This window comes from Agriterribacter sp., from assembly GCF_035445465.1.
Classification (GTDB): domain Bacteria; phylum Bacteroidota; class Bacteroidia; order Chitinophagales; family Chitinophagaceae; genus Agriterribacter.
In genome coordinates this window covers 1-57,671 of the sequence record NZ_DAOMQT010000023.1, presented here as the reverse complement: position 1 = coordinate 57,671, position 57,671 = coordinate 1, and the positions used below count along the sequence as shown (strand labels likewise).

Annotated in this window: 41 protein-coding genes, 1 tRNA gene, 1 pseudogene and 1 riboswitch (1 of these 44 running past the window's edge); of the genes and pseudogenes, 31 read left to right on the top strand and 12 right to left on the bottom strand. The window is 43.1% G+C overall.

Annotated features, from left to right (window positions below):
• The 3 genes from PLE34_RS12675 to tnpA all read left to right on the top strand — a co-directional run.
• On the top strand, positions 1-238 hold the end of the coding sequence (locus PLE34_RS12675; protein ID WP_324557549.1) for an amidohydrolase family protein. It extends 845 nt beyond the left edge of the window; 238 of the gene's 1,083 nt are visible here — the last part of the coding sequence; its start codon lies off the left edge, out of view; it ends in the stop codon at positions 236-238.
• A 79-nt stretch (positions 239-317) separates the two neighbouring features.
• The gene (locus PLE34_RS12670; protein WP_324557546.1) at positions 318-2,390 is read left to right on the top strand and encodes an outer membrane protein assembly factor BamB family protein; all 2,073 of its coding nucleotides are present in this window, start codon (positions 318-320) and stop codon (positions 2,388-2,390) included.
• Between the two features lie 54 nt (positions 2,391-2,444).
• Complete coding sequence (tnpA, locus tag PLE34_RS12665) at positions 2,445-2,906, top strand: IS200/IS605 family transposase (protein ID WP_324557544.1); 462 nt, start codon at positions 2,445-2,447, stop codon at positions 2,904-2,906.
• A 621-nt stretch (positions 2,907-3,527) separates the two neighbouring features.
• On the opposite strand, the gene PLE34_RS12660 is transcribed toward tnpA, so the two are convergent.
• On the bottom strand, positions 3,528-4,388 hold the full coding sequence (locus PLE34_RS12660; RefSeq protein ID WP_324557542.1) for a zinc-dependent peptidase: 861 nt from the start codon (positions 4,386-4,388) through the stop codon (positions 3,528-3,530).
• A gap of 30 nt (positions 4,389-4,418) precedes the next feature.
• A complete protein-coding gene (locus PLE34_RS12655) occupies positions 4,419-5,696 on the bottom strand; it encodes a DUF2130 domain-containing protein (protein WP_324557540.1) in 1,278 nt (425 codons plus the stop codon).
• Between the two features lie 68 nt (positions 5,697-5,764).
• Between PLE34_RS12655 and PLE34_RS12650 the strand changes: the two genes are divergently transcribed.
• The 9 genes from PLE34_RS12650 to PLE34_RS12610 all read left to right on the top strand — a co-directional run bounded on the left by PLE34_RS12650 (position 5,765) and on the right by PLE34_RS12610 (position 16,588).
• Complete coding sequence (locus PLE34_RS12650) at positions 5,765-6,637, top strand: sugar phosphate isomerase/epimerase family protein (RefSeq protein ID WP_324557538.1); 873 nt, start codon at positions 5,765-5,767, stop codon at positions 6,635-6,637.
• Positions 6,638-6,725: 88 nt separating this feature from the next.
• Positions 6,726-9,602 carry a PVC-type heme-binding CxxCH protein gene (locus PLE34_RS12645; RefSeq protein ID WP_324557537.1) on the top strand — a complete coding sequence of 959 codons (2,877 nt, stop codon included), beginning with the start codon at positions 6,726-6,728 and terminating at the stop codon, positions 9,600-9,602.
• 105 nt (positions 9,603-9,707) lie between these two features.
• Positions 9,708-11,057, top strand: a complete 1,350-nt coding sequence (locus PLE34_RS12640; RefSeq protein ID WP_324557535.1) for a DegT/DnrJ/EryC1/StrS family aminotransferase — start codon at positions 9,708-9,710, stop codon at positions 11,055-11,057.
• 439 nt (positions 11,058-11,496) lie between these two features.
• On the top strand, positions 11,497-12,843 hold the full coding sequence (locus PLE34_RS12635) for a neutral/alkaline non-lysosomal ceramidase N-terminal domain-containing protein (RefSeq protein WP_324557533.1): 1,347 nt from the start codon (positions 11,497-11,499) through the stop codon (positions 12,841-12,843).
• Between the two features lie 32 nt (positions 12,844-12,875).
• Positions 12,876-13,259 (top strand): DUF1016 N-terminal domain-containing protein, encoded by a 384-nt coding sequence (locus PLE34_RS12630; RefSeq protein ID WP_324557532.1) that lies wholly within the window; start codon positions 12,876-12,878, stop codon positions 13,257-13,259.
• 162 nt (positions 13,260-13,421) lie between these two features.
• Positions 13,422-13,829, top strand: coding sequence for a hypothetical protein (locus PLE34_RS12625; RefSeq protein ID WP_324557530.1), 408 nt, complete (start codon positions 13,422-13,424; stop codon positions 13,827-13,829).
• A gap of 780 nt (positions 13,830-14,609) precedes the next feature.
• Positions 14,610-15,326, top strand: coding sequence for a hypothetical protein (locus PLE34_RS12620; protein ID WP_324557529.1), 717 nt, complete (start codon positions 14,610-14,612; stop codon positions 15,324-15,326).
• 136 nt (positions 15,327-15,462) lie between these two features.
• On the top strand, positions 15,463-16,095 hold the full coding sequence (locus PLE34_RS12615) for a thermonuclease family protein (RefSeq protein ID WP_324557527.1): 633 nt from the start codon (positions 15,463-15,465) through the stop codon (positions 16,093-16,095).
• A 289-nt stretch (positions 16,096-16,384) separates the two neighbouring features.
• Positions 16,385-16,588 (top strand): DeoR family transcriptional regulator, encoded by a 204-nt coding sequence (locus tag PLE34_RS12610; protein ID WP_324557525.1) that lies wholly within the window; start codon positions 16,385-16,387, stop codon positions 16,586-16,588.
• A gap of 636 nt (positions 16,589-17,224) precedes the next feature.
• Here the strand turns inward: PLE34_RS12610 and PLE34_RS12605 are convergent.
• A complete protein-coding gene (locus tag PLE34_RS12605; protein WP_324557523.1) occupies positions 17,225-18,433 on the bottom strand; it encodes a formylglycine-generating enzyme family protein in 1,209 nt (402 codons plus the stop codon).
• 376 nt (positions 18,434-18,809) lie between these two features.
• Between PLE34_RS12605 and PLE34_RS12600 the strand changes: the two genes are divergently transcribed.
• The 5 genes from PLE34_RS12600 to PLE34_RS12580 all read left to right on the top strand — a co-directional run bounded on the left by PLE34_RS12600 (position 18,810) and on the right by PLE34_RS12580 (position 27,058).
• A complete protein-coding gene (locus tag PLE34_RS12600) occupies positions 18,810-19,340 on the top strand; it encodes a DoxX family protein (protein ID WP_324557522.1) in 531 nt (176 codons plus the stop codon).
• The gene (locus PLE34_RS12595; protein ID WP_324557521.1) at positions 19,318-19,509 is read left to right on the top strand and encodes a hypothetical protein; all 192 of its coding nucleotides are present in this window, start codon (positions 19,318-19,320) and stop codon (positions 19,507-19,509) included. Before PLE34_RS12600 ends, PLE34_RS12595 begins: the two co-directional genes overlap by 23 nt.
• A gap of 60 nt (positions 19,510-19,569) precedes the next feature.
• On the top strand, positions 19,570-22,431 hold the full coding sequence (locus PLE34_RS12590) for an AsmA family protein (protein WP_324557520.1): 2,862 nt from the start codon (positions 19,570-19,572) through the stop codon (positions 22,429-22,431).
• A 329-nt stretch (positions 22,432-22,760) separates the two neighbouring features.
• On the top strand, positions 22,761-26,297 hold the full coding sequence (locus PLE34_RS12585; RefSeq protein ID WP_324557518.1) for a histidine kinase: 3,537 nt from the start codon (positions 22,761-22,763) through the stop codon (positions 26,295-26,297).
• A gap of 11 nt (positions 26,298-26,308) precedes the next feature.
• Positions 26,309-27,058: a LytR/AlgR family response regulator transcription factor gene (locus PLE34_RS12580; protein ID WP_324557516.1), complete on the top strand. Its 750-nt coding sequence runs from the start codon at positions 26,309-26,311 to the stop codon at positions 27,056-27,058.
• 440 nt (positions 27,059-27,498) lie between these two features.
• Here the strand turns inward: PLE34_RS12580 and PLE34_RS12575 are convergent, their stop codons facing one another.
• The 5 genes from PLE34_RS12575 to PLE34_RS12555 all read right to left on the bottom strand — a co-directional run bounded on the left by PLE34_RS12575 (position 27,499) and on the right by PLE34_RS12555 (position 33,469).
• A complete protein-coding gene (locus PLE34_RS12575) occupies positions 27,499-27,876 on the bottom strand; it encodes a DUF2784 domain-containing protein (protein ID WP_324557515.1) in 378 nt (125 codons plus the stop codon).
• A gap of 76 nt (positions 27,877-27,952) precedes the next feature.
• A complete protein-coding gene (locus PLE34_RS12570; protein ID WP_324557514.1) occupies positions 27,953-29,635 on the bottom strand; it encodes a serine hydrolase domain-containing protein in 1,683 nt (560 codons plus the stop codon).
• A 359-nt stretch (positions 29,636-29,994) separates the two neighbouring features.
• The gene (locus PLE34_RS12565) at positions 29,995-30,243 is read right to left on the bottom strand and encodes a hypothetical protein (RefSeq protein WP_324557511.1); all 249 of its coding nucleotides are present in this window, start codon (positions 30,241-30,243) and stop codon (positions 29,995-29,997) included.
• Positions 30,244-30,449: 206 nt separating this feature from the next.
• The gene (locus PLE34_RS12560; RefSeq protein ID WP_324557508.1) at positions 30,450-32,027 is read right to left on the bottom strand and encodes an FG-GAP repeat domain-containing protein; all 1,578 of its coding nucleotides are present in this window, start codon (positions 32,025-32,027) and stop codon (positions 30,450-30,452) included.
• A 254-nt stretch (positions 32,028-32,281) separates the two neighbouring features.
• On the bottom strand, positions 32,282-33,469 hold the full coding sequence (locus tag PLE34_RS12555; protein WP_324557506.1) for a trans-sulfuration enzyme family protein: 1,188 nt from the start codon (positions 33,467-33,469) through the stop codon (positions 32,282-32,284).
• 140 nt (positions 33,470-33,609) lie between these two features.
• Positions 33,610-33,729, bottom strand: a riboswitch (SAM riboswitch).
• 341 nt (positions 33,730-34,070) lie between these two features.
• Here PLE34_RS12555 and PLE34_RS12550 point away from each other — a divergent pair.
• The 9 genes from PLE34_RS12550 (at position 34,071) to PLE34_RS12510 (ending at position 49,502) form a co-directional block, all read left to right on the top strand.
• Positions 34,071-36,365 (top strand): TonB-dependent receptor, encoded by a 2,295-nt coding sequence (locus tag PLE34_RS12550; RefSeq protein WP_324557503.1) that lies wholly within the window; start codon positions 34,071-34,073, stop codon positions 36,363-36,365.
• On the top strand, positions 36,362-37,582 hold the full coding sequence (locus PLE34_RS12545) for a sialidase family protein (RefSeq protein ID WP_324557500.1): 1,221 nt from the start codon (positions 36,362-36,364) through the stop codon (positions 37,580-37,582). Before PLE34_RS12550 ends, PLE34_RS12545 begins: the two co-directional genes overlap by 4 nt.
• A 150-nt stretch (positions 37,583-37,732) precedes the next feature.
• Positions 37,733-40,306 carry a TonB-dependent receptor domain-containing protein gene (locus PLE34_RS12540; RefSeq protein ID WP_324557498.1) on the top strand — a complete coding sequence of 858 codons (2,574 nt, stop codon included), beginning with the start codon at positions 37,733-37,735 and terminating at the stop codon, positions 40,304-40,306.
• A 638-nt stretch (positions 40,307-40,944) separates the two neighbouring features.
• A complete protein-coding gene (locus PLE34_RS12535) occupies positions 40,945-44,037 on the top strand; it encodes a SusC/RagA family TonB-linked outer membrane protein (RefSeq protein WP_324557495.1) in 3,093 nt (1,030 codons plus the stop codon).
• A 37-nt stretch (positions 44,038-44,074) separates the two neighbouring features.
• Positions 44,075-45,793: a RagB/SusD family nutrient uptake outer membrane protein gene (locus PLE34_RS12530; RefSeq protein ID WP_324557492.1), complete on the top strand. Its 1,719-nt coding sequence runs from the start codon at positions 44,075-44,077 to the stop codon at positions 45,791-45,793.
• Positions 45,794-45,944: 151 nt separating this feature from the next.
• Positions 45,945-46,409, top strand: coding sequence for a DUF4625 domain-containing protein (locus PLE34_RS12525; RefSeq protein ID WP_324557489.1), 465 nt, complete (start codon positions 45,945-45,947; stop codon positions 46,407-46,409).
• 163 nt (positions 46,410-46,572) lie between these two features.
• Entirely contained in the window at positions 46,573-47,055 is a 483-nt protein-coding gene (locus tag PLE34_RS12520; protein WP_324557486.1) for a TlpA family protein disulfide reductase, read from the top strand.
• Positions 47,056-48,639: a DUF6029 family protein gene (locus PLE34_RS12515; RefSeq protein WP_324557484.1), complete on the top strand. Its 1,584-nt coding sequence runs from the start codon at positions 47,056-47,058 to the stop codon at positions 48,637-48,639.
• Positions 48,640-48,650: 11 nt separating this feature from the next.
• A complete protein-coding gene (locus PLE34_RS12510; protein WP_324557482.1) occupies positions 48,651-49,502 on the top strand; it encodes an Omp28-related outer membrane protein in 852 nt (283 codons plus the stop codon).
• Positions 49,503-49,644: 142 nt separating this feature from the next.
• Here PLE34_RS12510 and PLE34_RS12505 read toward each other — a convergent pair whose 3' ends face one another.
• The 3 genes from PLE34_RS12505 to PLE34_RS12495 form a co-directional block, all read right to left on the bottom strand.
• Entirely contained in the window at positions 49,645-50,247 is a 603-nt protein-coding gene (locus PLE34_RS12505; protein ID WP_324557480.1) for a DUF6134 family protein, read from the bottom strand.
• A 146-nt stretch (positions 50,248-50,393) separates the two neighbouring features.
• Positions 50,394-51,170 carry an SDR family NAD(P)-dependent oxidoreductase gene (locus tag PLE34_RS12500; RefSeq protein ID WP_324557479.1) on the bottom strand — a complete coding sequence of 259 codons (777 nt, stop codon included), beginning with the start codon at positions 51,168-51,170 and terminating at the stop codon, positions 50,394-50,396.
• 5 nt (positions 51,171-51,175) lie between these two features.
• Positions 51,176-52,081, bottom strand: a complete 906-nt coding sequence (locus tag PLE34_RS12495) for a phytanoyl-CoA dioxygenase family protein (protein ID WP_324557477.1) — start codon at positions 52,079-52,081, stop codon at positions 51,176-51,178.
• Between the two features lie 459 nt (positions 52,082-52,540).
• On the opposite strand from PLE34_RS12495, the gene PLE34_RS12490 reads away from it, so the two are divergent.
• Together PLE34_RS12490 and PLE34_RS12485 are read left to right on the top strand one after the other, a co-directional pair.
• Positions 52,541-52,735, top strand: a complete 195-nt coding sequence (locus PLE34_RS12490) for a hypothetical protein (RefSeq protein WP_324557475.1) — start codon at positions 52,541-52,543, stop codon at positions 52,733-52,735.
• A gap of 54 nt (positions 52,736-52,789) precedes the next feature.
• Positions 52,790-52,860 (top strand) — tRNA-Cys (locus tag PLE34_RS12485).
• 282 nt (positions 52,861-53,142) lie between these two features.
• Here the strand turns inward: PLE34_RS12485 and PLE34_RS12480 are convergent.
• Positions 53,143-54,090, bottom strand: coding sequence for a hypothetical protein (locus PLE34_RS12480; RefSeq protein ID WP_324557472.1), 948 nt, complete (start codon positions 54,088-54,090; stop codon positions 53,143-53,145).
• 642 nt (positions 54,091-54,732) lie between these two features.
• Here PLE34_RS12480 and PLE34_RS12475 point away from each other — a divergent pair.
• The 3 genes and pseudogenes from PLE34_RS12475 to PLE34_RS12465 all read left to right on the top strand — a co-directional run bounded on the left by PLE34_RS12475 (position 54,733) and on the right by PLE34_RS12465 (position 57,497).
• Entirely contained in the window at positions 54,733-55,179 is a 447-nt protein-coding gene (locus tag PLE34_RS12475; RefSeq protein ID WP_324557470.1) for an Hsp20/alpha crystallin family protein, read from the top strand.
• 215 nt (positions 55,180-55,394) lie between these two features.
• Positions 55,395-55,835 carry a hypothetical protein gene (locus PLE34_RS12470; protein WP_324557468.1) on the top strand — a complete coding sequence of 147 codons (441 nt, stop codon included), beginning with the start codon at positions 55,395-55,397 and terminating at the stop codon, positions 55,833-55,835.
• Between the two features lie 457 nt (positions 55,836-56,292).
• Positions 56,293-57,497: pseudogene (locus PLE34_RS12465) on the top strand (IS256 family transposase).
• Positions 57,498-57,671: the final 174 nt, after the last annotated feature.

The following is a 57,671-nucleotide window of genomic DNA, read 5'->3' as shown; positions in this document are numbered from 1 at the left end:
TCCCCGTTTTGCATCAGCCTTTTTTGAAAAGTATCAGGATAAGCTGGTATATGGAACCGATTATCATCCCGGCAATTTTATGTATGAAACAACTTTCCGCATACTGCAAACCAATGATGAGCATTTTTATGCTACAGATCTGTTTGAGTACCATTGGCCGTTACAGGGATTTAATTTAAGTGATGCCGCATTGAAAAAAATCTATAAAGGGAATGCCCTGAAAATACTTAAAAAATAATTGTACATCAGCAAAGCAAAATTTTCATTAAGAAATGCATTACACCCGGACACCCTCAATAATTTTTTGTTCTTTTATAATGCTTCTGTTCATTTCCTGCAACCAGGTAAGCAATATTCCCTGGCCGGTTTACCGTGGGGATAATGCCAGCAGCGGATACTCCCCGCTTACACAAATAAACAGTACCAATCTCGATCAGCTTGAAGTAGCCTGGATCTATCAATCCGGCGATGCAAGAGAAGGTAACCGTTCGGCAATTCAATGTAACCCGGTTATTATAGATACGGTAATGTATGCTACCTCTCCACAGCTAAAGCTTATAGCGCTCGATGCCCGGAAAGGAAAAGAAATATGGCGGTTTGATCCTTTTGTAAATGAGGAAGCTACCGGTGTAAACCGTGGCGTTACTTACTGGGAAAATGATTCGGAAAAAAGAATTTTCTTTTCTGCCGGACCCTATTTATATGCGGTTAATGCAGAAACAGGGAAGCTTGTATCCTCTTTTGGAGATGAGGGAAAAATTGATCTTCGCAAAGGTTTGGGCAGAGATCCCTCAAAGCTGGCGGTATGGTCTACCTCTCCCGGAATAATTTATAAAAATGTGCTGGTTATGGGAACAGCGCTGGGAGAAGGATATGATGCTGCACCGGGCTTCGTGAGAGGGTACGATATTATTACAGGCAAAACGGTATGGACTTTTCATACCATACCACAACCCGGGGAATTTGGTTATGATACATGGCAGGAAGATGCCTGGAAAGAGGCCGGCGGTGTAAATGCCTGGGCAGGGTTAAGTCTGGATGAAGCAACCGGAACGGTATTTTTGCCATTGGGTTCACCGGCATTTGATTTTTACGGTGGTAACCGCAAAGGCAATAACCTGTTCGGAAATTGCCTGGTGGCTTTAAACGCGCTTACAGGAAAAAGAATATGGCATTATCAATTAGTGCATCACGATTTATGGGATTATGATTTGCCGGCTCCGCCTACGTTGGTAACCGTAGAAAGGGATGGTAAAACGATACCGGCTGTTGCGCAAACAACCAAAATGGGTATGGTGTTCCTGTTCAACAGAAATACAGGCGAACCGGTATATCCCATTCAGGAACGGCCGGTTCCGCAATCTACACTCATCGGAGAGCAAACTTCGGCTACGCAGCCATTCCCGGTAAAACCTCCTCCGTTTGTAAGGCAAAATTTTCCTGATGCCGGTATGCTTGATTTTTCCGATTCTTCCTACAGGTACATAAAAAATAAAATAGGAAATGCTAAAACAGGACCTGTGTTTACACCACCTGATACCGCTGGCGTAGTGCAGTTTCCCGGAACGCGGGGCGGAGCAGAATGGGGTGGGGCTTCTTTTGATCCCGAAACAGGGATGTTGTATGTAAATGCCAACGAAATCCCGATGCTGATTAAAATGAAACCGGTTATCATGGATGGCAATGACGAATCAAAGGGTCAGCAACTCTACACACTGAATAATTGTACGATGTGTCACGGGTCCGACAGAAAGGGTACCCATGTATATCCTGCGTTACTGGGGCTTTCTAAAAAATATTCATTTGCAGAAATATCCGGGCTGCTGCAAAGTGGCAGAGGGCAGATGCCCGCATATCCTAATTTAACAGAAGAAGATAAGACCGATTTGATAGCGTTTTTACTTCGCGACAATGCAGAGGTTGGAGAACAGCAGGCGGCTGCATCTACGCATGTGCGTTATGTACACGATGGATGGAACGAATTAAAGGATCAGGATGGCTATCCCGGGGTGAAGCCTCCATGGGGCACATTAAATGCCATTGATTTAAATAAGGGAGAAATAGCGTGGCAGGTTCCTTTGGGAGAATACCCCGAGCTAACAGCAAAAAATATTCCGGCTACCGGCACACAAAACCTCGGCGGCGCATTGGTTACAGCCGGGGGGATTGTAATAATCGGCGCCACACGCGATGAGAAGCTGAGGATTTTTGACAAAAAAAATGGCAGGCTTTTATGGGAATATCAATTGCCTGCGGGGGGCTATGCTACTCCTGCTACTTATATGATTGATAACAGGCAGTATATTGTTATTGCCGCCGGCGGCGGTGGTAAGGTGGGCACACCTTCAGGAGACGCCTATCTTGCTTTTGCGCTGAAAGAACAGGAGTGATCAATTACTTCATATTTTTTACCTTAGTGTAATTGTTAACCTAAAACACACTATATGGCAGGAACATTTTCGCAAATGTATATCCAGGTTGTATTTGCTGTAAAACACCGGCAGGCATTAATACAACCTTTGTGGGAAGAACGATTATACGAGTACACCACGGGTATCATTCGTAATAAGGGCCAGAAATTACTGGCCATTAATGGTATGCCTGATCATATTCATATTTTTATGGGTATGAAACCCACCTGTTGTTTATCTGACCTGGTAAGGGAAGTAAAAAAGTCCACCAATGAATTTATTAATGACAATGGATTTACAAAATCCAAATTCAACTGGCAGGGAGGCTTTGGGGCTTTTTCATACAGTCATTCGCATCTTAATAATGTTATCCGGTATATTATGAATCAGAAAGAGCACCACCGGAAGAAAACGTTTAAAGAAGAATACATCGCATTCCTGAAGAAATTTGAAATACCGCACGAAGAGCAGTATTTGTTTGACTGGTTGAATTGAAATGCATGTATCATTCCACTGAATTGTTCGACCCCGTTGGGGTCGCAGTTTCTCTTTCTGTATATATTATAAATCTTGTACCCTTTAGGGTGAGGAAAACCCATCCGAAGAAATTGGCTACCGGAATTTGTATTTGCCCCTGAAAGGGTCTTAGGTTTATAACCAAATAATGGGAATGGATTGTTCGACCCCGCTGGGGTCGCAACTTCTTTGTCTATATATATTATAAACCTTGGATCCCTTTGGGATGAGAAAAACCCATCCGAAGAAATTGGCCGCAGAAATTTGTATTTAACCCTGAAAGGGTCTTAAGGTTTATAACTTCAATAATGGAAATGCATTACGACCCCAAGGGGGCCGAAGGTATAAGCAACATCTGCAAGGTCGCAAATGCTTGTGCCTATTGCGAACCATCCCTGGCGAGTTCGACCCCTTTGAGGTCGCAGCTTTTCTGTCTGTATGTATTATAAACCTTGCATCCCTTTGGGATAAGGAAAACCGATCAGTAGAAATTGACTGCAGGAATTTGTGTTCGACCCTGAAGGGGTCTTAGGTTTATAACTTCAGTAACAGAAATGCATTACGACCCCGAAGGGGTCGAAGAAGGAGGGAAGTTTAACCCTATACCTTTTCAAATAAATGATTGGGATAATTCAACGGGTCCTGGTTGAGCAGGTCGCACAGCACTTTATACAGTTCAGGGTAATGCAGTTGCAAACGATCAGGACTTTTAAAATAGATCTCAATGCTTTCTGCCCAGAACTCCTGGAAATCTTTGATCGCGTATTCGGAATATAAGCCGATCGTAAGGATCTTTTCTACATGGTATATTTTATCGCCAATAGAATTGAACTCGCGGAATGAATCTTTAAAATCCTTATCAATGCTTATTGCTGTTTCAAAGTTCTGGTAATACAGCGCATGCGCCATTTCATGCAGTCCAACATTCTGCAGGTCATATTTATTCTTATATCCTTCCAGGAACTGTTTCCAGGCAATATTAATGGTGTTGCCCGTTACATTGCCAATCAGTATCCGGAAAGGTTCCAGTCCAACAAAAGCCTCCGGGAAGATCTGTATGATATTGAAGTGCGACAGCAGGTATTTTCTTAAGCCAAAAGTGAGCTGAATGGCAGCCGCGCTGATCAGGATAGGCATCTCACGGTATCCTTTTTTATCGTGGATGATAAATACTTTGGTATCAATGAATTTTTTAAGCCGGCTGATGAATTTTTCACGGTCAACATCAAGCAGGCGGTTATAATAGGAAAAATGCTTAGTAAGCACCGTGTGCAATACCTCATCGGGAAACTCCAGATCATTGCCATTATATACCAAAGGGCATTTAATATGCGCTTCGTCCTGTGCAACTTTATCGTGCCCCTGCTGATCGGTTGAATCGGTAAGGGTATGCCTGGCAGACCGTGTTAGCCGCCAGATTACTGCAATAACTAATATGATTATTACTATCCAGGTAATCATTCCATTTGCTTGGGGACAATATATAACGTCTTACCCCCCCAATAAATTATCCTTATCATCATCTTCCAGCAAATTGAGGTCAATGGAGTCCTGTCCGGCTATACCTTCAATAGAGCCGCGTATATGTGCGGCATTTAACAATACCTTTTCCAAGTGCTTCTCCCGTGCTTTCCATAATTTCTCCATGGCATCCCTTTCTTTTTGAATGGACAACCGCATAGACAAAAATCCTTCCCTTATGGCTTTCCATTGTTCGGCGAATTCCTGTCCGGTTAAATAATCGTACAGCAAATGCATTTTATCGCCTTTATTTTCCTGCGACCGCGAAGCGTTATATATCTTAATGATACTGTCCCGCAAAATATGAGCCAGAGCCCTCACTTCGGCAAAGCTGCAGATCCATACCCCGTTTTTTTCCCCGAACTGGTTCATATCCTTTGGCATAGCCTGGGTAACGATAACGGCTACGTCGGCGCCCTGTGTTCGCATTTCCGCTTTCAGCTTTTCAATCCAGTCATTGGCAAAGTGCTGCGCTCTTTTGCTTTCATAAATGATCTTACCGCATTCCTGTCCAAACTGGTTGCGTATGGTTTGAATGCAATCAGCACCCCGCGCGCCCTTACTTACTTCCGTAATTACGTCAAACGGAAAGCTGCCTCTCAGCAGGTTTTCCAGCAACAGTTCCTGTACCTCGCCCTGCATTTGCATGGAGCCCTGTTCCGCTTTGCGTTTCATTTCATCCACCAGCTTTTTCTGGTCTTCCAACTGCTTTTCCATCTCCTTCATCCTCAACTGGTATTCGGTTTCTTTCGCGCTTGTTCTCTGCTCTTCCAGCTTCCTGATCTCTTCCCCTATTTTTTGCCGTTCCTTTAACAGGGTTTGCTGGATCTGTATCTCCATCTCCTGCTCCCTGTTTTGCAGCTCCTGTTCTTTTTTGAGGTACTCTAATTGTTTACTGCGGGCTTCCTGCAGTTTTATTTCATTATCCTTGTTGGTCTGTTGCAGCAGGCTCACCTGGTTTTCAAAATCTGCGCTTATACTTTTCCGTATGTTCTCTTCCAGCGATTTCTGCAGCTTTGCTTTTTCATCGGCCAGTTTATTCGCGTATTCCAGTTCTTTTTGCTGTGCCTGCTGCAGCATGGTTTGTTCCCGGCGCAAAAACTCTTCCTGCTTTTTTTGCAGTTCTTCGTCTTTTTGCTTTATATATCTGGTCATCTTTTCACGCAATTCCCTTTTATAATCTTCAGAAACCGCATCTTCCATCGGGAAAGGATGACCGCAATTCGGACATTTTATTTCAGTAGCCATTATCTAAATTTATGCAAGTTTACAAAACCCCTAAAAAATTGATATATTTAGTTTTCCAAAAAACCGGTATGATAACAAGACGATCGCTCATCAAAAAATCTTTGGTACTTTCTTCATTGCTGCAGGCCGGTGTGTTTAAAGAGCTGATGGCAGAGCAGCGTGCAGGCCGTTTCAAAATCGGCGCCTGCGACTGGTCTATAGGAAAAGGAAGCAATATCGGTGCTTTTGAAGTAGCAAAAGCTATTGGTGTGGATGGTATTATGGTAGATATGGGCAGCGTGGAAAACAACCTGCACATCAGGCAAAAAGAAATCCAGGACGCTTATCTTAAAACTTCGGCTCAAACAGGAATTGCCATTTCGAGCCTGGCGATGGGCATATATAACCGGGTGCCGTTTCACTCCGATGAGCGGGTGCAGGAATGGGTAAAGGGTTCCATTGATGCGGCTAAAAATCTAAAAGTAAAGGTATTGCTGCTGGCTTTTTTTAATGCCAGCGACCTGCGCAATGACAATGCCCGGAAAGCAGCCGCTGTAAAGCATTTACAGGCCCTAATGCCTTATGCGGAAGCTAAAGGGATTATACTTGGCATCGAATCTTACCTTGATGCTAAGGAACACATGGAGATCATTGACAAAGTAGGATCCAAAAACCTTAAAGTATATTTCGATTTCCGTAATACCGTCGATGCGGGTCACGACCCTATTGCCGAATTTAAAAAGCTGGGAAAAGATGAGGTATGCGAACTACATATGAAAGAAAATGGTTTCTTATTAGATAAGGGTACCGTAAACTGGAAAGGCGTAAGCGAAGCCATTTACCAAACAGGATATAGAGGCAATGGCTGGATGCAGATAGAAGGGGCTATTCCGGAAGGTGGAGAAACTGTTGAAAGTTACCGTCACAACCTTGCCTACCTGCGCAAGTTGTTTAACAAATGAAACACCGCGTAATTTTTTCATCCCGCAAAGCAGGAGGGAAATGCGAAGCATTCGCGAACACAATAAAATAATACGTAAAAATATACGGATGAAACTAACAGGCGCTTTTGCAGGCATTTCTTTTTCTATTCTTTTTCTTGCGGCCTGCCAGCCATCAAACCCCAAAGCTAAAACGGATCTGCCCTTTTATCTTCCCAACGACCTGGAAGCTACACTATGGGCTGAAACACCGCTGTTCTATAATCCCACCAATATAGATATAGACGCCCGCGGGAGGGTGTGGGTAACCGAAGCGGTGAACTACCGCAATTTCAATAACGATTCCACAGCGTTCTTTCATCACTCTAAAGGCGACAGGGTAATGATACTGGAAGATACGGATAACGATGGGGTTGCCGATTCGTCAACATTATTTGTGCAGGATACCAGCCTCGTATCGCCATTAGGCATAGCCGTTATTGGAAACAAAGTGATCGTTTCCTGCGCCCCCGGCATTATTATCTATACGGATGAAGATGGCGATGACAAGCCCGATAAAAAAGAAATTTTTCTTACAGGTTTTGGCGGAAAGGATCACGATCATTCGCTGCATGCGGTATTGGCCGGCGCCGATGGCAACTGGTATTTCAATACAGGCAATGCGGGCCCGCATACCGTAACCGATAAGAGCGGATGGAACCTGCGATCGGGCAGTATATATACCGGTGGCACCCCCTATAATACCAAAAATGAAGGCAATTTAAAAAGTGATGACGGGAAAGTATGGGTTGGGGGATTGGCCCTGCGGATTCACCCGGATGGCACGGGGTTAAAAGTAATGGGACATAATTTCAGGAACGCGTATGAGCTCACCGCCGATTCATATGGCAATTTCTGGCAGAACGATAACGATGATGAAGTAGCAGCCTGCCGTGTATCGTGGTTGCCGGAAGGAGGGAATGCGGGCTATTTCAGCACGGATGGTACCAGAACATGGCAGGCCGACCAGCGGCCCGACCAGGAGATATTTACCGCGCACTGGCACCAGGAAGATCCCGGCGTAATGCCGGTGGGCGACAGGAGCGGAGCGGGAGCGCCTACAGGCGTGGTATTAAATGAAGGCGATGCGCTGGGAGAAAAATATCGCGGACTGCTATTAAGTGCCGATGCCGGGAGAAATGTGATCTTCGGTTATTATCCGCATAAGGAAAAATCGGGGATGGTACCCGGCGAAAGAAAAAACTTTATCACCTCTTTGAGCGAGGATAACGCTTTATATGTTTGGAACGATAGTGCCGCCAATGTGCATAAAGAAAAATGGTTTCGTCCCAGCGACGTGGCTGTAGGCACAGATGGCGCCATTTATATAGCCGACTGGTACGACCCGGTTGTGGGGGGGCACCAGATGCAGGATAAGAAAGGTTTCGGCAGGATTTACCGCATCACACCTAAAAATAAAACCCTGCGTTCTCCCAAAATTGATCTTACTACAACAGCAGGACAAATAGCGGCACTCCGCAATCCCGCTATTAATGTGCGCCACCTGGGGTTTCTGCAACTGAAGCAACAGGGAGAAGCGGTTATGGAACCCGTTCATGCATTATTGAAAGATAAGAATCCATATATTCAGGCGAGGGCCATCTGGCTGCTGGCACAATTAGGTCAAAAAGGTATAGAAGCTACCGCGGCGTTATTAAAAAGCGATAATGAAACGATAAGGGCCACTGCTTTCCGTGCGTTGCGTGTATCCGTTGCCGGTATACTGCCTTACGCCATTCAACTGCAAAGCGATCCTTCCGCGTTTGTTCGGAGGGAAATTGCTGTTGCGCTGCGTGATCTGCCTTTTGAGCAAACCCAACCCATACTGCTGGAACTGGCAAAGCAATACGACGGGGAAGACCGCTGGTACCTGAATGCGCTGGGCGATGCCATGGCCGGCCATGAAGCGGAAGTGTATCCCCAAATAAAACAATTATTGGCCAGTGATAAAACGCCTGTTGAGTGGGATAAAAGAATGAGCCTGTTTGCCTGGCGTTTACACCCGGCAGCGGCATTGCCCGATCTTTTGCTGCGTGCTAATGAACCCACGTTAGATGCTAAAGAAAGAAGGGCTGCTATTACTGCCATTGCGTTTATGAAAGATAAAGGAGCGGCCGAAGCCATGCTGGCGCTCAGTAAAAATACATTACCCGATGTAGCGGAACAGGCTTCCTACTGGCTTTCCTTCCGCCAGGGTAACGACTGGTATGCATTGTTAGACTGGAAAAAGCTGCATATCAATTCCGCTTATGAGAAAAAGCTGGCTGCAGCAAAAGTAAGGCTGCTGGCGGTGCAGGATGAGCACCTTTCATTAGGCGCCAGGAAAAGGCGGTTAGAACAAATGGCGGCGGATTCATTGGGCGGGCAATTGCTGATCGGTCTTGCTTCGGAAAATAAATTTCCAAAAGCATTGATCCCCGCCATGGAAGAAAGCATTTTCAAAAATCCTGACCTTACCGTGAGGGTGCAGGCGGGAAAATATTTTAAGCAACCCGGTGTGCAAAAAAACTATTCCATAGCTGATATTGCCGCGCTGAAGGGTGATGCGCAAAATGGTAAAACCGTTTTTGCCGGTCATTGCGCTTCCTGTCATAAGGTAGGGAAAACCGGCAGCAACATTGGGCCGGAATTGACGAGCATCGGTAAGAAATTTGATAAGACTGGTTTATTAGACGCCATCATTAATCCCAGTGCGGCAATACTATTGGGTTATGAACCCTGGATCATCAATACCAAAGATGGCGGCTCCTTTTTTGGTTTTCTGATCAGCGAAAATAAGCAGGCTGTAATTATAAAAGATGTAACCGGTCAGCAGCATACCATTGCAACAGATAAGATCAGTACCAAACAAAAGCAAGGTAAAAGCCTCATGCCGGAACCTGGTGTTGCGGGCATATCCGAACAGGAACTGGCCGATGTAGCCGGGTATTTACTGGCGGGCAAATAGGGAGATGCTGACCAGTGTAAATCTATTAGCCCCCTCCCGGGCGGAGAGAGGTTGGGGTGAGGCTTCACCCCCAGTTCATTAAATACTCATTCTAAACAGATACGCATGCAAAAAAGATTTAACCGCCGGAAATTTATCAATACCCTTTCTATAGCGGGGGCGGGGTTGTCCATGGGAATGCCGCATATCGTAAGTGCAAATCCTGATAATGCAAAGCCTGCGCTTTTGGGAGGCACAAAAACATTTCCCCCGGCATTCCCGGGTTGGCCGGTATACGGGCAGCCCGAAGAAAAAGGGTTAATGGAGGTGCTGAAAAGTAAAAAATGGGGGCGGTTAGACGGCACTGTCATGCCTGCTTTCGAAAGCGCGTACGCGAAACAGTTAGGCGCAAAGCATTGTCTTGGCGTATCGAGCGGCACCAGTGCGCTGTATACCATGCTGGGCGCCCTTGATATTGGTCCCGGCGATGAAGTGATCATTCCCGTGTATACTTTTATAGCCACCTACAATGTGGTGGTGCTCAATTACGCTTTACCCATATTTGTGGATACCGATATAGAAAGTTTCCAGGTTGATGCCGGTAAAATAGAAGCAGCGATCACCGCTCAAACTAAGATCATCATGCCCGTTCATATAGGCGGCTCACCGGCTAATATAGATATGATCATGGAGATTGCTGACCGGAAAAAGATACCTGTAATTGAAGATGCCTGCCAAGCGCACCTTGCAGAATGGCGCGGAAGAAAGGTAGGTACGTATGGATTGGCCGGCGGCTTTAGCTTTCAGTCGTCAAAGAATTTAAACTGTGCCGAAGGCGGGGCTATTGTTACCAATGATGAGTCATTTGCCAAAACCTGCTATTCGTTTCATAACCAGGGCCAGGGCGGCCTGCGTGCAGCATATAACCCCGGCGTGGGTACCCGCGGAACCAACATGCGCCTTACCGAATTCCAGGGCAGTATTTTGCTGGCGCAGATGACGCGCCTTATGGAGCAGTCGAAGCGCAGGACGGAAAACGCTGATTACCTCGGTAAATTATTGAACGATATTCCGGGTATCACACCGGCGAAGCTGTATGAAGGCACTACGGCAAGCGCGTATCACCTGTATATGTTCCGCTATAACAAAGATCATTTCGCGGGATTAAGCCGTGCAAAATTCCTTGAAGCGTTGAGTGCAGAAGGCATACCCTGCTCCGGCGGTTATGGCATGATCAACAAAGACAGCTATGTAACCGGTCTCGCCCAAAACAGGCACTACCTCAAAATATACGGCCAAAAGACCATGCAGGAATGGTTAGAGCGTAATCAATGTCCGCAAAACGATATACTGAGCACCGAACAGGCGGTATGGTTTTTCCAGAACATGTTGCTGGGCAGCAGAACAGACATGGATCAGATTGCTGCTGCTATCCGTAAGATACAAAAGAATGCGGCGGCGTTGGGTAAGGCGTGAGTGGAGTAGTGAATGGTGAGAAGTGAACGGTGAAATAGTTCTCGTTTCAGGTTTATCGTTTCACGAAGTGAAAAGTGAGAAGTTGTGTGAAGAATTGAGCTTATCGTTAGTATACTTTGGCTGATGGCTGATCGCTTAAGGCTGGCAGCTCAGGAGGAGAGGTGAGGGGTGAGATCCGGATTTGAAATTTGAGATTGCATTTATTTTCGGATTTCGAATTTTCTGCTTCGGATTTGGCCTTTGAATTTTATCCGCCCCGGCGGACAAGCTTGCCTGCCGCAGGCAGGTTTGGTTCTTGTTATTTGGTATTTGGTGCTTTGTATTCTCCTGTATTTCCTTCGGATTTCGGGTTTTCTTTTTCGGATTTGTCATTTGATCATCTCAGCAAACGCATGCCATATAAAAGGAAATTGTGTTAGATTTAAGAAAAAATGCGTGTATGAAAAAAATATTCATCCCTGTACTTACCATAGCCCTTATATTAATAACGGCAGGATCATGGGCCGGCGACATGAAAGTGGGTATTGGCCGAAAAGCCATTACGCCGCAGGGAGATGTCTGGTTAAACGGCTACGCCAATCCAGCCAGGTTAAAACCCGCTACCGGCATTGCGCATGATATTTGGGCCAAAGCCCTTGTTTTTGAAGAATCGCCTACCAGCAGGGTAGTGATCGTTACAACGGATCTGCTCGGTTTGTCGCACGAAATATCGGTGGATATCGCTAAGAAGCTGAACGATAAATATGGCATCCAACGTTCACAATTGTTGTTGAATTCATCGCATACCCATTCGGCTCCCATGGTTTGGCCTGCCGCCGGCATGTTTTATTATAAGCCCGGTGATATGCAAACGGTGTACAACTATACCCGCAGGCTGGTGGAGGATATTGTTGCTGCCGTAGATATGGCGATGGCTGATCTTGCGCCCATGCAGGTATGGAGCGGGCATGGAGAAGCAGATTTTGCTTTCAACAGGCGCGACCCGGCATTAACGATCCGTCCGGTAGATTTTGATGTGCCCGTGCTTAAAATTGCTACGCCGGGTGGTGAGCTGAAAGCCGTATTGTTTGGCTATGCCTGTCACAATACAACCCTACCCGGCGATTACACCGAAGTGAACGGCGATTACGCGGGGTATGCACAAATTGAACTGGAGAAAATGTACCCCGGCATTACAGCTTTGTTTTTCCAGGGTTGTTGCGGCGACATTAATCCCAATCCGAGGGGTACCATAGAACATGCCATGCAACATGGAAAAACATTAGCTGAATCGGTTCAAAAAGTGATCACATCAACCATGCAACCTGTTCGTGCGCCTGTTACTACCCGTTATGAAACGGTGGAATTATCATTCCGCCCTTTTGATCTGCAGTTGTATCAAAACGATATGGTAACCGGTGATGAATATGTTCAAAGAAGAGCGAAGCTGATGCTGCAGGCTTATAATAAAGGCTGGGATGTAAGTAAATACAGCTATCCTGTTCAGTGCATACGCTTTGGCAAAGACCTTACTATTTTGGCTATGGCAGGAGAAGTGGTGGTGGATTACGCCTTATGGGCGAAGCAAACCTTTAAGAATGAAAATTTATTTGTAGCCGGGTACAGCAATGAAGTGATGTGCTATATTCCCACTAAGCGGATATTGGGTGAAGGGGGGTATGAAGCCAATAGCAGCATGATCTACTATGTGCTGCCCGGTCCGTTTGCCGACAATGTGGAAGAAAGGATACAGGGGGCTGTAAAGCAGGTAATGAAAGGGGTAGGGGTGAAGCCTTCAAAGAAATGAGGTGGCATAACAATTTCGGCTAATAAACAACCATGAAGTCAACTTCAAATCAGTACAATCAGCTACCTGACAGCATCGGCCTTACCATTGAACAGGCAAGGCAAAATGCTTTTATAGTAGTAAATACAGAATTGGTTAAAACTAACTGGGAAATTGGCAGACACATAGTAGAATATGAACAGCGCGGACAAGAAAGAGCAGAGTATGGAAGTAAGCTACTGACAAAGCTTTCCAAAGACTTAAGGCAGCGCTATGGCAAAGGATTTGGCAGACGCAATATTTTGGATATGCGGAATGAAAAACATACGCTTAATGAAAACCTGTCAGTAAGAGAACTTGAAAGACAAATAGATTCTTCTTTATTTGAACGACTTGCATTGAGTAAAGACAAAAAAGGTGTTTTGGAAATTGAGTAAAGAAAACGCGCAAATGGGATTTACATAGTCTGAAACTTTGAACTTTCGGCGAATAATCTCTGTATTTGCCGCTAAATAATTTATCCGGCAGACATACTTTTTTCATCTTTTTGTTGTTACTTCTTCTTTCGCCCAAACCTAATACTTGCTTAAAAAAATAAAATGAAGTATAAAGCATCAATAAATATTTTACTGGCATTGCTTGTTGCGGTAATCCTTTTTCATATCGCTGTGATCGCTAAGGCAATTCCTTATAACATAGCCTGGGGCGGACGACTTCAGAATGACCGGGAAATGTATGTTTTTGAAGCCATCTCCATTTTGATCAACTTATTTTTGGGGCTTGTTTTGCTTATGAAAGCCAGCTATATAAAATTCCGGTTTAAGAACAAAGCAATAAACATCATACTATGGATCTTTCTTGCTTTATTTGTTCTGAATACGGTTGGTAATCTTTTCGCAAAGACAAATTTTGAGCGATCATTTGCTGTTTTGACTTTTGTTTTTGCTGTTCTTATCCTGAGAATTTTGAAAACCAAACATATTAACGATGCAGGCGAAGTAGCATAGACGAAATAGATTTCGCGCAGGGGTCTTCAGAGCCGGGCAACGGTGTGGCGGCGAGCTCCCGGCGCTATAAAAACTATTAAACTTTTGTATTGATCCGAAGTTGCCTGCGGCCGGCATCCGCGGCGGCGGATCAGACCGCACTAACAGCGCATGCAGCAAATCTATCAACACCGGGTTTCAACCGCGAACACAATAAAACCGCCATTCGCATGCCAATACATACCAAATACTAAAAAAATGCCTGTTTTTAATAAAAAAAGAATAGGTTTGAAACAGTTTCAATCCGCACTACTATAACCCGGCAATCAACCCGTTTTATTCCATTTTTAGGATTTTTGGACCCGTGCGATAGCGAAGGAATATTCTTTTTAGCTGTTTGTAAGCAGGTGGAAGTGTTTTAAGCGCTTATAAATATTTAATAATGGAACGTATTGCGTGCAGCAATTCGTTAATTACCATTTTTTGACAACCATCATTTGGGGTAAGAATATACAAAGAACTTTATGAAAAAGAATCTAATGGTATGATAAAGAAAAACGGCTACTAACAGGTTGGCATAAAGACGGGCAGACGAAAAACATTAGTCATCACAACTTTGACCAAGTTGTTCATAAATTCTATTTATACTTGCAACAAAATAATAACCTTTAACCGAGAGGTTTTGCATCAACGGGTGAAACAATAAATCTTCATCTTTTGTACCTTTAATCGGATTCGGTTCTGAGCTGGGCGTTTTCTAAATGCTCCCCAAACGCAGAATCCGACGTTAGCGATAGTTTTATGAGAACATTTATAGTAGACATAATTCCGAAAATTCAGCGATTTAGTAAAAAGCTTGACGACTTAACAAAGTTGACAAATCAACATTGGGTCTCATTAGGAGACATAAATCAAACTAAAAAGGTTTTTATTTTCAGACAAAACAATCAATTACTTATTTCTGAAAATGGTATAGTGGAAAAAGGCTCTTGGGAATATTTAGGAAATCAATCTTTGCTAATTGACACAAAGCAAGAAAGCTATTTATTAAAGCATGGATTTTTTGACGAAAACGTGATAGCTCTGAAGTTAGACAGTACTGATAGCTATGCATTTTTTGTTAATGAATCAAAATATGATAATGAATTAAACAATATTAATGACGTTATTAGATTTTTGAATGACAAATATTTGAAAGAGAATTCAACAAGGGGTTTAGGTGCGACACAAAATCGGACAATCAATCCGCCTGAATATAAAACACTTGACATTTCTGAAGACACTTCATTCTTTGGCGGTATGACTAAAATATATACAATTGAGTTTTTAGATGGGAAAAGGGGAGAAGTTTATTTAAAGCCTAAGAATAATCAAGCATACTATAAAGACAAAAGACCAAACTCATGGGTTACAGAACTGCACTATTATAAAAGCCTTGATTATTGTATTAATGCCCTATATTACTTTTTAGAGACTGGAGATAGATTGGATGATGGTTATATTATCACATACTCCTAAAAACTATTGCTAACAAGCAAGTTGGTATAAATACGGGCAAACAGATAATGTTCATCAACTTTTTTTGAGGTTTTAATTCCGGCAGACTATTGGCCAAAAAAGATATTTATCTTTATCCAGCTTAAAATTAAAGATCATGAGCATACTGGATAGTTTTATAAAAAATCATTTGCCATCAGCAAAGAATTTTCAAATGATAGAACTTCTTTTTTTCTTTTTGACAATTTCGACTGTAGGTTGTAATCATCCAGTCGGTGGAAATTATGAAAGATATAAAAATCACGAAGCATCGTTAAATACCCAAAGTTCAGACGAGGAGAATCAAACAGGTTATAAGGTAATCGGTATAAAAGACGGCGATACATTTGTTCTACTTATAGATGGGAAAGAGCAAACTGTAAGGTTAGCTCATATTGATTGTCCCGAAAAAAAACAACCATTTGGTAATAAGGCAAAACAGTTTGCTTCCGATTTATGTTTCGGGAAGAATGTTACCCTTGTAAATGACAATAAGTATGACAGAAACAAACGCCTAATTTCAGAGATGTTTTTATTGGATGGAACAAACGTAAACAACGAGTTAGTTAAAAATGGATTAGCTTGGCATTTTAAAAAGTACTCCGACAGTAAGGAATATGCTCAATTGGAAATTGAAGCCCAAAAAAATAAAGTCGGGCTTTGGAGTGAGAGCTCGCCTATCGCTCCGTGGAATTGGAGAAAAGGTAAACAAAAGTTAGCCATCCCATTTTGGCGCAAGAATGAGGCGTAGGAAAAGAGTGAAGGTTTCTTGTGCCATGTAAGAAAAGTTGAAAATTAAGTAAAGGTTTCAAAAACCCGTATCTATAGAACGGTGGATTTAGGAAGGACTGTTTTACTATAAAAATCAATGTGATTGTATATTTACTTTCCTATGAGTAGAAAATATAAATTCCACGATAACGATAAATTATATTTCATTTCATTTGCTGCTGTTAGGTGGATAGATGTATTTGTCAGGGAAGCGCTCGTGATTTTTGCGGATTGAAAGGATTAATTGATTTAAAATATAGTTCATAAATATGGCCCAAGAAGGCTATGCACAATGCAATGCCTCATTCTTGCGCCAACATGGGAAAATTACTAACAGCGATTATCAAACACTAAATGCTGTTTCAAAAGCAACCGCAACAAGAGACTTGACAGAACTTGTTGAAAAATTCAAAATTCTTAAAAGAACTGGTGATATTGGAGCAGGAACGAACTATGTTTTAATTGGCTCATAATTGGCTCAATTGGCTCATAATGGGTTCAAGCTTTGAGCCAACCCTGGAGACAAGTTTTCTCAGGCTAAAAAATGATCTTATGAAAGGTTTTTTAGCGCAGGGTCTCATGGCTGCCCGTATGGCCTTTTATGAAGACCCCGGCGCGGCTAAATGTAAATTGGCAGCCCGGATTACATGCTGATATGAATAAAGAAACGAAATTGAATATTATTAAAGTCATTCATACTGCCGTATGGATATTTTTCAATTTCGTAATATTCTACATGCTGTATGCGGTTATTACAAACAGACTCGACAAATGGCTGTGGATTGGTTATGGGCTATTTGTTCTCGAAGGGCTTATATTGCTGATGTTTAAATTTTTCTGTCCATTAACTGTATTAGCCCGGAAGTACACTGATTCTTCTAAGGACAATTTTGATATTTTTCTTCCCAATTGGCTCGCGAGATATACGAAGCTAATTTATACATCAATTTTGGTTGTTATCATCATTATCACGGTCTGTCGGCTTTTGAAATAAGGCTAATGTTTGCTGCAAAGCGGTTTGGTGTAGTTCAAGTGGAAGAATCTTTTGCTCTGGCATTGTTATGAAGCACCGTCCCTCTCTACGGTGTGGAGAGGGAAAGAGGGTGAGGTTATTGCTTTACCTCCGCATCCTTCACGCACCGGAACCCGATATGGTTGGTGGCGGAGCGCCATTCGCCCTTGCCGCGGGTGCCTACCATGTAGCGGGTGCAATACTGGTCGGTGCATAAATACGAACCGCCGCGCTGTACTTTTTTCTGCTGGCCGGGCTCTGCAGGATCGAAAGATGAATCGGGTCCTTTTGGATTTTTAACAACACCTGCTTTGGTAAGCGTGGCATAATAATCGGCCCGGTACCAGTCGCTGCACCACTCCCATACATTACCGGCTACATCGTATAAGCCATACCCGTTGGGCGCGAATTGCTTAACCGGCGCTATGCCCGCGAAGCCATCGCCGGCGATGTCGGCGTTAGGGAACTGTCCCTGGAAAGTATTGGCCTGCCATTTACCGGCGCTTTTCATTTCATTGCCCCAGGTATAGAGGTTGCCTGTTTTGCCGGCTCTTGCGGCAAATTCCCATTCGGCTTCCGTGGGTAAGCGCTTTCCCGCCCATTTTGCATAAGCGGCCGCATCTTCATAGGCGATCTGCACTACAGGATAATTTTCTTTACCGGTAATATTACTATTAGCTCCTGATGGGTGGCGCCAGTTAGCACCATGTACATATTCCCACCATTGCAGGTGATTGTTCAATGCCACCTCATGCGCGGGGGGCGTGAATACCACCGCGCCTGCAACAAGCGCTTCTTCAGGCACGCCAGGGAATTCTTCCTTTGAGGGTTTTTGTTCTGCCACTGTAATATAACCGGTGGCTTTTACAAAAGCGGCGAATTGCTTGTTGGTTACTTCTGTTTCATCCATGTAAAACGGATCAACGTATACCTGGTGTATGGGCCGGGCGTCGTCCATGGCTTCGTGTCCGCCTTCGGTGATGCCCACGGGGTTTACGCCGCCCATGCTGAATGTTCCGCCGGGGATATATACCATGCCATTGATTTTCTCATGATCAGCCGGTATTTCATTTTCCGCTGTTGTTATAAAAGCCGCGCCCCCGCCATTCATGAAGATGGTGCTGTCGCCGGGCGTTAGTCCTTTTGTACAGGAAATGGCGCCGCTGATCTTCATGGCGCTGATGTCGGGTATGATAGCGGCAACTGGTGTGGTTTCCGTTTTATTTTTTCCCTGCCGGCAAGAGACTATGCAGATGATTATAATCGTAATAAAAAGAAAATGATTCAACGTTGATCTTGTTCGCATGGGCTGTGTTTTTGCGTATCCGGCAGTTGCTGTATTTGTTTGCCGGGCACTAAATTACATAAGAATTGTTACTATTGTTTGTTGCGGCGGCGAAGGAAGCGTCTGCAACGATTAAAGCGAAGCCAGACCCTTCCCTGTCTGCCGGCAAGAAAGCTTCGTCAGAGTGACAAGCAGTGGGTTGTTTGTTCGACTTTATTATAAATGCTCAGTCCTGTTACTACTGTCATCTTAACGAAGGAAGCGTCCATACAAACCAGGCATCTGTGTTCATCCCTGACCAGACTCCCGAAAGGTTTTCTCAATATTTTGTATACCGAATGCAGCATCCCCGTTTCATAAACAATAATTTTAGTACTTAAAATACAAAGCATAGCAAATGGAACAGATCAGAAAATATTTTGAAAGTATAACTGCTCTTACAGACAAAGACTGGCTGTTTTTTTCTTCTAAGCTCATCCGGCAGGAATACAGATTTGCTTTGTCGGCCAGGGTCGGTATATCGGCAATGCTGGTGCTTACAGCCACCGGTCATTTTATGTTCACAAAAGGCATGGCGATGATGATGCCAGGCTTTATCCCTTTCAAAACAGAACTGGTGTACTTTACAGGATTTGTGGAAATAGCGGCCGCCATAGGACTGCTATTACCAAAATTCAGGGTACTGACCGGGTGGCTGTTGATCATCTTTTTTATTTTTATACTCCCTGTAAATATCTATGCCGCTATACATCACGTAGATATGGAAACGGCAACGTTTAACGGGGATGGCTTGCATTATTTATGGTACAGGGTACCGCTGCAGCTTTTTTTTATTGGATGGATATACTTTTCATCCATCAAAGCGAAGGATCCCGAACCTGTTAATATTAAGAACAATCAGCAACATGCTTATAGAAAAAGTGTCTGATAAAGACAGTATACCTTTATCAGGAATTACCAGCTATTGCAAAGAAACGGGTATAGCGGAAGTTTTTGTGCAGGCTGATGAAGCCGATGGTTATGCGCTCTATTTTTATCATTCAACAGGAGGAATTCATGAAAAAGTTGTTCATTTTGTTTATCCTTTAAACAGGTAAGCGTGATCTTTTAAGCATTAACCCATCTTCCGGAACCCACCTACGCTGAACCAATGAACAATGCCTATTTTTGCAGGTGTAATCATTACTATGCAAAATAAGTTCAATCTGTTGTTGAAGCTTCCCCAATGGCTGTTACGTTCATTAAAGTATACAGGAATTGGTATCGCTGTTTTGTTGTTGCTCATGTTTCTTTTGCCCTTATTGTTCCCTGATTTTGTAACTCAAAAAATAAAACAATGGGCGAACCGGTCCATTGAAACGGAATTGAACTTTTCGGGTGTGCGGTTGTCTTTCTTCAATCATTTTCCTTCGCTTACCCTCACGCTTTATGATGTAAGCCTGAAAGGCTCGGCGCCTTACCGGCAGGATACCCTGCTGGCTGCTAAGGAAGTGGCGCTGGGCGTAAACGTATTGAGCGTATTAAGCGGCGATTTGCGTATTGATGAAATTTATCTTACCAGTGGTAAGATCAATGTGCAGGTAAATGAGCAGGGCATGCCCAACTACAATGTGTATGTGCCTGAAAAAAAGGAAAAGGACAGTACTGCCACAGACAGCAGCACAGCCTCATTAAAATTAGAACGTATCCAGATTGAAGCCTGCGAGCTGGTTTATCACGACCGCTCTATTCCTTTTCAGATCAGCGCCAGCCGGTTCGATTATGTGGGAAAGGGCGACTTGGCCAGCGCTGTTTTTGAGCTGTCTTCCAAAATAAAAATGGAGGGCCTTCATATCCGGTACGATCACCGGTATTACCTGAGGGATCAGAAGCTGGCCGGCCGTATCAGAACCCTTATCAACACCCATTCGCTCAGCCTGGTTTTTGCGAAGAACAGGATGAAGATCAACCAACTGCCAATGAACTTTACCGGCAGGTTCGATTTTTTGAAAGATGGCTATAGTATGAATTTTTTGCTGAATACGCGTCCTACCGCTTTTGAAAATCTCTTTTCCGCTTTCCCGCCGGCTGTGGTTTCCTGGCTGGATAAAACAAGGGTAAAGGGAGAAGTGGCGCTGGAGCTGGCTTTACAGGGCGATTATATAGCAGCTCAAAATAAAGCGCCCGATTTTTCGATGAAAATGAAAGTAACCGATGGGCTCATAGGAGCCAAAGACAGCAGGGAACCGGTGAAGAATATTTTCCTGGCACTCAACATTGACCTGCCCAATTTAGATATGGAAAAAATGACCATTAAGCTGGATTCGCTGCACGCCGGCAGGGGAAAGGATGAGGTTACGGCCGTTATAGCAACAAAAGGGTTCAGCCGTCCGTTGCTGGAAGGGAAAATAAACGCCAGCGCCGACCTGGAAAAATGGAACAAAACATTAGCGTTCGATTCCAGTTTCGATTTAAGGGGCATACTGAACATGCATGCCCGCTTTAGCGGAACCTATCACCCCCGCAACGGGGAGTTTCCCATTTGTGATGTTGCTTTCCGTTTAAAAGACGGTTATCTCAAAACAGGCTATTATCCCAACCCCCTTACCCAACTGCAGGTAGCCGCTGCCGTTATCAATGCCACCGGCAGGATGGATGCGCTTGAGCTCCGTGTTGATCCTGTTTCCCTTCATTTTGAAGAACAGCCTTTTACCATTGCCTGTAAGCTCTCCAACTTTGATGATCTTTCATACGAGATGCAATCAAAAGGCATGTTGAATATAGGAAAGATCTACCGTCTTTTTGCGGTTGAAGGATATGATGTGAATGGAATGATAGAAACGGATATAGCGCTTAAAGGAAAACAATCGGATGCTGTGGCCGGCCGCTATGAAAAATTAGACAACAGGGGCCATTTTACATTGCACAATATTCAGTTCCGTTCGGATGCATTTCCCCAACCGTTTCATATAGGTTCCGGCGCTTTTCATTTTGAAAAGGATAAGCTGGTGGCTGACAGCATTAACCTGAACTATGGCAGCACCCATGCCGCAGTAAACGGGCGGTTCGCCAATATCATTAATTATCTTTTGAAAGACAGCGCCATGCTGGAGGGTAAACTGAACGTATACACGAAGCATTTACGGGTAGAGGAATGGACGGCTTTAATGCCCTCCAAAACACAGGACAGCAGCGAGGTTCAGGTGGCTCCGGCAACTACCAGCGTGGTAGTGCTCCCGCGTGATATTGACTTTCAACTGGGTGTTGTGGCCGACAGCATTTCTTACCCTGGATTGGATGTGCTTCATTTTAAGGCTGATGCCAGTATGCGGCAGGGACAACTGGAGCTCAGTGATGCCGGCTTTTCTGTAATAGGAACAACCGTACAGATGAAAGCCGCTTACGCGAGCTTAAATGAGCACAGCGCAGCATTCGATTACCAGGTAAGCGCTTCCGGTTTTGATATTCAAAGGGCCTGGCAGGAGGTAAAGCTTTTCCGGGAAATGGCGCCCTCGGCACAATATGTGGAAGGCATTGTATCGCTCAACTACCGGTTGGGCGGATTGCTTGATGCCAATATGTATCCCAACTTTTCCAGCCTGAAAGGCGGCGGTGTGCTGTTGCTTAAGAAAGTGAAGGTAAAGGGACTGAAATTGTTTTCCGCCATCAGCGACAAAACCAATACGGAAAAATTAGGCGATCCCGACCTGTCGGATGTAAATATTAAATCAACTATTGCAGATAATATCATCACTATTGAAAGAGTTAAGCTTAAGGTAAAAGGTTTCAGACCGCGCTTTGAAGGCCAGGTAAGTTTTGACGGGCGGCTGAACCTGAGCGCCCGGCTGGGATTACCGCCGTTTGGTTTGATTGGTATACCGATGAGCATTACCGGCACACAGGAAGCTCCTGTTGTAAAATTGAGAAGATCGAAACAATCGGACGACCTGCATGATGATGATGCTGATGACGAAGACATCCGCGATGCCGCCCCGCCTGTTGTTCCGGCTGCTGAAAAGCCATTGCCACAGGATCAATAGTAAACAGGTGATGATGAATGAAGCCGGCAATTTAAAATCCGGAGGCATACGAAGCATCAGGAACCAAATAAATTATAAATCCGAAGCATAAAAATCCTAGATTCGAAGGGAAACGCTATAATTAGAATGACCCTTGTAAAGGGAGGCAAACCAGCGGAAACGAAAAAATCATTGCCATACATTTGTGCTGCGAACCTGTAAACCTGCACATTACTCAAAATTTCGGGCAAATACTAAAAAATATTGCAGGTTACAAGCCAATCGCCTATTTTTCAGCCGTTGAACCGGTACGGTTCATTCATTAAAACTAACAGGGGAGTAAATTGGTAATGGTTAATAATATCCGAAGCATATGTGCGGTGGTGGTTTGTTTATTGCTGCTGGTTCCGGCAAGGGCGCAGTTCCCGGAGTATCACCTCCAGTTATTTGATTACCCAAGCGGTATCCGTCCCGATGCTATAACCGCAATGGACAAGGATCAAAAAGGGATGCTCTGGATTTTATACAGGTCGCAGGTGCAAAGTTTTGACGGAAAGGAAGTGCAAAATTTCCGGCCTTCTCCCAGGGTAAACAGCCTGCTTTGTGATAAGGAAGGCCGCATATGGGTGTGCGCTGAAAAAGAGGTTTTTCTTTTTTCCGAAAAAACAGGAACATTTGGCGCTGTGGCTGTTGAAGCCGATAAGGAGGGACTAAAAGTTGGACCCGTTATTGAACTGCCGGACGGAAAAATATGGATGCTCACCAACAAGGGCTTTTTTGAGTTCAGCACGGTAAAACAGGAATTTAAGAAGCTGGAGCCGTTCTTACCAATGGCAACCGGACTGCTTACGGATATTTGTGTGTTATACCGCGATGTATTATTCGTGCACAATAACAATTTTATTTACCGCTATAATATAAAAACCCGCCGCACAGACAGCATAGCCGGGGGACAGATTTATGGTATTTTTCCGGTAAGCGAAGACAGTGCGCTTATTAGTATGCGTTATGCTTCACCGCAATGGTACCGGTTTTCAACAAAAACGGTTACTGCCGCCTCGCTTGGTAATGACCTTACCGGGCCGTTTAGTTTTAGAAACATGACGGCCATTTCTCCTTCCCGTTTCCTGATGGCTTCTTCCGAAGGCATTTTTGAATATGACGTGGCGAAAAAACAATTTCTGAAGCAGCATTTTTTTCTGAATGGGAGAAAGGTAGCGACTAATGAATATGCCAGCTTTATTTTTTATGATGAAGCGGAAGGCTATGCCTGGATAGCTACAACAGATGGTATTGCACGGTTCGCTTTCAGGAACCAGCCCATGGCACTTATTAAAATAAGCCAGATGAGCGATGAGATATCTGCCAATATCAATGATGTGCGTAAGATCATACAGGATGAAAAGGGAGATTTGTGGATTGCTACAGGTTATGGCTTTGCCTGCTGGAAGAAAAGCAAAAACGAATGGATTTTGTTCCCCCCCGCCAAAGACGACAGCAGCAGGTTAAGTCATGAATCAATACGGGGAATGGTATATGACGGCAGGTACCTCATACTTGGCCCTACCAATAAGGGGTTGTGGTTATTTGATATTAAAACCCGGCAATACAGACGGCCGGATTATGATTCGGATGAAACGAAAAGAATAAGCGAAAGAGATTTTGTAAATGATATTATCACCTTACACAACGGCAACCATGTTATTGTTGCGAATCGTGCTGTATATATATTAAATGGGAAAACTTACCGGCTCCGGCGGCTTATTCATCCGGCAATAGGAAAAGGAGCCGCCAGTTTTTGTGCGCAGGGAGGCGATGGGATAGTATGGATTGCAACAGTTACGGGCGTGTACTGCTTCGATGCGGAGATGAACTACCTGTTAACTGTACCTGAAGATTTTAAAAGTAATGTAATTACCCACGGCTATAGTGGGTTTATAATGCAGGATAATGGTTTGCTGTTTTCATCTACAAAGGGATTATATACCCTTTACTATGAAAATGGAAAAGTAGTGAGTAAAAAAATAACTACTGTTTTTGATAACATGGGTTTGTATACGGTTTACCGTGACAGCCAGGGAGTTATTTGGGCGAGTTCAGAAAATGGTATTTACCGCTTTGATCCCAAAACGGCTAAACTGAATCTTTTTGACCGTTCCGATAATATACAGGGATATGGCTTCAACAGCAACAGCTGGTTCAGGGACAGGGACGGTATTCTTTATTTTGGAGGACTGAATGGTATCAATTACTGGCAGCCCGAAACGTTTTCAGCTCCTTACCAGTCATTTGAAGCGTATATCAGCAAAGCAAGGATCGGCAATATGGATTACTCCATGTATGCTTTTGATACCCTGGGGCCGGTTAATTATTCAGACAGGTCAATGGGAGTGACGTTTGCCGCCGTATACTTCAATAACCCCGAGAAAGTAAGGTACCGGTATAAGCTCACCGGGCTGGATACGGACTGGAAAGAGATTGGCAGTAGCAGTATTGTGCGCTTTTCATCGCTGGCGCCAGGCAGTTATCTCTTGGAAATGGAAGCGAGCCTGAACCAGGTTGACTGGAAAAAAGCAAATAACACCCTTGCTTTCCGTATCCTTAATCCTTTTTGGATGACATGGTGGTTTATTGCATTGTGTGTTTTGCTGGTAGCGGCCATAATAATGCGCGTTATTTTAAATCACAGGCGTAAAATCAATTTGCATAAGGAGGAGCTGGAAACCGCGCAGGCCATCAATTATTTTTCCTCCAGCATTTACGAAGCCAATGACATAGAAGCCATCCTGCCGGATGTAGCCAGGCATTGTACTGAGCGCTTCCATTTTGAAAACTGTGTAATATATACTGTAGACAGGAAGGCAAAAGTATTAAAACAAAAAGCTGCTTCCACAGGCCAAGCTGCTACAAGCCAGCCTGCTGAGGTTTCTGCAGAGAGCGGCATTGCCGGCCGGGTGGCGCATTCGGGCAGAGCAGAGATCATTTATGATACCACCAGGGACCCGCGAAATAAAGATAATGAAGAACGCATACTTTCGGAGATTGCCGTTCCTGTAGTTACCGATGATAAAGTATGGGGCATTATATATTGCGGGCACACTAAAAAAGGATTTTTTACGCAAAAACATTTATCGGTGCTTACCACCATTGCTTCACTTTGCGCCAATAAAATCATAAAAACAAAAGCCGACAGGGAAAAGACGCGGGCCGAGTCGGTGCTTATGGATACACGGCAAAAAATGGCGGAGGCTGAAATGCAGGCCTTAAGAGCGCAGATGAATCCTCATTTCATCTTTAACTGCCTTAATTCCATTAACCGCTACATTGTAAAAAGCGACCAGGCAACAGCATCCTTATACCTCACCAGGTTTGCCCGGCTGATACGGCTGATACTGGATAATTCCAACAACAAGTCTATTACATTGGCCAGTGAGCTGGAAGCATTAAAGCTGTACGTTGAGATGGAAGGCATCCGGTTTGAAAAAAAATTCACCTGTGATATCAGCTTTACCGCGGAAGTATACCCCGAAAGTGTATATGTTCCTCCGTTAATTATACAGCCTTATGTAGAAAATGCCATCTGGCATGGCTTATTGCATAAAACAACGGAAGGGTATTTATCTGTTCACATCAGCCGGAAAGGGAATGATATACTGCAATGTATTATTGAAGACAATGGTGTGGGCAGGCAGAAGGCTAAAGAATTAAAAAGTAAAACAGCGGCTTCAAGAAAATCGTTGGGGATGCAGCTAACCGAAAGCAGGCTGGTATTAATGGGCCGGCAGGCAGGGTTGAATGCTTCAGTGGGTATTGAAGACATGAAGGATGCGTATGGGGAAGCGCTGGGGACAAAAGTTACACTAAACATTCCTGTGGATGAAACTTAAAAATAGCTGATATGATAAAATGTGTGCTGGTAGATGATGAAACAAACGCCCTCGAAATGATGGAGTGGCTGCTGAAAACCTATTGCCCGCAGGCCCATATTGTGGCAATGTGCAATACCGCGGAAAAAGGTATAGAAGCTATTAGCAGGCATAAGCCCGATGTAGTGTTCCTTGATATTGAGATGCCCAGGATGAATGGTTTTGATATGCTGGAGCAGGTTAAGAACGTAACGTTTGAGATCGTGTTTTGTACCGCCTACGATCAGTTTGCTATAAAAGCTTTTAAATATGCCGCGTTAAATTATTTATTAAAGCCTGTTGATCCCGATGACCTGAAAGCAACCATGCAACGGGTAGAAGAAAAAAGAGCTGTTCCCAGCAAGGAGCAGTTTGCGTTGCTGCTCCAGCATATTAACCGCCCGCCAAAATCAACGCCTTCCCGTATTGCACTTACAACGGGCGAGGGACTGATATTTGTGCCTACAGCGGAGATTATTTATTGCAAAGCGGAAAGCAATTATACCAATGTGGTGCTCACGGGCGGCAGGAAGATCATGGTGTCGAGGGTGCTCAAGGAGCTCGATGAAACATTAAGCGGCCCCGATTTTTACCGGGTGCACAGCTCCTTTCTCATCGGTATCAATCATGTAAAAAAATTTGTTCGCGGCGAGGGCGGGTATATTGTTATGGATAATGATGATAATATAACGCTTTCCCGTAGCCGCAGGCAGGAGTTCATGGAGCTTTTTTCAAGGTTCTGAATCATGGAGCAAAAGGCTGTAACCGCTTTTGTTTTCTGCACCGGTATCCCTTTTTGAGGCAGCAGATTTTTTGGCAGCAGGCAAAATTGTCATCTTATGGTAATTCACTTTTCCAGGTTACCCTCCCCGGGCGAAGAAAAGGATAGCCCTTTTTCGGCTAATTACACAGGGAATAATACCGATTACTAAAAAGAACGGCAAACCCTCTTTACTTTCAAAATAGCATGATACATTTGATCAGGTTTTTCATAGGATATTGGATTTTAAAAGCGGGGTGCATTTTTATGCTGCCCCTTTTTTTTGCCCTTTTTTGCTTCGTTACCGGTAAAATGTACATCGTAATCAAAGCTCCTTTCCGAAAACGCTCCGTATTCCCTGCCAGCCCTGCTTACCGGACAGGCTGGGTTTTCGGACGGCTTTTGGTTACTTTTTCCCCAACATTATTTTTTGCGATGATAATGGTCTCTTATATTTAACCCGATGCTTAAGGCCAAGCTGAGTAAAAAAATCAGCAATGTGGCGTTCTCTACAAATTTTGGGTTTAGATCGGCCCCTGTTAATTTGAATATAAGGAAATGGATATAGGAATCAGAATGGTCGTGGTAACCCAGCTTTTCCCGCACAGCCCAGTGCCAGTCTGTACAAATGCAATATCCCCAGCCATACCATATGCCGAGTATAAACCAGGAGAAGGACGTGAGGAAAAGGGTGATTAAATGCAGTTTCCGGGTGTATGGAAAAATCCATCCTGCCATATTAAACAGGGTAAACAGGGTATGAAATACAAAGAAGGAAATATTGATAAGCTGGTACCACATGCGGCTGTTGTAAAATTAGCATGAATCAAATCATATCAGGAACGCTATCTTCAACGCAGGGCTTAGCAATTGACCGCTACTGTATTTTATTAAACCGCAGGTGCATGATCCTGCCATCGTTTACCTCGAAACCAGTTATTTTCTTATTGTTGTCTGAGATCGTTTTTAAATGCCTCATCCACCAGTAATCGGTAAAGAGATGGTCTTTTTCCACCAGCTTCAGCTTGCTATCGTTATACTTATTGCCGGTTAATACCAGTTCATGATCTTTTACAACGATGGCATACTTACAATCCAGCTCCGGGCAGTAGTACACACCTGCATACTGCTGTAGTTGTTGTGCTGTTTGCACACTATCGGTGGTATATTTTATCAGTAACCGGTTATTATCCGGCCAGTATTGATTTACCAGCACGCTTTTATCGGGTGCTGTACTAAATACGAATTTTATCTCCGGTGATTTGGCTACGGTAAAGCTGTCTTTCAACCCGGGGTACAACAGATCCGAGTTCCCATAACGCTCCCAGTACAATTTCCGGTTGCGCAGCACAAAGCTGAATTGTGCACCGTCTTCTGAAATAAAATCACCGGTAAAATTTTTTACACGCCCTTCATCTTTTATAATAGCGCGGCTGCTGTCAATCCTTATGTCTGCATTTACTTTAGCTGCTGTGTCTTTGATAAACAGATCAACCAACTGGTAAGTCTTTTCATAGGTATTCACTTCTGCCAGGTTGCTGAATATCATAAAACCCATTTTCAGCTCGGGGAATACGGTGAGATATGTTCTGAATCCTGCATCACCGCCGGAGTGGGAATATTGTTTAAAGCCTTTGTATGTATCGGAAACAATGCCCAGCGCATAGTTTAATTCCACACCGTTGTTCAGCTTTCCTTTCTGCACCAGTTGATCAATATCGGCGGCTGTGCCCGCAACAGGGGTATAAAAATTCATCACCCATTTTGAAAGGTCGTTGATATTGGTAAACAGGCTGGTGGCGCCGGCATTGGAATAGGAGAGTACACTGTTGGAAAATGTAAAGAGATTTTTCCGCTGGTAGGAGTAGGCACGGTTCTTCTCAATCTCGGTATAGTCATCGTGAAAATGCGTTTGCTTCATGCCCAGCGGTTTAAAGATAGCGGAGTCTGTAAACCTGCGGAGCGATTGCCCTGTAACTGCTTTCACAATTTCAGCCAGCATGGTAAACCCGCTGTTGGAATAGCTGTATCGTTCTCCGGGCTTAAAATTCAATGCCTGCTGTTTGCCCAGTATTTTTACAATATGATCCTGGGTAATCACATCGTCTAAACGGGTGCCTGCAATGGCAAGCAACTGCCATTGATCGCGGATGCCGCTGGTATGATTGAGCAGGTGGCGGATCGTGATCTTTTCTTTAAGGTAGGGAAACCAGGGCAGGTATTGGTGAATGTCATCATCTAACCGCAGCTTTCCCTGGCGGGCGAGCAGCACGATGCTGTAGGCCGTAAACTGTTTGGATACCGAAGCCATATGAAAAATGGTTTCAGGAGAAACAGGGATACCATACTCGAGGTTGGCCATACCATATCCTTTGGCGTAGATCAATGAATCGTTGCGCACCACGCCAATGGCACAGCCGGGTGTGTTGGGATTGTTCCATTGGCTGAAAAGCTTATCAATTTTTTGCGCAACAGAATCAGGAATGCTTTGGGTGGTTGCATTATTTAGCGTCAGAAATAAAAAGACGGAAGCAGCAAGGAGCTTAATGGATAGGTTCATACAGCATCATTGTGGAACAAATATAGTAGATTGGAGTGGGAGGGGGGAAGAGGGTTATTAGGCTAAATTAATATTTTGATGTGCTATATCCCTTTTAATTTCGAATAATGTAAAAACCAAGAGGCGTAGCCTCGGTTCATTCTATTATAAAGAATATAACTACATGAAATACTATAAAATGAAAAAGCATAAAGCGCCTGTCCGTGAAATTACCGGCATTGCCAACAGCGCAATGACGACTACTGCACGATATATAAGCAAATGCAAATTGTAATTAAGCACAGTTCCGGTAAAGCGGCGGAGCCACCACTGCGAGACCTGTGCCTGAATGAAACATTGATTTTAGGGTGTGTAAAAGATTATTCAAAAACTACCTGTATTTCTTCTGTGTATGGGAGCACGAGGTTCATGTCGTCAATGGCAGTATACTGATACCAGTCAGTATAGTGAATTCCACGTATTTCTTCTACATACAAACCATCAATATCATAGAGAACATATTCAAAAACATTATCTCTTCTCTCGCCAAGTATGACGGCGTTTTTAACAATGAGTTCGAGTTTTTGAACTTCAGTGAGCACGGAAAATTGAGCTATGGTTAAAGACATAGGAATTGGTTTTTAGGATGAATTGGATTCCTCAAAGGAAATGCACCCGGCCCGTAAAAAAAATAGAATAAGATGTTTTTGTTTTGTAATAGAAATACGACAAACCGCTGATCTCCCTGTATTTTTACGATGGCCCCGTGAAACGATAAACGTGAAACGAGAAACCGCTCACTTCTCACCTTTCACCTCTCCCGTCTCACCCGGCCCTATCGGATCGTGTTTTCCAAAACCACTACAGAAGGCCCGGTTAATAGCCATTTTTTACCCAGCCCCGTGGTATCACCCTGCGGTAAAAAATATACAAAAGAACCCAAAACAAGATCAATATCCCCGTCACCATCCATATCGCCCGCATCCATTACCACCCATCTACCCTTTGGAGCTTCGGGAAATGAATAATCGTCAAATTTTAAATTTCCTATATTTTTCAAATAAATAAAGCTTTCTTCCGGGTAGCGGAGATAATCGGGGAAAAAAGAGATGGCAGCTATATCCAGGTCACCATCCAGGTCATAATCCCGTACCATCGCTTTATAAGCGCCGTTCATTTGGTAGAAATACGATTGCGTAAAGTTGGATTTACCATCATTCAGAAAAATATAAATGCCGTGATAGTCCTTTAATACCGGTGTTTTGTCGGCATTGTCTCCACAAACGTATAAGATGTCATCAAAACCATCTTTGTTAAAATCCGCAAGTTCAATATACTGGGATCCATTCAGGGGCAGGAAGGATAACAGCCGTTTTTCCTTAAATGTACCCGCTCCCTGGTTTTCATACAAAAAAACACCCTCATCACCCTGTGCCATGAGCACATAAATATCGGGTAATCCATCGTTATTGGCATCCTTAATAATGGCCGTGATCGCACCGGGCTTATCGCGCAGGGCCCTTTTGTTATAACCTCCTTTCCCATTGTTTTCGTACCAGGCCAATTGCCCGGTCTGGTTGCCAAATTCACAGGCCACAATATCTTCAAATCCATCGTTATTCAAATCGCCGTATGCTATACAAACGGGCCGCTGTAAATTTGGAATAATGATATTCCCGGGTTGATATCCCGGCTGCGGTTCATTTTTTACCCATCGTTGTATAGCACCCCCGGGAGCATCCGTTGGAAAAATTCCGTTCCCGGTAGTTGTGAGGTACAGCCCGTTTGCTTTTTCATCAAACTGAACAGGCGTTGATTGCAGCGGGATGCTGTAATTTTCTTTAAGATCGGGGGTTAGAAAGGTTAAAACATTACGCCTGCTTTTTCCATCACTATATGCGATGCCCCGGTTATCAGGAAGAATTTTGACCATAGTGGTCAGCGAAGGGCGATGAGAAAAGGAAGCTTCTTTGTATTTGAAATGCTGCAGTCCCATCCGGATTGCACTTTTGCGAAGGGGAGGCGGAATGGTATCCGGCGCATGCTCCATAAAATATTGCTCTATTTTGTGCCAATCCGCTTTTGCCAGCACCGGACTTTCCGGATAGATACCGGCATTACGTACAATATCGCCGCTTACGCCGGGATCAAACAAACTATCGGGTCTGAACCCGCCGCTGTATATGCCCATCTGGTACCCCATAGCCGGAAGCACATCTTCTTTCCAAATGGTTTTTGTTAATAATTCAGGACTCACAAAAGCATGGCACCGGCTGCAGTGCGCTATCGCCAGCTCTTTCCCTGAGCGCCCCGAAACAGGTGGTTCTTCAAATTGAACTTTATCATTTTGTCTTTTAGCTGTACATGAAACAAGCAGGTATAATGAAATGCAAAATGGGATTAGTTGTCTCATAATAAAATTACAAATACCGAAACCAAAGCTTTCAATAAAAGTAAGGATTAAGTTCAGTTCTGATGCTCAATTTCTGAAAACCTGCCAGGATCAGGCAGAGCTGCCGGCAATAAAGCCCTGTAGCGGTATCCCTTTCGTATAGCGTTTGCTGATAAACAGGTGTATTTCAAAAGTAATGCTTAACACATACTATTAAATACACCTGTTTATATGCGGCGCTCTTTCTGCCTAAAATATTTTTGCATGATTGCGTGCTATATGTGAGCCACCGGCTTTTTTACTGAATGCTGCCTGGTTTTAATTTTTTCAAACGCCTGCTGCAGATCACTGATCAGGTCACCGGCATCTTCTAATCCCACGCTTAGCCTGATGAGGCTGTCTGCAACGCCGGCGGCTTTCCTCTTTTCTGCCGGAATAGACAGGTGGGTCATTTGTGCGGGATGGCACAACAGGCTTTTTACACCGCCCAGGCTTTCTGCCAGCTTAAAATATTGGGTGGAAGTAACAAATGCAGTGGCGGCTTCTTCTGTATCATCTTTGAGGGTAAAAGAAACAACACCGCCAAAACCCTTTGATTGCTGAGCCGCAATGGCATGATTGAAATGCGATTTTAATCCCGGGTAATAAACTTGGTCAACATCGGGATGTGATTGTAGAAATGCTGCTACAGCCTGGGCATTAAAACAATGTTGCTTTACGCGCAGGTGTAAAGTTTCAATGCCGCGTATCACCAGCCAGCTATCGAACGGAGCCAAAATGGCGCCACTCGCGTTTTGAATGAATTTTATTTTTTCGCCTAACTCTTTTGTTTTGGTGATCACAAGACCGGCTATCAGGTCGCTGTGGCCGCCAAGATATTTGGTAGCAGAATGAACGACAATATCTGCACCCAGCTCAAGTGGCTGCTGAAGCGCCGGTGATGCAAAGGTATTGTCTACGCACAGCAAACACCCGCTGGCCTTTGCAATGGCAGCCACGGCCCGGATATCGGAAATTTTTAACGTAGGATTGGTAGGTGTTTCAATCCATATCAGCCTGGTTTTGGGAGTAATGGCGTTAAAAACATTTTCGGCCCGCGTTGTATCAACGTAGTTTACAGTGACGCCGAATTTCCCGTAAATGTGTGTGAACAGGCGGAATGCGCCGCCATAGATGTCATCCACCGCCAGTATTTCATCGCCGCTTTCCAATAATTTTACTACCGCGTCAATAGCTGCCAGTCCGCTGGCAAAAGCAATGCCTGTGGTTCCTTTTTCCAGCGTGGCAATAAGGTTTTCGAGCGCCTGCCTGGTAGGATTGCCGGTGCGGGCATAATCATAACCCTTATTTATACCGGGGGCTTCCTGGATAAATGTGCTGGTTTGGTAAATGGGTACGGCAATAGCTCCGGTTAAAGGATCAACGGGAATGCTGTGAATAAGGCTTGTTGCGTTGTTGCTCATCTTTTTTTGATTTAAAATGTGAATTAATTGGGTAAAGAACACTTATCAAAAAAGCATACCGGGGAGCAACAAAAAAGCTCGTCCGATAAATCAGACGAGCTTCAAATATTGTGTTACACATATTGCGGAGCTATGAATCTGGCTTATCTCCCACGCCGTTGGCGTGATGGAATTGGCACCTTCCCTTTTATTCCATGCGGCATAAAAGGAGGTTGTCAAGGCTTCGCAGGGCCATTACCCTCCACCTTTCTTGATAAGTATTCCGTAAATCATACGGTGTAAAGAACTGCAGCAAAGGTAATGGCATTATTTTCTTACCAGCAAATTTTTTTGAGTAAATATTTATTGACGCTGATCATAAAATCAAAAAAACAGGGCAGGAGCATCGCGCCTGCAGCAAAAGAAAAAATTAAAATAATTTATTAGTCTACTTATTTGGTAGACTAATAAATTGATATTAGTTTTGCCTCTCCTTTTACAAAATCAATCCCTGTACAACAAATGAAAAAAATGCTGAACACACTTCGATGTAGTACTCCACAGAAATAACAAAACCCTGTTATACCAGCAACTGTTTTCCAAACTAACAATTTTAGATCCCATGTCATTGAGGTTATTCATTTCATTCGTTCTTTTGGCAACTATTGGAACTGAGGCTCAGTCGCAGAGCCGCATTAGCGGATATGTGTTTGATAAAGAAAGCAGGCTTCCTGTTCCGGATGTGAGCATATCATCTGCCAACAAAAAAATATTTACAAAAACCAATAAGTCCGGATTATTTGTACTTGAACCGGCTGCCCGGATTGACAGCATCATTATTTCAGCCGTAAATTATAAGTATCAGAAACTTCCCGTTTCAGATAAACTTATCCAGGTATTTCTTCAGCCTGAAGGCACGCAGCTTGCAGAAGTAATTGTATCAGCGAACAGAGAGCTGCAACCCCGGTCAGAAGCTCCTATTGCTATACACACTATTTCAAAAACTACGATTAATGACACCAAGGCTACACGTCTTGATTTGTTGCTGAACAAGGTACCTGGCGTGTTTATGGTTGATCTGGGCAACGAACAACATGCCATGTCTATACGCCAGCCTATGGGATACAGCAATATGTACCTGTACCTGGAAGATGGTGTTCCTATCCGTACCGTTGGCGACTTTAACCACAACGCGTTGATCGAAATAAACCAGGCAGCAGTAGAGCGGGTAGAAGTAATTAAGGGGCCGGCTTCTTCATTATATGGAAGTGAGGCTGTTGGCGGCGCTGTTAATTTTATTACACCTGCTCCCTCCCAGGCCCCTTCCGGTAAAATTCAAATTGAAGCGGGCAGCCGCGGGTATAAAAGAACCGATTTTTTTGCTTCTAATTCTTTTAAAAAGTTAGGATTATATGCAGGAGGTTATTTTGCGGATAGAAATGAGGATGACAGGCAACATAATGATTTCAGAAAGCTTGCGTTAACATTCCGTGCCGACTATCACTTTGACGAAAAAAGCCTGTTGAATTTTACGGCGGATTATATCAACTATAAAACAGACCAGGTGGGCGGGTTAGACAGTACCAAATTTTACGGTAAAGACTATGAAAGCTTTTACAGGTTCACTTACCGGAAAGTAAATGCTTTTAGGCTGAAAGCAGCGTTTGAGCATACCTGGAATGAGCATAATAAAACAACCATAACACTGTTTCACCGGAATACGGCAATAGGTCAAAACCCTTTTTACAGTATTGGGGCTGTACCCGGCAACCCTGCTAAAGCTAAGGGACAAATTAATGAAGACGCATTTAGCAGCTATGGCGTCATTGCCCAGCACAGAAAAAATTTCAACTTCCTTAATGCAAGGTGGATCACGGGTGTTAGCGTGGATTTCAGCCCCGCTACTTACTATGCAAACTACATTGATATAGATGTTAATGCAGACAAGGTATACTATGCATATACAACTACCGATTCTGTGCTTACCAATTATAAAGTTGATCTCTTTAATTCCGCCGTTTATACGCAATTTGAAATTAACCCTGTAGAAAAGCTTAAGGTGCTTGTAGCGGCGCGGTACGACAGAATGGATTACGATTTCAGGAACCTGCTTCCGCCCGGATCTTATTCAGGAGCTGCAGACGCTTCTAATTATTTTTCGTATTTCACTCCCAAAGTTGGATTTACGTATGGCTTTACAAATACCAAAGGTTTATACGCTAATTATAGCGTAGGCTTTGCACCACCCAATATCACAGACTTATTTACAGGCGTACAGGTGCCTACCCTTAAGCCCTCAACTTATAACAACTATGAGATAGGAGGCTGGTCAGGCTTTAATGAGGGAAGAGGAAATGCAGATATCGCGCTTTATAAAATGGATGGTAAAAATGAGATAATGAGTGTGAGACAGGTGGATGGAACTTACAAAAACCAAAATGTAGGGGAAACAACACATTATGGTATGGAGGCAAATGCCCGTTATGAAGTGGTGAAAGGGTTAACACTAAGAGCCGGCGGAACCATTGCTCACCATGAATATAAAGATTATGTGAGAAACGATAAAAATCTTTCGGGTCATCACATGAGCCAGGCTCCTCCGTATTTTATCAACAGTGAGGTTAGTTACAAGCCACATTTTTTTAAAGGCTTTAGAATTTCATTTGAGTGGCAGGGCATGGGAGGCTATCATACCGACCCGGAAAATACCGCAAAATATAAAGGCTTTAACATTTTTAACGCCAGAACAGGGTACCAGTTTAAATCGGTAGAGGTTTGGGTAAACTGTTTGAACGTAGGAGATGCTGTATATGCTACTACGGTAGAAAAAAGTTCGTGGGGAACCACATATCGCCCCGGTCAGCTCAGAACAATTAATGCTGGTATTGCATGGAAGATCAACAAAAGCAATCAATGATGAAATTTACGGTGTATAGCCTTCTGCTCATTTTTCTCTTATCCTGTAACTCCAGGGAGCAAAAGTTGAAGCAGGTTGCAACAGACGAATGGGGAATTGCGAAGGATAGCGCTTTTTCAGGATCCTGCCCCAACCTGTTTAAAGGAAAGGATGGAATAACGGTTATAAGCTGGTTGCGTGATATCTCAGATACGGCATCTGTATTGTGTTATGCGGTATCTGAAAATGGAACTCACTTCGGCTCAGCAATAACGGTACCCGGCAGTGATAATGCATATCCGCACGGTGAAAATTTACCCAGGGTAATCATAGCTCCAAACGGAAAAATTTTGGCCGCCTGGGGAGCGTCAAATCCCAATCCTGAAAATCCTTATTCGGGACTTGTTTATTATAGCTGGTCATTAGACGGGGGTAAGAACTGGACAACCCGCAAAACATTAAGTAAGGATACAAACAGTGTTGATCAACGCTATTTTGATATAGAAATATTAAAGGATAACACGGTAGGAGTAATCTGGCTCGATAGCCGGAAGAGCACAGACAAGGAAGGCTCAACCCTGTACTTTGCAACTTTTGACAGCAATAGCGAACTGGAAAATGAAAAGCCTGTTGACATTTCCGTTTGCCCCTGCTGCCGTACAGACCTGTTTGCTGATCAGCAGGGAAACCTGCATGCCGTTTACAGGAAAATAATTAATGATTCAATAAGAGATATGGTTCATGCCGTTTCTTTTGATAACGGAAATACCTTCGCGCCGCCTGAACGTATCAGTCCTGATAATTGGGTGATCAATGGCTGCCCGCACACTGGGCCTGCCATAGCACAAACACCCGAAGGTCTTTCTTTTGTTTGGTATACTTCGGGAAATGGCAGTGGTGTTTTTTATGCAGCTTCAAAAGACAATGGTAAAACGTTTTCAAAAAGAGATGCTGTGAGTAGCAGGCCTTCCGCCAAACACCCCCAGTTAGCAGTTGCCAAAGCAGGTGAACAATTGATCGTATGGGATGAAAGCGCATCAAAAGGCAATCGCATAGGCCTCGAAATCAGGTCTCCGTGCGGGAAAAAAATGCTAACAACGTATTTAACAGACAGCACCGGTTACGCGTCTTTTCCTGTAATAAAGCCGTTTGGCAACCAGTTTATAGTGGCTTTCTCCGGTAAAAAACAACCGGATGATGAGGAAAAGGTTTTTTATAAGATAATAAAACCGCTTTGACTTGCTTCCTGTGGACCGCCCCGGTTGGTGTCTACACCAACCGGCAACAATTTGAAATGCACCCACGGTAAGCCACTTTATTAATGATAAGAATAGATCCGTTAAGTTATGATACGAAATAATAAATATATATATACAGGCATTACATGTATGCTTTTCAGTTTGGGATCTGTTGCCCAGACTCATAATGTAATTACTGAAACTTTCCGGGTATCAGGTAATTGCGAAATGTGTAAGGAACGGATAGAGCAGTCGGCGCTGGGGCTCAAATCTACCGCCCGTGCTACATGGAATAGTAAAACAAATCAACTCCTGGTTGAATTTGACAGCACGGTAACATCTAAAATCCTCATTCAGCAAAAAATTGCGGAGGCGGGACATGATAATGAATTGTTTAAAGCGTCTGAGGAAGTATATAAAACACTGCCTTCATGCTGTCATTACCAGAGAACAAACAAAGCTGATCCAAAGCATATATTACATAGCATATCTGGCGTAATACTTGAAGAAACAGTTAAAGGAAAAATTTATCCGGTAGCAGGCGCTACCGTAAAGAATCTTCATTCGGGGGAGCGCTTTATTACCGACAGCACCGGTGTGTTTCAATTTCAATCTACAGTTCCTGCACCTGTAATTATAAGCTACACGGAATTGACACCGGATACCATAACCATAACAAATACAGATTTCATTACGCTTACATTAAAGAATGCGGCATCCGTTAACCTGAAGGGCGTAACAATAACATCAAGAAAAGCGCCTGCCTACCTAACATTGCGTAATGTGTATAATACTGTAAACCTTGGCGCTGCTGAATTATCAAAAGCAGCCTGCTGTAACCTCTCTGAAAGTTTTGAAACCAGCCCTTCCGTTGACGTAAGCTATTCAGATGCGGTTACCGGCATAAAGCAAATACAATTACTGGGACTGTCGGGCATTTATACCCAGTTACTTACCGAAAATGTACCGGAATTAAAAGGTCTTCCGGGTAGCTATGGGCTTACCTTTATCCCTGGTCCCTGGATTGAAAGCATACAAATAACCAAGGGAGTGGGCTCCGTGGTAAATGGTTATGAAAGCATTGCAGGACAAATAAATGTTGAAGAGAAAAAACCAGACGATGCCGGGCGCTTACTGGTAAATAGTTATGTTAACAGTATGGGGCGGGTTGAAGGCAATATTAATTTTACACAAAGGTTAAATGACAAATGGAGCACTGCGCTGTTGAGCCATACCGACGCTGTTGTATGGAGGCATGATGGAAATCATGATGGGTTTGTTGATATGCCTGGAGGACGGCAGTTCAATATTATTAACCGGTGGAAGTATATGAATAATGAAGGATGGGTTGGTCAGTTTGCTGTAAAAGCGCTGAACGATAAAAGATATGCAGGACAGCGCGGTTCGCATCACAGTGCTGATGTACCCGGCGATCACTACAACGTGGATATGAATACGGAACAATACGCCATAACCGGGAAACTGGGTTATGTGTTCCCGCAGCATAAATATAAAAGCATAGGATTCGTTTTTTCCGGCAACATTTACAATAATGAATCTGTATATGGAATAAATACCTATACAGGTAATCAGAAAAACATTTATGCCAACTTTATTTATCAGTCCATCATTGGCACAACCGCACACAAATACAGAACGGGGGTAAGCTTCAGCAATGAAAATTATCGTGAAATATATACCGCTGATCACACCGGTCATACGGATGAGCCGGGTGAACCCGGGCATGATCATGGGGAACCCGGCACATCAGGTGAAACATTCCTGTACACCCGTAATGAAATAATACCGGGAGCCTTTTTTGAATACACTTATACCACACCATTTAACCTGTCTGTAATTGCCGGATTACGTGCAGATCATCACAATTACTTTGGATGGATTACCACTCCAAGACTTAACTTAAAATATGATTTTACAGAAAAAACCAACGTTCGTATTTCTGCAGGATCGGGTTTCCGAATGGCCAATATTTTTTCGGAGAATACCGCAGCATTTGTAAGCTCAAGACAATACCGGGTAATAAATCCAACGCAGAGTTTTGGTTACGGTCTTGACCCCGAAAAAGCCTGGACAGTGGGCATCAACTTTCTTCATTCCTTCAGGTTGTACGAACGTGCCGGTATTGTAAGTATAGATGCGTACAGAACAGATTTTATCAATCAAACCGTTGTTGATTTTGATGCAACCCCGCGGGAATTAAACTTCTATAATCTTGATGGAAAATCATATTCAAACAATATCCAGGTAGAATTGAATTATGAGCTGTTAAAGAAACTTGATCTGCGGCTCGCTTACAGGTGGCTTGATGTAAAAACGGATTACCAGGGAGCATTGCAGGAAAAGCCACTCATATCTAAGCATAGGGCCTTTATAAATTTTGAGTATAAAATTTCAGATAAATGGAAATTCGATTATACCACACAGTGGTATGGCAGAAAACGGATACCCTATACGGCTTCAAATCCCGAAGGTTTACGCCTTAGTGATTATTCGCCTGCTTTCATTCAAATGATGGCCCAGGTAACCAGGAAATTCGGTAAAAAATGGGAGATATATACCGGTGGCGAAAATTTAACCGGTTACAGGCAAAAGATGCTGATCCTTGATGCGGAAAATCCTTTCGGTAAATATTTCGATGCTTCCTTGGTTTGGGGGCCGGTAGCTGGCAGGATGGTTTATGCGGGCGCAAAATTTACATTATAAACCAACGGATTAATTGTTATACTGGTTTAGCCCTGTCATCGGATATTCAGGTATGATAGCTAATGCAGGCGATGGAAAGCAATTGTTTGGACATTCCTGGTTTAAATGACGCCTGTATCCTTTTAAAAAAAATAAAAATAAATTAGTCTATAATATTTGTAGACTAATATAAATAATATAGTTTTGCATTTAATTATGAAGCGTAGTAACCATATTGACTATTCCATGTCACGATGTCCTTTGTGGCTGATGTCCACTTTAGCTTTATAGCTATGCCTTTTATCCCCGTAAGTGATGATGTTTAATTGATTTTTATCACGTTTGAATCATGTTTATTACTACAATTCGTTGTAGTAATACTAACCATGTTTTAAGTTATTTTCATTACTTCGGCGACAATCCTTAAGGGTTATGGTTTATGTAAAGATTCAGAAAATTTATTGTAATGAGGTTAAAAAAAATTTTGGTATTTAATTATAGTCTACTAATTTTGTGGACTAATAGAATTTGTAGAATGAATTGTTGTTACCGCCTGTTTATTTAATGATAGCAATCCGTTTTTCAAAAGATTTTTTTCGCCTGATGATAAATATGTTCCACTGATAAAACATTGAATTAAAATTTTTAACTACTGCAATATGAGTTTTCTTTTTAGGGTGTGTATAAAAAAAATATGGTTATTTACAGGTCTCTTTCTTTGTTTTTCAGTGCTGCAGGCACAAAACCATATTGTTGAAGGTTATATTATAGACAGCAAAACGAATGAACCGGTAATTAGTGCAGTTATAAGTGAAAAAGGAACCGATAACAAGGTTTTAAGTGATACAAAAGGTTTTTTTTCACTTCAGTCAGTAAAGGCTTTCCCTGTAACGCTGGTAATAACTTCTGTTGGTTATAAACCAGGTGAAGAAGCATTACGCTCGGTAAATAATCCTGTTACCATTTCTTTATCTCAGCATATCAATGAATTGAATGAAGTGGTTGTTGTAGGATATGGTACACAGCGGCGTAAAGACCTTACTGGAGCTGTGACCTCAGTTTCGAAGAAAATTTTAGAATATAATGTATCTCCTACCATTGATGGTTTGCTTGGAGGAGCCGTAGCGGGCTTAAACGTAACACAGGGATCCGGACAGCCTGGTGCACCGTCAACCATTCGCATCAGGGGAGGGAACTCTGTAAATGCGAGTAATAATCCTTTATTTGTAATTGACGGATTCCTGTATTTCAGTGATAATGCTTCAACAAAAGTTGGTTTAGGAGGAATTGAAGGTGAGCTTAATCCGCTTTCCTTTCTCAATCCTTCCGATATAGAATCCATCGAGGTGCTGAAGGATGTGTCGGCAACGGCTATTTATGGTTCACGCGGATCCAATGGCGTTATACTGATCACTACCAGGAAGGGTAAGAAAGGCGGAAGTTTAATTGACTATCAATATTCTTTTGGAGCAGCCAATTCAGCCAAACAACTGGATCTGCTCAATGCAACACAATGGGCCCGCTTGCAGAAAGATTATTTCCTTAACAAACCCGGCTATAGCGACCAGGAGATTGCACAACTGGGCCAGGGATACAACTGGCAAAAGGCAGTGTTGCAAACAGGTACCACGCAGAACCATGCGCTTTCCATTAGCGGCGGTGATGAAAAATCGCAGTATTTTCTTTCCGGTAATTATTTAAACCAGGAGGGTGTAGTGCTTAACTCCGGCTTCAAGCGATTTGTTGGCCGGGCAAATTATGATCGTACTTTATTGCCCGGGTTGAAAATAGGTGTAAACCTCACAGGTAGTAAAAGCACCCAAAATACGCTCACTACTTTTGAAGCTGTAAATTATAACAGCTCTCCCTATTCTGCAGGTATTACCAATTCGCTGACGTACGCTTTGTATATGCCGCCGGTATTGCCATTTTATAATGCCAGCGGCGGATATAACCTCAATAATCCTTTTGAATACGCGTATTTAAGAGAAGGAGATACTACCGCAAATCCAATAGCCGACCTTTTAAAAAGTACGGCGCAAACCGAATACTCCTCTATATTGGGAAACGTGTATGCCCAGTATAAATCGGAGGGCGGCATTACTGCAAAAGTTAGTGTTGGCAGTAATTTAGGGTATACCACCCAGCATTATTTTTCACCTTCCTATACGGCTCTCGGACTTGAACCGCAGGGTGTGGGAGGTATTGGTAATAAAAAGACCGAGATCCTTTTGTCTGAATTTACTTTGTCGTATGCAAAACGGATAAACGATAAGCACACTTTTGATGCGCTGGCAGGATATACTTTTCAGCATACCAGGAACAACTTTATTACAACCCTGAGCTCAAGCTTTACAAACGAAGACCTGGGTGTGAATAATTTACAGGATGGTAAGCCATATGGCAGCAGGCCGATCTTTAGCGGGGCAACACAGAGTAGGCTGCATTCATTATTGGGAAGAGTAAATTACTCGTTGTTAGACAGGTATCATCTGACGGCCAATTTCAGAAGTGATTACTCCACCAGGTTTGCCAAAAATCACAAATGGGGAATATTTCCTTCTTTAGGCCTGGCATGGAATATCAATGAAGAATCCTTCCTGAAGGATTTCCAACAGCTCAGTAATTTAAAATTACGGTTGAGCGCAGGCCAGGTAGGTAACCAGGAAATTGGTGATTATGAGTATCTGCAGCTTTTGGAAGCAGTGTATTATGGAGGTAATGTGGCATATAGTGTAGGCAACAACGGAAATGAAAACCTGAAATGGGAAACAACAGCCCAGTATAATATTGGGGTAGATGCCGGTTTCCTGAATAACCGGATTTCTGCTACCGTTGATGTGTATCATAAAAAAACTTCAGACCTGCTCATACGCATTCCCCCGAATCTCGGGCAGAGTAATGAACAATTAGTTAACGTAGGTAATCTTGAAAACAAGGGCGTGGAACTGTCGGTAAATGCTTTGGTTATAGATAAGAAACGTATTCAATGGTCCGTAGCCGCCAATGTTGCCCATAATACAAATAAGATTACCCGCCTGTACAATAACCTGACGGAGAGAATACTGGGAGTGGAGATTTTGCGTGTTGGCGAACCTTTAGGCTCATTTTACGGACAGGTATTTGACGGCATAATTCAAAAGGGAGAGGATGTTTCTAAATTACCTACCAGTCCATCCTATACTATACCGCAACCCGGAGATCCTAAATTGAGAGATGTGAACAGGGATGGCCATATTGACCAAAACGATCGCGTGGTTTTGGGCAGTAAACAGCCAAATCTGATATATGGTTTTTCTTCATCGGTAAATGCATACGGTTTTGATTTGTTTGTTTTGTTGCAGGGAACAAGCGGCAATAGCGTATACAACCAGTTACGCCGCTACTTAGAAAGACCCAATGATGCGTATAATGCTTCATCTGCATTGCTGAACGCATGGACAGAGGCCAATCCTTCTAATACAGTACCGCGGATTACCAGTGCTCCTTTTTCATCGGAGCTGGATAGCCGGTACGTGGAAGATGCTTCCTTTCTCCGGATCAGAACGATAACGCTGGGGTACACTGTTGATAAGGCGTGGTTAGCTTCCCGTAAGCTGCCGTCATTGCGGGTTCGTTTATTTGCCACTGCGCAAAATCCTGTAACCCTTACAAGGTATAAGGGCTACAACCCGGAAGTAGCAACAGGTATTGATCTGGGAACCTATCCGATGCCCCGCACGTTCTTGTTTGGTGTAAATATTTCATACTAGAAAAATACATTTATTAATTGCTTAAATATTAGAAAATATGACAAAATCCCTTAAACAGTTAGCTATTACAGCTATTGCAGTTGGTTCTTTGGCAGGCTACTCCTGCAAAAAGGATACAACAGGAGGAAATCCTCCGGACGTAATTACAGGAGAATCAGTTTGGAAAACCGACCAGGAAGCATTGGCAACAGCCAATGCTGCTTTCCCGCCCTGGCAAAGATTGAGCTCTTCGTTTTCATTTCTTTTGGAATCTACCAGTGAGCATACAATCAGTTTTGAAGGTGCTGATGATGCAGACGGACCATTGGTGAGCCAGCTAAAGACAGATGTCAATAACTGGTATCCTACAAAAATCTTCAATTATCTGTATGTGAGTATAGGTGAAGCCAACAGAACGATAGGTAAAGCCGACTCCAGCAGTGCCGGTAATAATTTGAGCCAGTCCAGTATAGACCTGGCAAGAGCGAGGGCAAAATTCATCCGTGCACAGGGTTATGCTTATCTTGTAAATCTTTGGGGTGAGGTACCGCTCATATTAACTTCAACTCCGTCTTCGGCCGAACAAACATCCCGTAAGTCTATTGATGAAGTGTACACACAAATCGTAAAAGATTTTACAGAAGCTGAAGCTGCCTTGCCGGGATACGATGTGATCCGTTCTAACCCAAGCAAAGGCGCTGCCAATGCGCTTTTGGCAAGAGCATACCTGGCATGGGCAAGTAAGCCGCTATCACAAACTGAAGTGGCTGCCATCGCAGGCGGTAAGTCAGACCCCGCAGCCGCTGCCTGGGACGCAGCCAAACTGCAGAAAGCCGTTGAGTATGCCGATAAAGTGATCAATAGCGGTAACTACAGGCTGGAAGATAATTTTGAAAGTAATTTCGGTGTGCCCGCTGAAAACAAATCGCCTGAACATATTTTCACCATTCATCATGATGGAGACGGCCTGGGTGATGCACAGGGCAATCACCAAACGCACTGCCCGTTCACTTTCCGTTTTGATCTTTATCAGGATAACCATATCGGCCCGGCTGATGTTTCATTAGTTAACCGTTTCCCGGATAATGATAAACGTAAGCATTATTCACTTTTCACAAAATTGTATAACCAGGATGAACCGGTTGCATCACCTGCAACAAAAGCAACGGACTATAAAGAATATGACTATATATTCCCGGTTACTTCACCACGTATTGGCAAGTTTGTGCACCGTAATGCAAAACTCACGGATGTTGCCCCGGGTTCAGAAGCGGCCCAGCCCAATAATATGAACCGCATTGAAATCCGCTATGCCGAAGTTTTGCTGATCAAAGCCGAAGCACTGCTTCAATTAGGTAAAGCAACTGAAGCAGCACAGGTAATTAATCAATTAAGGCGCAGAGCGGGGGTAAGTGAATACAGTACAATTACACAGGATCACCTGGAAAAAGAGTGGTATCTCGAGCTGTATTTTGAGCAAAGACATTGGTCTAACCTGGTACGTTGGAGAAAATTGGTTAATACCATACTTACAGATGTACCGGAATTCGAGTACTACAAGGATGATTACAGTTCTGTAGAATCTATTGCTGCTAAGTTTGGTCCTGAAAGTGATGGTACCGCGGGAAGTGTTAAAACAAATTACCCGTTTTTCGCGAAAGTGCATAAGCATCTCCGTTCAAAAACACAAAATATTAGCGGCAAGTTCTATCGTTTCCCTATTCCGAAAGGATTGTCGGGCAACGATTTGGGAATTGCCCAGAACCCGGGATACTAATATTGCTTTTGCATCAACGTTTTAAGCGCACAAAAATATCACCTGTTCCGGCGCTGCCCGGCAGGTGATGTTTTTCGCTTTTTTCCCCCTATGAAAAGCTCATAAATGATTGGGCTGATAACCGGGATTTATCCCACCAAATTATTTTAACATGCAAAACAAAAAATCATTATGGAATTTACTGCTTGCGGGGGCATTGCTGCTTTTATTTTCATCATGCAGTAAGGAAAAGGAAAAACCGGCAGCTCCAACAATAGAGGTGGTTCACCTGGGAATTCATGAGGCGGAGGAAGATGGCATTTTTTATTTAGGCGAGGAAGGACATTTTGAAGTTAATATCAAGGTGCCCGGGCGAATAAAAAAAATTGAGCTGGAGATATACCAGGAAAGTGGCTATGGAATATTTAGCCTTAGCAAGGTATACGAAGGAGATTATGTGGGCAGGAAAGAAGTACCCGGATTTCAGGATTACCCTGTAATTCCCGAAGGAGAGGCTATCGGGGCCTATAGTTTCCATCTTAAAGTTACGGATCAGGAAGGCCAGGTAGCTGCTCTGGATGAAAATATAACCGTTAAAGCCGGAGATGGCAGCGGTGAGCATGAACATGAGCACTAGGATTCATTATCTGCCACGAATTATATGGGAAGATGTATATGCTCAATAATTTCTGTGTTCGATAAATGTAAATGAAAAAAGAGAAATGCTGTAGGTCGTGTTCCAATTTTGCAGGATGATGATAGCTGGTATATGATTATAAATAAGTTGAGAATAATTTAAAATGAAAAGATATCTCCTGTTTTGTTTTGCGTATCTGTCAGTTGCAATTGTCTCCGGTCAAACACAACTGCCATCTGTGCCATTAAATACGTTGAAAGGCGAAACCATAAATTCACACGCTTTGCTTAATGACGGTGTGCCGGTGGTAATATCATTCTGGTCAACAATATGTAAGCCTTGCATCGAAGAGTTGAATGCCTTTAGAGATCAATGGACGACATGGCAGGAAGAAGTAAGTTTCAAAATAGTTGCGGTTTCTACAGATGATGCAAGATCTGTGTCGAGGGTTCGTACGTTTGCTGCTGCACGCGAATGGCCATTCACCGTATTAATAGACAAAAATCAGGATTTTAAGCGGGCCCTGAATGTCAATTCCATTCCTCAGTTATATATTATTACCCCTAAAGGAAATATTGTTTATTCACATATTGGATATACCCCGGGCAGTGAATCAAAGGTACTGGAAGTTTTAAAAGGGCTGTAAATGAAGCGGAACAGGATCTGTATCAGTATATGCTTACATGTTATCATCTTTTTGATAATCTCCAAATCTATGTACGCCCAAAGCAATTTATCGGGGAGTTTTGAAACCAATACGATTTATTATTTAAATGATAGTAAACCCGGCATTATTGCTCCGGATGATAAGCTCGGATCTAATAATTATTTTAAGGTAGACTATCAATATAAAAAATTCAGGGCAGGCCTACAGTATGAGGCGTATTTGCCGGTATTGCAGGGATTGCCAACCACCTTACGGAATAGCGGGCTGGTATTTAAATATGCATCTTTTCAGGATAGTAACCTGGCGGTTACAGCCGGTGACTTTTATGATCAGTTTGGCAACGGGCTTATTTTCAGGGCGTATGAAGAAAGGGCTATTGGTCTTAATACATCTGTAGAAGGAGTGAGGCTCGCCTATTCATTTCGTGATCTTTTTCATGTAAAAGGAATCCTGGGCCGCCCCAGGGAATTTATGGATAAAGCTGAATCAAATATCAAAGGTGCAAGCCTGTCTGTTGATCTGGCTTCATTGTTTAAGCTTGAGCATTCCGTTGCCGGTGCGGCAATAAATGTTATCAATCGTTATGTAAGTTATGCGGGGCAGGAGCCTGTTAATCCTAATGTGCAGGCGTATTCGTTCAATGTAAACTGGGATGTTGAAGCATTCAGTTTTCAGGGAGAGTATGCATATAAGTCGAAGGATAACAGTGTATATTCAAACAATAAAAATAAAAATGGCAGCGCGTTGCTGCTCGAAATAGGTTATAATACAACGGGGTTTGGAAGTTTGCTATCACTGCGCCGGTTGGAGTATATGCAATTTGGCACTACACGCGGAATAGCAGGAGTTGGCAGGGACCTGAATTATTTGCCTGCCCTTACGAAACAGCATGGCTATTCGCTTGCTATGCTGAATCCGCATAATACGATGGGCAATGAAGAAACAGGAGGGCAGCTGGATATTCAATATCGCTTAAAAAGTGGAAGCCTATTAGGTGGAAAATATGGAACGCAGTTGTCATTCAATGCATCCACCTATTATAATCTGAAAGGAGATGCTGTTCACGGGTATGATTTTCTCGGCACTGGTAATACAAAATACTTCCAGGATATTAATATTGATATAGAGAAAAAGATCAGTGCTACATTGCTCACACACCTGTTCTATTCCGGCCAGGTATTTAATCCTGTTGTTATTGGTAAAGAAAATACGTTGTATGCTTCTCATGTAGCTGCAGGTGACCTGCTCTGGAAATCAGCGCCCGGAAGGTCTTTTCGTTTTGAGCTGCAGCATCTCTGGAGCAGGGATTATTTGAAGAATTGGGGCGCAGCACTCGTTGAGTTCTCAGCTTCTCCTGCCTTTACATGTTTTATTGGAGATATGTATAATTACGGCGATACAGGGGTTCATTATTACAGGCTCGGCGGAAGCTATACTTTTTCGCGTACAAGAATTGCGCTGAATTATGGCAGGAACCGGGAAGGACTTATTTGTGCCGGAGGAGTTTGCCTGTACATGCCTGCGTATACAGGGTTAAACCTTGCTGTAACATCATCATTTTAATTCCTGATACTATGAAGCATATCGTTAAAATATTTTCCTTTTGTGTTTTTGCCCTTGCAATTAACGCCTGTACAAAAGGAAGCGGCCCGGATGGTGATAACAACCAGGGCGGTTCCGACACTTCATCATTTACTAAAAATGTACTGATCATGGAGTTCGTTTCTTTCGATTGTGTATACTGTCCGAAAGTGTCTGACCTTATAGCAGCAGCATCTGAAACAAAATATCCCGGAAGGATTGATCTGATAAGTGTGCATGGCCGGTTGGATGAGAATGATCCTATGGAATTCAGCGGCTATAAACAGTTTCAAAACTATTTTTATGGTGTAACCGGGTATCCCGGTGTTATCATTGACCAGCGTGATGACCTGGTTACGGTAGGCGAATTTGATGCAACGTCCGGTTCTTTCATAGAGCGGGCAAAAGCAACGGCTAAGATAGGAATTGCGCTTGGCACTGCTGTTACGGGAGATAATACGGTTAGGGTGGAAGTGCAGGTTGCCAATAGGGGAGAAGCGAGCGCCGATTATCGCCTGGCGGTTGCAGTACTGGAAAATGATATTCCTTACAGGCAGGCAGATCTCGTTGACGGAAGTTTAAAATGGATTGAAGATTACCGGCATTTTCATGTGCTCAGGGCCTATCTCACCGGAAATTACTTTGGAGATGAATTAGGTACTATCGCAAAAAACGGTGTATATGCTAAAACGTTTACTTACACCATTCCGTCTGGCTATGTAAAGGAAAACCTGTCTTTTGTTGCATACGTCATAGAAGCCAAAGGTTTTGCTCCAAGGGTTTCCGTAAACAGCCGCTCTGTTCATATTGGAAAGTCTGTTGATTTTTCAGGAAATATTAAATGAGCTATGCTATGCTGAACAAATTGAAAGACACCCGTACAGACGAACAATTTGAATGAGAAAATATATATCCATTGTTTTCCTATGACCCTATTGTACCTATGTGTTGAAGTGCAGTAGGCAGATGGTACATTCAAAACTCAGCTTATTTTACAGGCCTGATATATACTGTTGCAAATGCAGTGGGTACTTCTACTTCTATACAAACGCCGTCTTTATAAGTATAGAAATTATCTTTCCCATCGGGTAGTTTGATAGCATACTTATGTGGTCCAACCGGTTGAACGGCTACCAGTTGCCTGAAATTTTCGGAATAGATCTTTGTATGGCGGTCAGGCTCTGCGTGCATAAGGCAGCCTGTGCTGAATTCTATCCTGGAGCGCAATTCGCCGCTTTTGCCGTCCGCACCGCTAACCATATATTTATCGTTTTGCCAGGAGATACGCGATTCCGACCTTGCCTTTCCGTTAATTTTACGAACCATACTGCCCTGAGATAAAATACCGTTAATAAAAGAACTCTCTATCTTATTGTAAATGGAAATATCTACAAGTAATGATATTTTCACTTTTGATTCGGTAACATATTCCGTTACTCCATTCTTTTCCGATCTGCTGCACCGTACATGACCAACGATCTTACCATCCCTGAAAATGTTATAGTATGATTCATATACGTAATCCTTATCCCCGCCGTGATAAGCCGCCGTGAGCAAATAAAGTAATGCCACAATGCTTTTGTAAACCATAATAGATTGATAAAATATCCGGATTAAGGAAACCAGCGCTGTGCGGGCTCCTTAACCCGTGTGGAAGTTGTGCCGGGCGATAACCGTAATTCGTATTAAACCAACTGCAAAGAAAAACGCGCCCGGACTTAATGTTTTACATGTTTTTATTTGCTGAATATATCAGCGCCAAATTTTTCAGACCACGATTTAGGTGCAAGCCACGAAAGAAACACACCTAACTTTGTTTGCACCCCTGTAATACGTTCCTTTCTTTTACTGAGCAATGCTTTTACTGCTATTTTTGCCACTTCCGCTGCGCTCATATTGTACCTTTCGGCAGTTTTCCTGATCGCGCTGCTCATGCCTGCACGGTCTACAAAGCCAGTGTCGGTGCTTCCCGGGCTCACACAGCTCACGTGCACATTGGATCTGCGCAACTCATAACGCAGGCTGCGTGTAAACGAAATAATAAATGCTTTGGAAGCGGCATAGATGTTAAGATAAGGTACAGGCTGGTAACCTGCATTGCTGCCGATGTTAAGTATATACGCCTTCTCTTGCTGCCGGAGCACCGGTATAAACAGGTGGCAAAGCGCTACTACCGACTTAACATTAACATCTATAATATGCAATTGTTCGGTGAGTGAAAGCTTGTCAAATGCGCCGTTCAACCCGAATGCCGCGTTGTTCACCAGCACCTGCAGTTCGCTTTCAAAAGCAACGGTCCATTCCTTTATTTTGTATGCAGTGTCAGGCGCAGAGAGGTCTGCTGTGAGGGTATGCACCAACACTTTGCGTTCGGAAACCAATGTTGCGGCTGTATGTGCCAGACCGGCAGCATCAAGGTCAACAAGCAGCAGATCATAGCCTTTCGATGCCAGTTCAGACGCGATTGCTTTACCAATGCCCTTTGCAGCCCCGGTGATGAGTGCGTATGCCATGTCTTTTATATTTTTTCAGGTTGCTTTGCTGAAACGAGTCTGCTCCATTTCAGCCCTTTTTCTTTTACAGTGGGCCACCTGAGGCTCTCGCGGTACCGTTCCAGCCTGGGTAAGGCCAGCTTGTGATAAAAAGGCGTTGGGCTGTCTGCGTGTTTAGGCCTGTATGCGCCGGTTACAATCGGGATATACATTACCCTGCGGCGGCTTTCATCGCCGGAATATGCAGAGCGTTGAACCCTGTGCCATAGCCTGCCATCATGAACGGTGAGGTCTCCGGCTTCAATATTAAAGCCTACTTCCCGGGGATCAGGATCATTGTCTACAAAATATTTTTTTCGGAACAGCAACCGGAATAAATTTTGGGTATGCGTTCCCGTTAGTACTCTCAATCCTCCCTTCTCGAAAGGATAATCGTCCAAATGCAGGCCAACATTCAGCATGGGCATGATCCTCGATCCCAGGAATATATCCCGGGGACTGTCTGTATGCCAGCCGAGCTGCTTGTATTCGCTGTCCGGGGTATTAATGTAGTGGTTAAGCACCAGCCCGTCTTTTTCGTTTTCGCCCACCCTTCCTTCATACGGATACAGCAATGCAACCAGTGCTGCCAGGCGTTTGTCTTTAAGAAATACGCTAAGCCGGTTGCTATGCTGGGAGGTGAATGCTATACGCTGGATAAAGCGCCTTCCGTCTGTATTCTTTCCAAATTTCAGTGGTATGCCATTGATCTTTTGTATGCCTTCGGTTAATAACTCTTGTTCTACACTGCTGATCTCTTCTATAAAGGAGGCCACCGTTGCTTTATCTATAAAATTACGGAACTGTAATATGCCAAATTTGTGGAAAAAGTTTTTCTGTTCTGTTGTTAATGTATCCCCTAAATGGAACAGGGAGTTGTTTATGGTACCCATAACAATGAATTATATTTTATGATGTGATATTTAAAACCTTGTAAATGGAAGGAAAATGATTTCCGCATGGAGCGGTGTATAATTGATTATGTTGCCAGGCGGCAACAACAACGAAACCTGTGCGAAGGATAATTCATGCTGCAAATATAGGAGATTTTATTAGTCTACAAAATAAGTAGACTAATTTTATTTTTGAAGAATAATTTTTTATGAAGTTGTTGGGACGTGGAAATGTGCAATAAAAAATTATTATTCTATTAATTTGGTAGACTAATAGTATTAAAATACTTTTGGAGCATGTTTACTAAAATGCATGCTCTTTACTACAGGAAGAGACGTGGTTTATCACGTATGTGGTTCGAATCCACTCATGTCATCGAGTCATAAGGTACACCAAAGCTGTCCTGTGTCTACAGGATAGCTTTGCCTTTGTATTGTTGTCAATAAAAATGTCAAAAAATGTCAAAGCAAAAGAATACGGATGGCTTTCGGTACGGGGAGGAAGAAGATTATGCATGGCTGCCGCATGAAAAAAAAGCTGTGGCAGGTAATCCGAAAGGCAGAAATATAGCCGGTTTTCTGGCTTTTGTGATAACCTCTTTCCTGCCGTATTTTTTGCGAAAAGAACGCCCGCGTACCATTTTAAAAACATAGCCCTGTAGTTACTTTAGGTAATATTCCTTTGAAAATGATAACGCGTTATGAAATGGTGCTGTGGCCGAGTGGTTAGGCACGGCTCTGCAAAAGCCGATACATCGGTTCAAATCCGGTCAGCACCTCTTAGGCAATCCGGTAAAGAGATAATGCCCGGGAATATTTCTAAAACATTCCGTCAGAAAAGCAGACCGGTTTCATTAAGCTATCAATGATTGAAAACTCTTTTCTGCACTGTGAACATCTTAGTGAGTATAAGCTAAGCACTAAACAAAGGCCGGATACACAGAATGCATCCGGTTTTACACTAATCCTTAGCGGGTACAGGAACTTGTACCGGCTGAGGCTTTAAAGACTGAATGTTTCAGTATGATCTCTCTCATCGTTTTGTTGTAAAAGCGATTTAGCTATTCCTGGTTGGTAGAGAGTGGTTTTACTAACTCCCCGAGATGCCTTCTTAACAGGAAAAAACATATCAGTGAAAACAACGCCATGTTAGACGCTAAGGCCGCGTTATGCTGCTGTTCTTGGTACCCGGCAAAAACTGTCAGGAACATAATAGTGATACTCATCAATAGCATGAAGGTTAGTAATGAAGGTACCAGTAGGAAAGCGATTCGGTGCCCCTTTAACAATAATATAGCTATTATTATAAAAGATGGCAAAACAACAGATATATCCAGTACATGCACAGGGTTCGTGAATAATGCTGTTTTGTCCAGTGAGTCGGGTTGGCCTCCCGCTATAATTGCAGGAACTATTTCAAAAAGCCACAACACCATAAAGAAGGAACCCACCATAATAAAATAAACTGCAATTATTTTTGATGAAAACGTTGGGCGAAACAGGGTAGGGGAGTTGAGTTGGAGTATGCGGCTGGAATACCAGAGCAATGAATATACAGAGATTCCCAAGACGCCGCAATACAACAAAAAAAAGCTGTTGAAATGGACGTTAAAGGCATAGATGATAAATGTATACAACAGATACAAATGAAATCCACCCCAAATATAAAAAGCTTTTGCCTTGTTCCGGAAAACGCACACAGTACATATGACCAGTGCAGGCGCAACCAATACGCTGTTTATAAGGTCTTGTCCGATAGCTTGAATTTGCCAGTTGCGGGATTCCAGCTTGTACACTGATGGCTCCAGCAGGCTTTGTATTGCAGCAGTAAGAATCATCGCTGCCTGCAGGAAAGACAACGACAAAAAGATATTATCTTGTTTTGTACGTAAGTCGATTGTATTGCTATACATACTTTGTATTTTTTTAGTTAAAAGAACCGGGATAATAATTAACAGAATAATCGGGGCCGAAAAACCGGAACCTGTTCCAACGAGTACAAAACTCATCAGAAAGAAGATAGCGCCGGAGCACCCGCCGATGTGAAATATCGGGCCGAGGGTGGAGCTTATTGCATTCCAGGCCTGGCATATAAATCATTTTCAAGACCTTTCATTGTTTTAAGTATTGTTTGTGGTGATGACCGCTGAACTGGATTATCTCAGAACGCTTATGTTCATCTACGTCAATAGCAGGCTAGTAATGTTTAATCAGCACGGCACCCCCATATTGTGCAAGCATTCCATTCTCTGGCGGGGCGATAATGCACGGTTTCTATCAGTTCCTGTATCTGCGGTTGTAATATTGGATTCATAAAAAATGATTTAGAGACCGAAGCTACTTTTAATCATTTGTGCAGAGGTTGATGGCTGTCACAAAAATTGTTGATTGTCCTCACTGCTTTGGGTATAGGAATTGCCTGTATTTGAGCAGGTTCCCGGGAAATTTAACGCAATGTCCTAAGAGCACCCCGAGCTGATTACCATGAGATGATATAAATAATTCCTCATTTTTATCCGGCGTTCAAAATTGACACATCAACAACCGCTGACCAATGTCATTGTTTTCGTTGATTATCGCTACTTGTTCCGGGAAATGACTTGCATATTTTTACTGTATAAACAATTTCTTAATATCAAAAGCAAATAATTATGAACACACGAACATTGGCAAAAAGAAGGGAAAGAATGCCCTCCCTATCCGGGGATTTTTTTAACAAATCCTTGCTGGACCTGTTTGACGATGGTTTTTCATCAAGGGTAATGAATGTGCCTGCGGTAAATATAGTCGAAAGAAAAGACGATTACCTGGTATCTATGGCTGCGCCAGGACTGAAAAAGGAAGATTTTAAAATTGATGTGGAAGGCGATTTGCTTGCTGTCAGAAGTGAAAAAGAAGAAGAGAATGAAGAAAAGGATGAAAAATATACACGCCGGGAATACAGCTATTCCTCTTTTGAGCGCAGCTTTACGCTTCCTGATGAAGTAAACAAAGACAAGATTGATGCGCATTACCAGGACGGTGTTTTAAAACTTGTTTTGCCTAAAAAGGAAGAAGCAAAAAAAATGGCAATCAGTAAGCAGATTACAGTTAAATAGCCGTAAAAAATTTATATAATATTAATGACCCATCATAAAAATGGCAGGGTATTTAGTAAATTCCGGCACTCAATAGGACGGCTATTCTGAATAAATTGCTCAAGAGAGTACCTTTAAAAATCATCAGTTTTAAATCTTTTTTTTAAGCGATAAACGATTGATTATTATAGTAATTACTGGTGAAAATTCTATTTATTTTTACTGTTAATAGATTTATGAAAGAAAAAAGCCCTTTGAAAAATAAAACAGCCTGGAATCAGAATATTCCGGAAAAGGATATCAGGCAATTTCAAACTGAAATTGAAGCGTGGAAGCGGTTGCTTAATTTCAGGATGGAAGAAAATATTTTGCTGAAAAATACGATCTCAGACATTCTCAAACATAGCAATGATCAAAATTTCCTTGAAGAAATAGAGGATTTCCAGACCATGTTTATCAAGGAAGATGAATTGATCCATTCAATGAGAAGGGAGTTGAATGATGTAGAGGATTTACTTTATAACAAAATATTTGAAGATGGGAAAATGAAAAAATTATTTGATACGAAAATGGAAAACTTAAGCAAAGACATTGCTAATTCTACAAGTAGGTTTCGCATCTTAAAATCAGCCTTTAATGATTTTCAGCATAATATATCCAACAAACGTGAGAATTAGCAACTGTAAAATCTAAAAAGGTGGAGAAAGGCTGCAACTGTGCAATTAACCGCACCATGATAATTGCTAAACTAATAATGATTCCTGAAACAAGTGCCCGACTGACTATTTTGTGGATTAAAAAAAATAAACTGCAGGTATTATGAGTGTACTCCGGGACCATATTGAGTAAAAAAAGATACAGGGCATGGTCCATTTTCAAAAGTGAGATGGGGGAGATGAAAAATTGCTGGAGCAGCCATCAGGGAAGCAGCAGAAGCCGGGTTTAAAGTGAGGAGAAATTTATTGGGTAGTGTTTAGTTCTTTGTGTAAATAGATATTAAGTAACTGTATTCGAGAGTTAACCACCGGGCAGGTGAAGCGAAGTGAGGCGGAACGTAGCGGAGCCGAACGAAGCGAACCTGCCCGGGTTGCGGCCGGCGCTTTGCCCCGGATTTTTTAACTTTAAATACAGTTTATGGAACAGGACAACAAACTACCTAAAGATTTCTTCAAACAGTTTACAAGCAAAGAAGACTTCAATTCATTTTTTAACGACCTCTATAAGCAGGGTGTCGAACAAATGTTGCAGGCTGAACTTGATAGCCACCTCGGTTATGAGAAGCATGCAAAAGACGGCAATAACAGTGGCAACAGCCGTAATGGCACCTATCCTAAAAAAGTAAAACCCCAATCTCTGGGCGACATGGTGCTCAACATTCCCAGGGATCGTAACAGCGAGTTTGAGCCGCAGCTTATACCCAAAGGTCAGCGCATGAGCGACAAACTCGAAGAGTCCATTATCGGCATGTATAGCCGGGGAATGACCACTTCAGATATTGTTGAACAAGTAAAGCAGGTGTATGGTGTTGATGTGAGCGAAGGAACTATTTCCAATGTCACCAATCGTATCATCGAACACATCAAAGAATGGCAGCAGCGACCACTGGACGCGGTGTATTATACTGTTTGGATGGACGGCATTGTGCTGAAGGTAAAGCAGAATGGCAAATATATCAACAAGTGTATTTACCTGGTTATTGGTCTGAAAAACGATGGGTTAAAAGAAGTGCTGGGTATGTGGATGGCTGAAACAGAGTCCGCTTCTTTCTGGATGAGCGTGCTCACCGATTTAAAAGCCCGGGGCGTGGAAGATATCCTGATCGCCTGCACCGATAACCTTAAAGGCTTTACAGACGCCATCAAAGGGGTATTCCCTGATACCGTAACCCAGCTCTGTGTGGTGCACCAAATCCGCAACTCCTGTAAGTATGTGGTATGGAAGGACCGGAAACCCTTCTGCGCTGATTTAAAGGACGTTTACGGGGCTCTAAACCGGGATGCGGCAGAAGCAGCACTGGGAAGACTTTCCGAAAAATGGGGGCATAAATACCGCCATGCCATCGAGTCCTGGCGCAACAACTGGGACTGCCTTACCAGCTATTTTGATTTCCATTGGAAATCCGGAAAATCATTTATACCACCAATACCATCGAAAACCTGAACCGGGGTATCCGAAAGTATACAAAAACAAAAGTACAGTTCCCCGATGATCAGGCGGCCCTAAAGGCTGTTTATATGGCTATTACTAATATCGAAAAAAAATGGACTATGCCCATACAAAATTGGGGGTTCATACTCCATCAGTTCTTAACTATCTTTGACAACAGATGCCGCCTCTAAATGCAGTTGCTTAATCTGTTTACACAATTTATTTTACACTCTCATTTATTGCCTTAACAGATGATTGATATCAAAGCAATTCTATGTCTTTTGTTAAGACATTTCATCAATATCCATTATGTGTCGTTCCCAGTTCTTCTATATAACTTTCCATCAGGTAAAGATATTTCTTTG

Bases quoted from the DNA above. Each gene is read 5' to 3' on its own strand.
- PLE34_RS12650 (WP_324557538.1), top strand. From the start codon at position 5,765: ATGATAACAAGACGATCGCTCATCAAAAAATCTTTGGTACTTTCTTCA.
- tnpA (WP_324557544.1), top strand. From the start codon at position 2,445: ATGGCAGGAACATTTTCGCAAATGTATATCCAGGTTGTATTTGCTGTA.
- PLE34_RS12550 (WP_324557503.1), top strand. From the start codon at position 34,071: ATGTCATTGAGGTTATTCATTTCATTCGTTCTTTTGGCAACTATTGGA.
- PLE34_RS12660 (WP_324557542.1), bottom strand. From the start codon at position 4,388: ATGATTACCTGGATAGTAATAATCATATTAGTTATTGCAGTAATCTGG.
- PLE34_RS12655 (WP_324557540.1), bottom strand. From the start codon at position 5,696: ATGGCTACTGAAATAAAATGTCCGAATTGCGGTCATCCTTTCCCGATG.
- PLE34_RS12565 (WP_324557511.1), bottom strand. From the start codon at position 30,243: ATGTCTTTAACCATAGCTCAATTTTCCGTGCTCACTGAAGTTCAAAAA.
- PLE34_RS12520 (WP_324557486.1), top strand. From the start codon at position 46,573: ATGAAAAGATATCTCCTGTTTTGTTTTGCGTATCTGTCAGTTGCAATT.
- PLE34_RS12595 (WP_324557521.1), top strand. From the start codon at position 19,318: ATGCTTATAGAAAAAGTGTCTGATAAAGACAGTATACCTTTATCAGGA.
- PLE34_RS12605 (WP_324557523.1), bottom strand. From the start codon at position 18,433: ATGCGAACAAGATCAACGTTGAATCATTTTCTTTTTATTACGATTATA.
- PLE34_RS12630 (WP_324557532.1), top strand. From the start codon at position 12,876: ATGAAGTCAACTTCAAATCAGTACAATCAGCTACCTGACAGCATCGGC.
- PLE34_RS12500 (WP_324557479.1), bottom strand. From the start codon at position 51,170: ATGGCATACGCACTCATCACCGGGGCTGCAAAGGGCATTGGTAAAGCA.
- PLE34_RS12590 (WP_324557520.1), top strand. From the start codon at position 19,570: ATGCCTATTTTTGCAGGTGTAATCATTACTATGCAAAATAAGTTCAAT.
- PLE34_RS12525 (WP_324557489.1), top strand. From the start codon at position 45,945: ATGCAAAACAAAAAATCATTATGGAATTTACTGCTTGCGGGGGCATTG.
- PLE34_RS12530 (WP_324557492.1), top strand. From the start codon at position 44,075: ATGACAAAATCCCTTAAACAGTTAGCTATTACAGCTATTGCAGTTGGT.
- PLE34_RS12505 (WP_324557480.1), bottom strand. From the start codon at position 50,247: ATGGTTTACAAAAGCATTGTGGCATTACTTTATTTGCTCACGGCGGCT.
- PLE34_RS12555 (WP_324557506.1), bottom strand. From the start codon at position 33,469: ATGAGCAACAACGCAACAAGCCTTATTCACAGCATTCCCGTTGATCCT.
- PLE34_RS12510 (WP_324557482.1), top strand. From the start codon at position 48,651: ATGAAGCATATCGTTAAAATATTTTCCTTTTGTGTTTTTGCCCTTGCA.
- PLE34_RS12540 (WP_324557498.1), top strand. From the start codon at position 37,733: ATGCTTTTCAGTTTGGGATCTGTTGCCCAGACTCATAATGTAATTACT.
- PLE34_RS12635 (WP_324557533.1), top strand. From the start codon at position 11,497: ATGAAAAAAATATTCATCCCTGTACTTACCATAGCCCTTATATTAATA.
- PLE34_RS12645 (WP_324557537.1), top strand. From the start codon at position 6,726: ATGAAACTAACAGGCGCTTTTGCAGGCATTTCTTTTTCTATTCTTTTT.
- PLE34_RS12585 (WP_324557518.1), top strand. From the start codon at position 22,761: ATGGTTAATAATATCCGAAGCATATGTGCGGTGGTGGTTTGTTTATTG.
- PLE34_RS12600 (WP_324557522.1), top strand. From the start codon at position 18,810: ATGGAACAGATCAGAAAATATTTTGAAAGTATAACTGCTCTTACAGAC.
- PLE34_RS12475 (WP_324557470.1), top strand. From the start codon at position 54,733: ATGAACACACGAACATTGGCAAAAAGAAGGGAAAGAATGCCCTCCCTA.
- PLE34_RS12580 (WP_324557516.1), top strand. From the start codon at position 26,309: ATGATAAAATGTGTGCTGGTAGATGATGAAACAAACGCCCTCGAAATG.
- PLE34_RS12535 (WP_324557495.1), top strand. From the start codon at position 40,945: ATGAGTTTTCTTTTTAGGGTGTGTATAAAAAAAATATGGTTATTTACA.
- PLE34_RS12670 (WP_324557546.1), top strand. From the start codon at position 318: ATGCTTCTGTTCATTTCCTGCAACCAGGTAAGCAATATTCCCTGGCCG.
- PLE34_RS12575 (WP_324557515.1), bottom strand. From the start codon at position 27,876: ATGTGGTACCAGCTTATCAATATTTCCTTCTTTGTATTTCATACCCTG.
- PLE34_RS12470 (WP_324557468.1), top strand. From the start codon at position 55,395: ATGAAAGAAAAAAGCCCTTTGAAAAATAAAACAGCCTGGAATCAGAAT.
- PLE34_RS12620 (WP_324557529.1), top strand. From the start codon at position 14,610: ATGAGAACATTTATAGTAGACATAATTCCGAAAATTCAGCGATTTAGT.
- PLE34_RS12495 (WP_324557477.1), bottom strand. From the start codon at position 52,081: ATGGGTACCATAAACAACTCCCTGTTCCATTTAGGGGATACATTAACA.
- PLE34_RS12515 (WP_324557484.1), top strand. From the start codon at position 47,056: ATGAAGCGGAACAGGATCTGTATCAGTATATGCTTACATGTTATCATC.
- PLE34_RS12610 (WP_324557525.1), top strand. From the start codon at position 16,385: ATGGCCCAAGAAGGCTATGCACAATGCAATGCCTCATTCTTGCGCCAA.
- PLE34_RS12640 (WP_324557535.1), top strand. From the start codon at position 9,708: ATGCAAAAAAGATTTAACCGCCGGAAATTTATCAATACCCTTTCTATA.
- PLE34_RS12615 (WP_324557527.1), top strand. From the start codon at position 15,463: ATGAGCATACTGGATAGTTTTATAAAAAATCATTTGCCATCAGCAAAG.
- PLE34_RS12560 (WP_324557508.1), bottom strand. From the start codon at position 32,027: ATGAGACAACTAATCCCATTTTGCATTTCATTATACCTGCTTGTTTCA.
- PLE34_RS12490 (WP_324557475.1), top strand. From the start codon at position 52,541: ATGTCAAAGCAAAAGAATACGGATGGCTTTCGGTACGGGGAGGAAGAA.
- PLE34_RS12480 (WP_324557472.1), bottom strand. From the start codon at position 54,090: ATGAGTTTTGTACTCGTTGGAACAGGTTCCGGTTTTTCGGCCCCGATT.
- PLE34_RS12545 (WP_324557500.1), top strand. From the start codon at position 36,362: ATGATGAAATTTACGGTGTATAGCCTTCTGCTCATTTTTCTCTTATCC.
- PLE34_RS12570 (WP_324557514.1), bottom strand. From the start codon at position 29,635: ATGAACCTATCCATTAAGCTCCTTGCTGCTTCCGTCTTTTTATTTCTG.
- PLE34_RS12625 (WP_324557530.1), top strand. From the start codon at position 13,422: ATGAAGTATAAAGCATCAATAAATATTTTACTGGCATTGCTTGTTGCG.